Origin of the sequence: Nostoc sp. NMS8, from assembly GCF_017115045.1 — a bacterium.
Classification (GTDB): Bacteria; Cyanobacteriota; Cyanobacteriia; order Cyanobacteriales; family Nostocaceae; genus Nostoc.
Map to the genome: position 1 here is coordinate 1 of NZ_JABXKK010000031.1, position 55,352 is coordinate 55,352.

The 55,352-nt window shown below is 42.3% G+C and carries 37 protein-coding genes, 1 other RNA gene and 2 pseudogenes; 16 read left to right on the forward strand and 24 right to left on the reverse strand.

All coding sequences use genetic code 11. From position 1 onward, the window contains the following. Positions 1-212: 212 nt before the first annotated feature. Positions 213-2,242: pseudogene (locus tag HWQ39_RS03525) on the forward strand (amylo-alpha-1,6-glucosidase). Between the two features lie 97 nt (positions 2,243-2,339). On the opposite strand, the gene HWQ39_RS03530 reads toward HWQ39_RS03525, so the two are convergent. From HWQ39_RS03530 to HWQ39_RS03555, 6 genes are all read right to left on the reverse strand, one after another. Beyond that, positions 2,340-4,049 carry a fasciclin domain-containing protein gene (locus HWQ39_RS03530; protein ID WP_292841657.1) on the reverse strand — a complete coding sequence of 570 codons (1,710 nt, stop codon included), beginning with the start codon at positions 4,047-4,049 and terminating at the stop codon, positions 2,340-2,342. Between the two features lie 460 nt (positions 4,050-4,509). Beyond that, the gene (locus tag HWQ39_RS03535) at positions 4,510-4,977 is read right to left on the reverse strand and encodes a GNAT family N-acetyltransferase (protein ID WP_292841660.1); all 468 of its coding nucleotides are present in this window, start codon (positions 4,975-4,977) and stop codon (positions 4,510-4,512) included. Between the two features lie 270 nt (positions 4,978-5,247). After that, positions 5,248-6,933: a M14 family metallopeptidase gene (locus HWQ39_RS03540; RefSeq protein WP_292841663.1), complete on the reverse strand. Its 1,686-nt coding sequence runs from the start codon at positions 6,931-6,933 to the stop codon at positions 5,248-5,250. 161 nt (positions 6,934-7,094) lie between these two features. Further along, complete coding sequence (locus HWQ39_RS03545) at positions 7,095-10,949, reverse strand: tetratricopeptide repeat protein (protein WP_292841666.1); 3,855 nt, start codon at positions 10,947-10,949, stop codon at positions 7,095-7,097. A 581-nt stretch (positions 10,950-11,530) separates the two neighbouring features. Next, positions 11,531-12,229: a hypothetical protein gene (locus HWQ39_RS03550; RefSeq protein WP_292841669.1), complete on the reverse strand. Its 699-nt coding sequence runs from the start codon at positions 12,227-12,229 to the stop codon at positions 11,531-11,533. Between the two features lie 57 nt (positions 12,230-12,286). Further along, a complete protein-coding gene (locus HWQ39_RS03555; RefSeq protein ID WP_292841672.1) occupies positions 12,287-12,655 on the reverse strand; it encodes a hypothetical protein in 369 nt (122 codons plus the stop codon). Between the two features lie 108 nt (positions 12,656-12,763). Between HWQ39_RS03555 and rbsK the strand changes: the two genes are divergently transcribed. Then, positions 12,764-13,699 (forward strand): ribokinase, encoded by a 936-nt coding sequence (gene rbsK, locus HWQ39_RS03560; protein WP_292841675.1) that lies wholly within the window; start codon positions 12,764-12,766, stop codon positions 13,697-13,699. Between the two features lie 73 nt (positions 13,700-13,772). On the opposite strand, the gene HWQ39_RS03565 is transcribed toward rbsK, so the two are convergent. Further along, positions 13,773-14,204 (reverse strand): nucleoside deaminase, encoded by a 432-nt coding sequence (locus tag HWQ39_RS03565; RefSeq protein ID WP_292841678.1) that lies wholly within the window; start codon positions 14,202-14,204, stop codon positions 13,773-13,775. An 18-nt stretch (positions 14,205-14,222) separates the two neighbouring features. On the opposite strand from HWQ39_RS03565, the gene HWQ39_RS03570 reads away from it, so the two are divergent. Then, a complete protein-coding gene (locus HWQ39_RS03570) occupies positions 14,223-15,146 on the forward strand; it encodes a nucleoside hydrolase (protein ID WP_292841681.1) in 924 nt (307 codons plus the stop codon). A 130-nt stretch (positions 15,147-15,276) separates the two neighbouring features. On the opposite strand, the gene HWQ39_RS03575 is transcribed toward HWQ39_RS03570, so the two are convergent. Both HWQ39_RS03575 and HWQ39_RS03580 read right to left on the reverse strand, forming a co-directional pair. After that, positions 15,277-15,612: a hypothetical protein gene (locus tag HWQ39_RS03575; RefSeq protein ID WP_292841684.1), complete on the reverse strand. Its 336-nt coding sequence runs from the start codon at positions 15,610-15,612 to the stop codon at positions 15,277-15,279. A gap of 8 nt (positions 15,613-15,620) precedes the next feature. After that, a complete protein-coding gene (locus HWQ39_RS03580) occupies positions 15,621-16,004 on the reverse strand; it encodes a hypothetical protein (protein ID WP_292841687.1) in 384 nt (127 codons plus the stop codon). Positions 16,005-16,192: 188 nt separating this feature from the next. Between HWQ39_RS03580 and HWQ39_RS03585 the strand changes: the two genes are divergently transcribed. Beyond that, the gene (locus HWQ39_RS03585) at positions 16,193-16,390 is read left to right on the forward strand and encodes a hypothetical protein (protein WP_292841690.1); all 198 of its coding nucleotides are present in this window, start codon (positions 16,193-16,195) and stop codon (positions 16,388-16,390) included. A 141-nt stretch (positions 16,391-16,531) separates the two neighbouring features. Here the strand turns inward: HWQ39_RS03585 and HWQ39_RS03590 are convergent, their stop codons facing one another. Further along, positions 16,532-17,086 carry an NUDIX hydrolase gene (locus HWQ39_RS03590; RefSeq protein ID WP_292841693.1) on the reverse strand — a complete coding sequence of 185 codons (555 nt, stop codon included), beginning with the start codon at positions 17,084-17,086 and terminating at the stop codon, positions 16,532-16,534. A gap of 125 nt (positions 17,087-17,211) precedes the next feature. Between HWQ39_RS03590 and HWQ39_RS03595 the strand changes: the two genes are divergently transcribed. From HWQ39_RS03595 to HWQ39_RS03605, 3 genes are all read left to right on the forward strand, one after another. Continuing rightward, positions 17,212-18,264 carry a dipeptide epimerase gene (locus tag HWQ39_RS03595; protein WP_292841696.1) on the forward strand — a complete coding sequence of 351 codons (1,053 nt, stop codon included), beginning with the start codon at positions 17,212-17,214 and terminating at the stop codon, positions 18,262-18,264. Then, entirely contained in the window at positions 18,248-19,294 is a 1,047-nt protein-coding gene (locus HWQ39_RS03600) for a DUF1611 domain-containing protein (RefSeq protein ID WP_292841699.1), read from the forward strand. Before HWQ39_RS03595 ends, HWQ39_RS03600 begins: the two co-directional genes overlap by 17 nt. Positions 19,295-19,503: 209 nt before the next feature. Beyond that, positions 19,504-20,997, forward strand: coding sequence for a catalase (locus tag HWQ39_RS03605; RefSeq protein ID WP_292841702.1), 1,494 nt, complete (start codon positions 19,504-19,506; stop codon positions 20,995-20,997). A gap of 195 nt (positions 20,998-21,192) precedes the next feature. Here the strand turns inward: HWQ39_RS03605 and HWQ39_RS03610 are convergent, their stop codons facing one another. After that, positions 21,193-22,020 (reverse strand): hypothetical protein, encoded by an 828-nt coding sequence (locus HWQ39_RS03610; protein WP_292841705.1) that lies wholly within the window; start codon positions 22,018-22,020, stop codon positions 21,193-21,195. Between the two features lie 750 nt (positions 22,021-22,770). On the opposite strand from HWQ39_RS03610, the gene HWQ39_RS03615 reads away from it, so the two are divergent. Continuing rightward, positions 22,771-29,388, forward strand: coding sequence for a HAMP domain-containing protein (locus tag HWQ39_RS03615; protein ID WP_292841708.1), 6,618 nt, complete (start codon positions 22,771-22,773; stop codon positions 29,386-29,388). Here the strand turns inward: HWQ39_RS03615 and HWQ39_RS03620 are convergent. After that, complete coding sequence (locus tag HWQ39_RS03620; protein WP_292841711.1) at positions 29,377-36,477, reverse strand: AAA family ATPase; 7,101 nt, start codon at positions 36,475-36,477, stop codon at positions 29,377-29,379. The genes HWQ39_RS03615 and HWQ39_RS03620 overlap by 12 nt on opposite strands. A gap of 184 nt (positions 36,478-36,661) precedes the next feature. Here HWQ39_RS03620 and HWQ39_RS03625 point away from each other — a divergent pair, with 184 nt between their 5' ends. The 3 genes from HWQ39_RS03625 to pstS all read left to right on the forward strand — a co-directional run bounded on the left by HWQ39_RS03625 (position 36,662) and on the right by pstS (position 40,055). Continuing rightward, entirely contained in the window at positions 36,662-37,402 is a 741-nt protein-coding gene (locus tag HWQ39_RS03625; protein WP_292841714.1) for a cytochrome c biogenesis protein CcdA, read from the forward strand. A gap of 30 nt (positions 37,403-37,432) precedes the next feature. Next, positions 37,433-38,830, forward strand: a complete 1,398-nt coding sequence (locus HWQ39_RS03630) for a cytochrome c biogenesis protein (protein WP_292841716.1) — start codon at positions 37,433-37,435, stop codon at positions 38,828-38,830. A gap of 127 nt (positions 38,831-38,957) precedes the next feature. Further along, positions 38,958-40,055, forward strand: a complete 1,098-nt coding sequence (gene pstS, locus HWQ39_RS03635) for a phosphate ABC transporter substrate-binding protein PstS (protein WP_292841718.1) — start codon at positions 38,958-38,960, stop codon at positions 40,053-40,055. Positions 40,056-40,083: 28 nt separating this feature from the next. Here pstS and queF read toward each other — a convergent pair whose 3' ends face one another. The 6 genes from queF to HWQ39_RS03665 all read right to left on the reverse strand — a co-directional run bounded on the left by queF (position 40,084) and on the right by HWQ39_RS03665 (position 42,708). Beyond that, positions 40,084-40,485 carry a preQ(1) synthase gene (queF, locus tag HWQ39_RS03640; RefSeq protein ID WP_292841720.1) on the reverse strand — a complete coding sequence of 134 codons (402 nt, stop codon included), beginning with the start codon at positions 40,483-40,485 and terminating at the stop codon, positions 40,084-40,086. 92 nt (positions 40,486-40,577) lie between these two features. Further along, positions 40,578-40,979, reverse strand: a complete 402-nt coding sequence (locus tag HWQ39_RS03645; RefSeq protein WP_292841722.1) for a hypothetical protein — start codon at positions 40,977-40,979, stop codon at positions 40,578-40,580. 152 nt (positions 40,980-41,131) lie between these two features. After that, a complete protein-coding gene (locus HWQ39_RS03650; RefSeq protein WP_292841724.1) occupies positions 41,132-41,518 on the reverse strand; it encodes a phasin family protein in 387 nt (128 codons plus the stop codon). Between the two features lie 25 nt (positions 41,519-41,543). Beyond that, an RNA gene (ffs, locus tag HWQ39_RS03655) (signal recognition particle sRNA small type) lies at positions 41,544-41,640 on the reverse strand. A 37-nt stretch (positions 41,641-41,677) separates the two neighbouring features. After that, a complete protein-coding gene (locus HWQ39_RS03660; protein ID WP_179064534.1) occupies positions 41,678-41,944 on the reverse strand; it encodes a YciI family protein in 267 nt (88 codons plus the stop codon). Between the two features lie 491 nt (positions 41,945-42,435). Continuing rightward, on the reverse strand, positions 42,436-42,708 hold the full coding sequence (locus HWQ39_RS03665) for a hypothetical protein (protein ID WP_292841726.1): 273 nt from the start codon (positions 42,706-42,708) through the stop codon (positions 42,436-42,438). Positions 42,709-42,918: 210 nt separating this feature from the next. Between HWQ39_RS03665 and HWQ39_RS03670 the strand changes: the two genes are divergently transcribed. From HWQ39_RS03670 to HWQ39_RS03685, 4 genes and pseudogenes are all read left to right on the forward strand, one after another. After that, positions 42,919-43,551, forward strand: a complete 633-nt coding sequence (locus HWQ39_RS03670) for a bifunctional 4-hydroxy-2-oxoglutarate aldolase/2-dehydro-3-deoxy-phosphogluconate aldolase (protein WP_292841728.1) — start codon at positions 42,919-42,921, stop codon at positions 43,549-43,551. A gap of 113 nt (positions 43,552-43,664) precedes the next feature. Then, positions 43,665-44,180 (forward strand): L,D-transpeptidase, encoded by a 516-nt coding sequence (locus tag HWQ39_RS03675; RefSeq protein WP_292841730.1) that lies wholly within the window; start codon positions 43,665-43,667, stop codon positions 44,178-44,180. A 611-nt stretch (positions 44,181-44,791) separates the two neighbouring features. Next, positions 44,792-45,310, forward strand: coding sequence for a L,D-transpeptidase (locus tag HWQ39_RS03680; RefSeq protein ID WP_292841732.1), 519 nt, complete (start codon positions 44,792-44,794; stop codon positions 45,308-45,310). Positions 45,311-45,483: 173 nt separating this feature from the next. Further along, positions 45,484-45,897, forward strand: a pseudogene (locus HWQ39_RS03685) (Uma2 family endonuclease); the annotation flags it as partial. A 24-nt stretch (positions 45,898-45,921) separates the two neighbouring features. Here HWQ39_RS03685 and HWQ39_RS03690 read toward each other — a convergent pair. The 6 genes from HWQ39_RS03690 to HWQ39_RS03715 form a co-directional block, all read right to left on the reverse strand. Continuing rightward, the gene (locus HWQ39_RS03690; protein ID WP_292841734.1) at positions 45,922-47,520 is read right to left on the reverse strand and encodes an Hsp70 family protein; all 1,599 of its coding nucleotides are present in this window, start codon (positions 47,518-47,520) and stop codon (positions 45,922-45,924) included. A gap of 185 nt (positions 47,521-47,705) precedes the next feature. Beyond that, positions 47,706-47,945: a hypothetical protein gene (locus HWQ39_RS03695; RefSeq protein WP_104909601.1), complete on the reverse strand. Its 240-nt coding sequence runs from the start codon at positions 47,943-47,945 to the stop codon at positions 47,706-47,708. A 235-nt stretch (positions 47,946-48,180) separates the two neighbouring features. Beyond that, positions 48,181-50,412 carry a hybrid sensor histidine kinase/response regulator gene (locus HWQ39_RS03700; protein ID WP_292841745.1) on the reverse strand — a complete coding sequence of 744 codons (2,232 nt, stop codon included), beginning with the start codon at positions 50,410-50,412 and terminating at the stop codon, positions 48,181-48,183. Positions 50,413-50,463: 51 nt separating this feature from the next. Beyond that, a complete protein-coding gene (locus HWQ39_RS03705) occupies positions 50,464-50,661 on the reverse strand; it encodes a hypothetical protein (RefSeq protein ID WP_292841736.1) in 198 nt (65 codons plus the stop codon). Positions 50,662-50,843: 182 nt separating this feature from the next. Then, the gene (locus HWQ39_RS03710; RefSeq protein ID WP_292841738.1) at positions 50,844-51,233 is read right to left on the reverse strand and encodes a hypothetical protein; all 390 of its coding nucleotides are present in this window, start codon (positions 51,231-51,233) and stop codon (positions 50,844-50,846) included. Positions 51,234-51,474: 241 nt separating this feature from the next. Then, the gene (locus HWQ39_RS03715) at positions 51,475-54,189 is read right to left on the reverse strand and encodes a calcium-binding protein (RefSeq protein WP_292841740.1); all 2,715 of its coding nucleotides are present in this window, start codon (positions 54,187-54,189) and stop codon (positions 51,475-51,477) included. A gap of 688 nt (positions 54,190-54,877) precedes the next feature. Between HWQ39_RS03715 and HWQ39_RS03720 the strand changes: the two genes are divergently transcribed. After that, positions 54,878-55,120 carry a hypothetical protein gene (locus tag HWQ39_RS03720; RefSeq protein WP_292841742.1) on the forward strand — a complete coding sequence of 81 codons (243 nt, stop codon included), beginning with the start codon at positions 54,878-54,880 and terminating at the stop codon, positions 55,118-55,120. Positions 55,121-55,352: the final 232 nt, after the last annotated feature.

Consider the following 55,352-nt stretch of genomic DNA (forward strand, 5'->3'; position numbering starts at 1 on the left):
GATAAAAAACAAGGGCAATGGTGTCTATGTTGCAATTTAAATGCCGATTAGCTTAGCCCTTTCAAGGTAGGTAAAATTTTTAGACAATAATTTCTCTTTTCTCCGTGTTCTCTGCGCCTCTGTAGTTAGATAAATCATTTTTAAATCGCAGATGCATAGAAAACGCAGAGAGAAAAGCTTAATTTTGAATTTAGAACAAAGCGACGTGACTTATGTGTATAGAATTTGGGCGGGAAATCTGCGGCAATCTTGACGTTGCAGAATCGCGGGAGTGGTTAGTTACTAACGGTATTGGTGGTTACGCCTCTGGGACTGTGGCTGGTTTATTGACTCGCCGCTATCACGGACTACTAGTAGCAGCATTGAAACCACCTTTGGGTCGCACTTTAATGCTAACAAAACTAGATGAAACTGCATTATATGATACCCGCTCTTATCCTTTAGACACGAATCGTTGGGCAAATGGTATTGTCAATCCCGACGGTTATAAACATATTGAACGTTTTTCTCTGGAAGGTACGATTCCTGTATGGCGTTTTGCTGTTGCCGATGCCTTGTTAGAAAAACGGGTGTGGATGCAACAAGGCGCGAATACAACTTATGTCCAATATACTCTGCGTCGTGCCACTCAACCCCTCAAGTTGACACTCAAAGCAATGGTCAACTACCGCGATTATCACAGCGATACTCAAAGCAATGGTTGGCAGATGTCTGTTGAGGAGGTGGAACAGGGGATTTGTGTAACTGCTTATCCGGGTGCTGTACCACTGTATCTAGTGAGCGATTCATGCGCTAGTGTATCTGTTGTCAACAATTGGTATTATGACTTTGACTTAGCAGTTGAACGCTATCGGGGATTGAGCGATAAAGAAGACCACCTCCACGCCGCCACCTTTGAAGTTACACTAAATCCTGGAGAAGCGATCGCCTTTGTCGCCAGCACAGAAAAACAACCAAATCTCAATGGCGAAACGGCGCTGAAGTTACGTCGCACTCAAGAGCAGAAGTTAACAGGATTTTGGAAAACTAATCGACCCCTGAAAACTAAGGAATCACCTGACTGGATCAACCATTTAGTACTAGCTGCTGACCAGTTTATTGTCGATCGCCCAGCGCCAGAAGACCCCTACGGCAAAACCATCATCGCTGGTTATCACTGGTTTAGCGACTGGGGACGCGACACCATGATTAGTCTACCTGGTTTGACAATTTCCACTGGTCGTCCAGAGATAGCGCGCTCAATTCTTCGCACCTTTGCCAGACACGTAGACCAAGGTATGCTGCCTAATCGCTTTCCCGATGCAGGTGAGCAACCAGAATATAATACAGTCGATGCCACTCTCTGGTACTTTGAAGCAGTCCGCGCCTACTACAGCGCTACAGATGATGATACTTTGCTTGGTGAACTCTTTCCCATACTTGCAGATATCATTGATTGGCACTGTCGCGGTACACGCTACAATATCCACCTCGATGCAGCCGATGGCTTACTTTATGCTGGTGTTGCTGGCGTACAACTTACCTGGATGGATGCCAAGGTTGACGATTGGGTAGTTACGCCCCGAATTGGCAAACCAATTGAAGTTAATGCCCTTTGGTATAATGCTTTACGGACAATGGCAAAGTTTGCCCGTCATCTTGGTAAACCACACCAAGAATATGAAGCAATGGCAGATCGGGCAAAGTATAGATTTTCTCGCTTCTGGAATGAAGAGACAGGTTATTGCTATGACCTTTTAGACAGTCCTGATGGTGATGATGCGTTGTTGCGTCCTAACCAAATATTTGCTGTGTCATACCAGAAAGTCCGCTAACACTTGTCCAGCAAAAGGGTGTGGTGGAGGCTTGTGGACGAATGCTACTGACTTCTCATGGATTGCGATCGCGTAGCGTGTCTGTTCGCGCAGCGTCCCGAAGGGAAAGACTCTCGCTAGCTCCCGACCATCTTCAGTACCAGGGAAAATACGGTGGCAATCGCTATCAGCGTGATGGAGCTTACCACCAGGGAACCGTCTGGGGTTGGTTGTTGGGGCCATTCGTTTTAGCACACCTGCGCGTCTACAAAAACCCTGAACAGGCTCGTCAATTTTTGGAACCAATGGCTAATCATCTTACTGCCCACGGTCTTGGTAGTCTCAGCGAAATTTTTGATGGCGATCCGCCAATGACTCCACGGGGATGTATTGCCCAAGCGTGGACAGTAGGTGAAGTTTTACGTGCTTGGTTGGCGACAGAGAGTTGATGCTGGGAATAGAATAAATGACAGCTATTTTCAGGTAAATAGACCACGCAGTAGGGGCAATTCATAAAATTGCCCCTACCGTATGTTGTGCTTCTATTTAGAAGTTGTAGCCAACTCCTAGTAGCAGTCCTACATCAGTTTGATCCATAAAAGCAGCATTTACACCACCTGTTAGCGTAAATCTAGAACCGAGAGGAACGTCTACACCACCAGTTAGCAGTAATCCAATAGTAGTATCCAGATTGGCTTCAATTGCTACACCAGCGCCTATATAAGGAGATATAGCAAAGGATCTTTCGCCCACCGAACCTGCTGCGCGGGGAGAAAAATCCAAAGTCACGGGAACTAGAAATATTGTATCGTCCCCAAAGATTACTGATGGCCGCACTGATATATTGTTTGTCAGACCAAGTTTGCTGATGACTGTAAAGTTCCCATCGCTCAGAGCTGTATCGCCGCCGCTTAAACCAATGTTACCACCAACTCCGATATAGCTTCTGCCACCACGAGTAGATCTACCTACTGTCACGTCAGGCGTACCATTATTTCCTGTTGGCGGTTGATTTAACTGACTGATGTTAACATCAGGTGGGATCAGGACTTGGTTAATTGCATGGATAATACCATTGCTAGCTTTAACATCCGCCTGGAGAACTCTGGCATTATTCACCGCGACTTGATTGTTAGCGCGATCGATTTGAATATTTACAGGTCTTCCTTCAGCGGTACTCACCTCCCCAGAAGAGAGTTGACTAGCAGTTACCGCACCGGAAAGTACATGATATCTCAAAATCTTAACTAAGGCTTCTCTGTTTTCTGGTTGCTGTAACTGTTGTAAAGTAGCAGCAGGCAAAGCCGCAAATGCTTGATCTGTGGGAGCGAATACTGTATAAGGGCCTGGCTGTTGAAGAATATCTGCTAGACCCGATGTCTTTAATAAAGAAGTCAGAGTTGTAAAAGAACTACTAGATGCAGCAAGAGCAACAATATCAGTACTAGTTTGAGTATTACCAGGAGTTCCAGCTACAACATATTGGCTAGCTGGAAGATTGCTAGCAATGGGTTGTACGCGTCCTTGTTTCGCCAAAGCTTGATATAAAAGTGCCGCAGCTTCCGCACGAGTCAACGATTGTTGCGGATTGAGTTGTTTCACATTCGGGTAGTTGACAACAAGATTACCTTGTGTTGCTGCTGCCACACTGCCAATGGCGTAGTCTGGAATAGCTGAAGCATCGTTGTAGTAGGTACTAAGAGTACTTGTATCGCCACCAGACAAACCCAAGCCATTACTTAAAGAAACGATCGCCTGTACCTTGGGTATTTGTTGATTGGGTCTAAACACGTTCCCAGGATAGCCTGCTAAAAACCCACTCTCATAGGCTTGCTGAATTGCAGAAGCAGCCCAATAGTTAGCAGGAACATCACTAAATCCACCTGGACTTAATTGCCGAACTCGATTTTGATTACCGAAAGCTTTTTGAATCAAGGCGGCAAATTCAGCACGAGTCACAGGTTGATTTGGCCGATAGCTACCATCAGGAAAGCCAGCAATTATGTTATTTTCAGCCAGAGTTTGAATGAAGGGACGCGCCCAATAATCTGAGGAGACATCAGACAAGTTAACTGTTGAAGTTGGTGCTGGTGTCGCAGGTGGGGTTGTGGATGGAGTAGTAGATGGAGTAGTAGATGGAACAGTAGTTTGAGATGAAGCTGGAGTAGAAATTACAATGGGAGTTATTGTAGCAGCTGTCATTCCCAGAACTAGGAAAGCAACCTTTGTTGATGACCAACGAAACAAACTAGACATGGAAATATCCTCTTTTCAATTTCTTCGGTTGACTATTGGAAAATACTGGATTCAGGGTTAAGTAAATACAAATATCCAGATGATTATTTGGTTTGCCTCTATATAAAACCCGTTTTACAAGCTCAATGCATCATGCTTTTTAGCAAGAATGATTTTTAGCAAGATTTAAGAAATAAAATGTGTCTTGGTAATATAATTTATTATTAATCTTTGATCGAGACTATACAACTAACTCAAGACTAGACTTTGAGGATAAACTTTCACTCTTTAGATAGTTGTCGCTGATAAAAAATTTGCAAATTCTAGACTAAAAATTAGCGATCGCAATCAAAAATTTCGAGCCTGATTGTGCTAAGTTCTTTGGCTAAGAATTAAGTTGTTTGCAAAAGACGATTTTATGAAAAAGAATCCAAAGATAAACTAGGATTTGGAAAAGATGTCTCATCTGTATCAATCTGGCTCACAACTCCTCTGGAGCTAGGGCAACAAATCCGGTTTTTACCCCACGCTTAAACCCTGCTTTTTCATAGAAGTGCAAAGTCTCCTCGCGTTTTGAGCCACTCAGAAGCATCACTTTATAACACTGTTTCTGCCATGCCAAAGTTAAGGCATAATGTAGTATTTGCGTACCTAATCCCTGTCGTCGATAATCGGGGTGAGTGACTACATTTTCAATAATGCCGTATGAACGTGCGCCACGGGTCAAGTTGGGAACAATAGTTAAGTTACACGTTGCGACTAATTGGTTAGCAACATCAGCCACAATGTAATACAAACGGGGATCGTGTAAAATCGCATCCCAGATGGATTGTAAAACATCGTTAGCAGGTAGAGGGGCATCGATGGGGTTTAAGTGGTGATACAACGCCAGAAGTTGAGGAAGTTCGTCACGCGTAATCAGGCGAACGGTAATTATAGGTTTAGACAAAACTGTATTAAGGTAATTACGCCAGGAAGTATGTTTGAAAATTTCAAATCATGACTTAGGGACTTCCAAATAAAAAAATATCTAATTACTTCTTATGGGGTGGGCGAGACGAGAGCCATATAAACTAGGCGCTCATGTTGCCCACCGCACAAGATTGGATAATTTATTTCTTGGAGTTCCCTTATGCAAAATAATGAAAAACGAACTGCAAAGTACGCAAAGGAATAAGAGTTTTAGAGAATTATTGCGTAACTCCTACAAATGTCAAAATCATGGGAATGTCAATTCAGTGCGAACAACTCCAGCACGTTCATGACGCGCTAACAGTTTAACTGTGCTACCTTGTGGCACACGCACCACCCATTCCACCTTCGCTCGATCCTTGGTAGGATCGCTGTGCCGTCTAATGGGAGTTGAAGGCTTGTAAGCTCGTCCCTCTAACTGACCTAACTCTTCACGGGACTTACCCGTTACTAAAGTTCCCCCAGAAGGTAGTTCAATTTCACAGATACAGCCCCGCACCAGCTTTTTTTCTAAGGCTTTTTGGGTGACATTAGTGGGCAACCAGCCTGTGTTATGCACAACCAATCGCACCTGATAAGTATCATCACTCAATTTGTGGACACTGGCTTCATAAATCTCTAAACGAGGAGATATTAACAAGTGCCAAACCAGCCATTCTGGGAAGAGGGCTATTTCTTTCTCCAGAAACTCAGGGGGGGGATTAGTCCAAGCGTACATAGTATCCCAGCCGCCTAGTTCAATCTGACCAAGTTGGGGATGCTGGAAGGGATACCAATCTACATAGCCCTTACCTGCAAGTTTTTCATCGTTCCAGCGCAGCATCTTCAAGTCATCTTCTAGAGGGTGTTCTCGCTGCCAATCGATGTATTTATAATCATTAATTCCAGCTTGGCGCTGCGGACTCCAGACTTCTACTGTCCAGGCAAATAGACCTTGATGTTCATAAGCCCAGTCGTCAAATATACCTGTAATTACGTTTTTGGGGTCATAGCGAAAATCATGAAAGGCGGAGATAGCCGGATATTGAGTAAGTTCAGTACCTTTAGCGCCAATGCGTTGATAGGTGCGGAGGTCATTAACGGGAAATTCGTCATCGCTGAGGTGGGTGTAGGGACGGATGAAAACACCGCTAAAAGTATGAAAGGCGATCGCTCCTGTAATATTAGGATGTGTAGTGATAAATTGAACTAGCGATCGCACTTCTGTTTCAGATGTAGGATAAGGGCCAGCCCCCGATTGTTCAGATTCTTGCCGCCACAAAAATGGAAAATTCCGGTTTAAATCTAGTCCTTCTTTAGAAGGCTGAATTTTAATCTGAACTCCGTCGTAATTTTTGATATTTCCTTCTGGTAGTACGCGATAATACTGACCACCTGTTTCTGTCGGTTCGCGTCGCACTAACAGGCGAGGTTCAGTTGGACAGACTTTCCAAGCCCCATTGTCATCGGGGATTCGCATCAGTAAAATCCGACCATCGCCATCGATATCTTCCATCAATAACCCATCGTTGCCTTCTTCATCATGGGGATAAGGGCGAGTACCGGAGCGAATAAATTTCGGTTTGTCAGCCAATGCCAACTCAGCACCATCAGGGTTAACACGGGGGCAAATGTAGAAGGTGCGAGTGTCCAAACAACGGGTAATTTCTGGGTGAGTACCGTAAGCTGTAACTAACGTTTGCAAGAGATATAGACAAACACTTGATGGCGCTAGTTCAGTGGCGTGAATATTGCCATCAACCCAGAGGGCAGGTTTTTCTTGATGTGCGCCAGTGGCAAAGTTGGTAACTGTTAATAGCCAAATATCACGTCCTTCGTAACTCTTGCCAATACTTTCTATGCGTACTAGTTGGGGAAATTCTTCAGAATAACTGTGCAGAATGCGTGTTAAGTCTTCATAACGATAGTATTTATCAAACCGAACATCTGGCATAATAAACCCCTGAATACGAATTATTTTAACTAAGGGAACTCTAAGGAATAAATTATCCAATATTGTGGGGTGGGCAACATGAGGGCCATACAGACTGGGCGGGCGAGACGCCCACCCCACAAGAGTTAATTGGATATTTTTTGAATCCCAGTCCCCATAATTTAATTAGGTTTACCTGTAATCGTAAAAGCTGCCCAGTAGTAAGGATGGCTATAAAGAATTTTATCTGATGCCATTTTACTATTTCTATATAGTTGTGTTGCTAAATAAGTTTGAATTCTTACTTCCTCTGGATGCAGATTATTCAAAATATCTTCATACCATTTTGTCAGTTCTCCAGCAGTTAGTTCTTTTAGCCATTGTGTTGCTTCAGCTAAGGCAGTAACAGCTGATTTATTTGGCTGTAATCGTCGGTAAAACTCGATCATTACCAAAGCACTAGCCGAAGATTCTACACTCCAGAGAGTACTCACTACATGAGGTACGCCCTGACTGACAAAACCACCCGCTAAACTTACGTATTCGCTACTGGTGTAGTTGTTAGTAATTAAATTTTCACAGGCAGAGAGGGTAATAAGGTTGTAACTTGCGAGATTTTGTTGGTAGATTTCATCTAGTGTAAGTCTATCTTCACCTGCTAATGCTAACTCTGATTTTTTAGGTTCAACTAAATTATTAGTGACTTGACCCGTAAAATGTAAGATGTTGTAATTTTCAGATAAAGCATTCACGACAAGGTTTTTTGTAGCTTCCGCTCCCTGAATTCGTTGGATATTATTGAACATCTGACTAACAATTTCAGATTCCAGTTTGGCAAATTTAAGCGGCGGATAACCTTTACTTTCAGGATGTTCAACACTGAGCAGTAACTTATTTTGCCACTGCCAAATATCCTCATTTCTGATTGATAAACCTATTTGGGCACTGGGTAAATAGGTGACGGTGAAATTTGATTCCACATTCGGTAATTCTTCGCCATTTTCAGAAGAGAGATGGAAAAGTGTATGAATGGGCAATCTGTATAAGTCACGGTGAGGAATTAAAACCAGTTGGGTGATGCCTTCGAGTTCCTGTGCAATTGTGGAAATATTTAGGATTTCATACAGTTGCAACAGCTTTTCTTCCATCTCAACTCGCCAAGCATGGTGACTTTTACTTTCTTTGTCTTGGGCTGTGCTGCGATATTGTTGGTATTGTTGATGCCAATCTTCTAGCCAAGTTTCAAATTCAATTAGGCGTTGTACTGCTTCGGGTAGAGGTAATTCATTTAGACGAATAGCATCTTCTCCTAAAGATATTCCCCCAACATCTTGCATCGGTGTAAAGAGCAGAATCGGTGATGGTGCTTGATCTTTGAGGATAAAAGTCTGTAGAGCAACTGGACTAATATGCCAGTAAATAATTGCTGTTGTGGGATTAAATAGTTGTTGAATTGCGTCATAATAAGGCGAATAGATACGATCATTCCAGCCAGAAAGTAGCCAGTTTAAACAAGTATTTTTGCCTTGTTCGGCAATTTCCCAAGCTTCTACTAGATCACCAGACTCGACGGCTAAATCTACTGCCAATTGATCGAAGCCTGCAAATTTCAAAGCTAGTTGTTTTTTACTTTCGTCTGAGCGAGTTTCTTCACTCAGTAATTGTCGCAATAAATCTGTACCGCGTTGCAGTAATTCTTGAATTTGTGTGGTTTGTCCCAAGCCCATCAGCACTTTGCTTAGAGATTGCAAAACCTCTAGATGCAGCTGGGGAAAATATTCTAGTGTGAGGGTTAATAGCGCCTGATGGTATTCAGACGCGGCTTTGCGCCAATAATCGCGGGGATTGGGGTGTTTTTTGCCTTGGTCGTAATAAGTATTAGCGATCGCAAAATGCAATCTACCCCAACCTTCTGGATGGGTATCTGTCCGCAGATGCTTTAAACCTTCCTCGTAGCTGGCTAATTTTCCTTCGTAGCCGCCCTGTAGTAAGGCGGGATTGGTCGCTGTGATACTACTCGATAAATTCCGCAATTCGTCAGAGTTCACTAAATTACCGATCGCAGTTCCCCGACCAATCCAAGCTTCCCAATAATCTTGTTTAATTTGCAAAGCGTTGTCATAACAAGCGATCGCTTCGGCAAACTGTTCTAAATAAAACAATGCTACTGCCTGATTATACCAAGCTAGGTGGAAGTCAGGTTTAATGGCGATCGCTTGCCGATAGGAGGCGATCGCTTCTTGTCTACGTCCTAAGTTGTCTAATGCTATACCCCGGTTGTACCAAGCTAAGTAGAAGTCGGCTTGAACTGAAAGGGCTTTATCCCAGGAGGCGATCGCTTCTGACCATCTTCCCAAATTAAACAGCACTACACCCCGATCTATCCACACCTCGTGGTACTCTGGGTTAATTTCTATAGCTCTGTCATAAGATATAATCGCCTCGGCAAATTGTTCGCTGACAGCTAGGGCGATGCCTCGGTGATACCAATTTTCCTGGTCTTCTGGTTCCAGATTCAGGGCTTGGTCATAACTAGCAATAGCTTCTGGTAGCCAACCTAATTTCAGCAACGCCAAACCCTTGCTAGACCACGCTTCTTGGTAGTCTGGCTTGATTTCTATAGCTTTGTCAAAAGAAGCGATCGCTTCTTCAAAATATCCTAATTCTCCGAGAGTTCCACCCCGGTTGTACCAAGCTTTGTAGAAGTCGGGTTTCAATTCTATGGCGGTTTCATAAGCAGCGATCGCTTCTTCAAAACGTTCTAAATGGAACAGCGTCAAGCCTCGGTTAAACCAATATTCTGAGAATTCGGGCTGCATTGCAATGGCTTGGTCATAGGATGCGATCGCGCCTAACAAATCACCTGTTTTCGCTTGGCTTAGACCTTGGTAAAACCACCCTTGAGCGTGGGTAATCGGATTATCGCTATGTCGCTCAATACTACCAGAGGAATTACTGCTTTGAACTGCCAAATCCGAAGCAAGTTGCTGGACTAAATTGGTACTTTGATCCAACCTTACCCACAACTCATCTAAGGTATTAGCTACATTTGGCTCTAAATTCGTCAAAGTGTTATCCCAGGTTTCCACCGAAGAAGACGTTGCTAATTCAGTCCTTTGCCTAGTGGAAAGGAGATTTGCTGGTGTTGTAATTTGAACAACTTCTTCATCGCCGAACCTCAGTTGGGCTAAGGAAGTGATTGAATCTTCCAGTGGGGGGAGAGGAACATTCTCAGGTATTGTGGTTTGGGCGTTTTCCCTTTCATACTCCAATACCAGTTCCTCTAAATTTTCGGGTAATCTTTCCTCAAAAGAGACATTTTGAGGTGCTGACGTGATTGGTTCAACATCTGGCACATCATATTCCCATAACTGTTCGCCTAAGCTACGGATTAGCTCTTGTCCAGGGGAACTTGGGATAATAATTTCTTCATTTGTCGCGATCTCTACAAATTCTGGCTCATCATACTCCCATAACTGCTCGCCTAAATCGCGGATCAATTCTTGCCCAGGAGTTATTTCTACAAACTCTGGCTCATCATACTCCCATAACTCCTCACCCAAATCGCTGATTAGTTCTTGCCCAGGAGTTATTTCTCCTTCATCTTGTAGCTGATTGTCCTGATACTCTATTTCTGTGGGTAAATTTTGCATTAGCCGGATGCCAATGTTGTATGCAACATCTCCAATTCTGCCAACACCAAGTTCCCCTAATTGCACCATCTGTGTTGCTAAAAGAGGATTTGGTGTAGGTGAAGCTAGTAAGCTTTCACCAAATATCACCAACCAATCTATCCAGCGTTCAGCCGGAACGCGATTTTCAATCCGTTGCAGATACCTCAATGCCCACTGTCGTCCTCGTGCTTGATGCACGCCTTCTAACAATTGGATAAACAATTGTTCTAAATCCGCATTGGTTAGTTCTGGTAGTATCCCCACCAGATTGCGTCCCCTCACACCCTTGAGAGAAGTAGTCTCTTTACTTGCAATGAGGCGCTTTAAAAACCTTTTAAGCGACTGCGATATCCGCCTGAGCATCTGCCACACTCTTGGATTTTGTTTTTCTAGATTGTAGCCATCGTTGTGTTAAAAAAATCATCAATTACGTAAAAATCCATTAGATTCGGACAGCGCTTCCGTAGCAGGTTAGCAAAAAATATACAAATCTTCAAGAGCATAGCATTACAACGTTACAATTCCCAGATTTAACTCTTGAGTTTTGACCAAAGAGGCAGGGGAGCAGGGGAGAAAGATTCGCTCATTTCCCCATAATCCGGGTTTCAAGCCCCTAAATTTATTTATGCCCAAAATTTTAAATATTTATTTCGAGACGCGCAGCGCAAGAAATAATGCATTCCTTAGTTCAAGCTCCTACATTTATGTATGGGGTTCTCCCCCTGCCCCCTGCCCCCAGCTTTTTTTCCTCTTCGTTGACCCTGCCAATTTTAGATTTTAGATTCTTTATGGTTCATGCCTAACTAACGTCCCACTATGCGTTTTCAACCTTCGGAGATTACACAAATCCCGAATCCAAAATCTTCCAGCTGCATCTGTTGATCAATGGGGTCAATCCAAAATTTAAAATCCAAAATCCAAAATCTCTTGACTCTGGGAAGCCATTAATTTTCTGTTGGCTCTGTAGTCGATTCACCACCAGGATACAATTGGCTAATCAATGCCTGGACAAGCACTTGTGGGTCATCTGTTTCAACGGCAAGCTGTTGAGCAATCTGCTGGCGTAAGTTTTCATCCTCCTGTAACATCACAAACAACTCTTCTAGGGTGACAGTTTGGTATTCTCCCTCCGGGGGGTTCTCTGGCGTATCTGCTAACTCTGATACTGGGGTAGTTGGCTCAGAGAGCAAATTTATGCTAGCGGTATCTGGCCCTGCATATTCCCAAATGGGTTCGCCTGTATTGCGTGTCAACAACTGCATCCCAATACTATAGGCAACATCTCCGATTTCTGGGATGTCCAACTCACCCAGTTGCACTAACCGCGCAGCCATTTCATTATTGGGTGTAGGTGATGCAAGCAATCTGTCGCCAAAGCGCCCTAACCACTCAACCCAGTCTTCAGTTGGGATACGATGTTCAATATTATGCAGCCACTTTCGTGCCCATGCTTCGCCTCGTGCTTGATGAACTCCTTGCAACAGTTCGTTAAAGAGAAATTCCAGATCCGTATCGCTTAGGGGTGGCGCTGGTTCCTTTTCTACATTCCCCCTAGATTTGGAGGCAGTCTGTTTTCCACCAAACAAGCTCTGAAAAAGCTTTTTGAACCATTGAAATAGCCGCTTGAGCATCTGCTGCACCATCGAATATTGCTTATCCTAAGATTGTAGCGATCGCACTGGACTATAGCGTTAGTTCAGTCAATAAAACGTATAGAGGGGACTGGGGATTGGGGATTGGGCACTGGACACTGGGCATTGGGCATTGGGGAGGGAAATAATAACTCCTAACTCAGCACTCAACAGTTTTATTCCATCCATTATGATTGGAAATTTTTCTTCAGGTATGTTTAACTCCTGAAAAAATTTATCTCTATACCTTTCTTTCTCAGTAAAATTAGTAATGGCTTTAATTAATGGCTTTTTTACTTTGTAGCTTTCTTCAGCTTTAGCGATCGCACGTGCGGGCATTTCGTTATTTACACGCAATATTGCTAAGTCAATCAAATCTCTAGATTGTGTACTTAAATCGCCGTCAAAACAAAAGATTGATTCTTGTAGAGACGGCAATTTATCGCGTCTTTGTGAATGATTTATACTCGCTGTATTCTAAAAAACAGGCGATCGCCTCATAATATATCAATCTAAATAACTTTAAGCTAAATAAAAATCAGTATCATGAGTATTATCATCTTTGGCAGTATAAATATAGACCTGGTAGCAACAACACCCCGATTGCCAGTCGCAGGAGAAACGTTGCTAGGAGAAGATTTTTTTAAAGTTTCGGGAGGTAAGGGAGCCAATCAAGCCGTAGCGTTAGCAAAATTGGGCATTCCTACTCAGATAGTGGGGCGTGTAGGTGCAGATGATTTTGGTACAGAACTTGTTAACAATTTGCAAGCATCTGGTGTACAAACTGATAACATTTTTGTGGATAAAACTGTTAGTTCTGGAGTTGCGATCATCACCGTGAGTCATACTGGTGAAAATCAAATCGTCGTTATTCCTGGTGCAAATGGGCGTGTCAATCAAGAAGATGTAGAGCGATTATCCCACCTTTTACCAACAGCTACAGCAATACTTTTACAACTAGAAATTCCGATTAATGCCGTAGTTGCTGCTGCTAAAGCCGCAAAAGGTGCAAACATAAAAGTAATTTTCGACCCAGCACCCGCACAATCTAATTTACCAGATGAACTATATCCGTTAGTAGACATTATCACACCGAATGAAGTTGAAGCAGCGCAGTTGGTGGGTTTTCCTGTGGATGGAGAGGAACAAGCAGCCAAAGCAGCTGCGGTTTTGTTGGAACGGGGTGTGAAATGTGCGATCGTCAAACTGGGTTCTAAAGGTGTTTTTTGTGCCACTGCTGAAGAAAAGTTTTTTGTACCCGCGTTTTCAATTCATGCAGTTGATACAGTAGCCGCAGGCGATGCTTTCAATGGCGGTTTAGCGGCAGCACTTTTTGAAGGACTTTCTTTACATCAGGCAGTTATTTGGGGTGCAGCCGCCGGTGCTTTAGCGGCGACAAAACCAGGCGCACAAACTTCCTTACCAGATAGGTTTACGTTTGATGCATTTCTTAAGGAAAAGGGAGTAGGGAGTAGAGAGTAGGGGAGATGAACTATTGATCCATACACAATGCCCAATGCCCAATCCCCAGTCCCCAATCCCCAATTCCTAATCTCTATTTCCCAATATCTTCATTCCAAAGTTCAGGGTTAGTTTCAATAAACTCACTCATAATTTGTTCGCATTCGTCAAGATTAAGATCAATTACTTCTACACCATGAGATACCATAAATTCTTTAGCACCAGGAAAAGTTTTAGATTCTCCAACGATGACTTTTTTAATGCCAAATTGTACCACTGCTCCAGCGCACAGGTAACACGGCATTAAAGTTGAATATAGTGTAGTCCCTCTATAGCTGCCAACTCTTCCAGCATTGCGGAGACAATCGATTTCGGCGTGGGTAACAGGATCAGCATCTTGCACACGTTTATTGTGTCCTCTACCGAGAATTTTGCCATCTTTAATGAGAACCGAACCAATAGGAATTCCACCTTCTTGTCTGCCTTGTTTTGCTTCTTGAATAGCAGCTTCCATAAACTCATCCATATAATTAATTCTCCTTTTATGACAAAACAACTTGTATTAATGGATCATGATGGCGGTGTAGATGATTATCTAGCAACTATGCTGCTGTTGACGATGGATCATATAGAACTTCTTGGTGTTGTCGTCACTCCAGCAGATTGCTACGTTCAACCGGCTGTTAGCGCCACACGTAAAATTATAGATTTGATGGGATTTTCTCATATCCCGGTTGCAGAAAGCACAGTGCGCGGTATCAATCCATTTCCTACTCTCTATCGCCGTGATTCGTTTATCGTCGATCATCTCCCGATTCTCAATCAAAGGGAAACCATTACTACGCCTCTGGTTGCCGAAACAGGTCAAGATTTCATGATACAGGTGTTACGTGACGCATCAGACCCCGTAACGTTGATGGTAACTGGCCCATTGACAACGGTTGCAGTAGCTTTAGACAAAGCACCAGACATTGAAGCCAAGATTCACAAAATTGTGTGGATGGGGGGCGCGTTAAATGTTAATGGTAATGTGGAAAAAAGTTTAGAAGCAGGGCAAGATGGTTCCGCCGAATGGAATGTTTATTGGGATGCAGTTTCAGCAGCGCGGGTATGGCAAACCCAAATTGAAATTATTATGTGTCCTTTGGATTTAACTAACAATGTTTCAGTCACATCGGAGTTAGTATACAAAATGGGGCGACAACGCCACTATCCCATCTCTGATTTAGCTGGACAATGTTATGCACTAGTTATCCCTCAAGATTATTATTTCTGGGATGTGTTGGCAACAGCTTATCTGGGACACCCAGAATATTATCAATTGCGCGAATGGGAAACAGAAATTATTACCACTGGTCTTAGTCAGGGGCGTACTAAGGTAGTTTCTGGTGGTCGAAAAATTTATGCAATGGATCGGGTAGATAAAGAGGCTTTTTATGCTTACATCTTGCTGCAATGGGCAAGATAAAAAACTAAAATAATTAGGTGGCGTGCATACTCAAACTTGCTATCGAAAACTAAGGAGATAGAAACTTTTGATGATCTTGAGTCTTACATTTTGTACCTCAGTTACTTGCAAACTGGTGTAAGACTGAGAATTACTCATAGCGTGCCTTTTTAGATTTAATCACCTCAATGACATCATCGTGTCTTTGCCCCTCGATAATATCCTTGAGATGAATTTGCCCATTAATGTATTGAATATGGATGCGCCAACCTGAGACTTTATCGATATCAGCGCGATAAATTGCCTGCTTCACACCTTTTACTTTGTGCAGGCTCGTTTTGGGAAATTTTCTTGTTCTGTGACACTCATTATCTTCAAGCTCTGCCAAGGCTTCAAGAAAAGCAATCTTTAGCTCATCATCTGGCAAAATCTTCATGGCTTGATAAATAATGCCGTATTCATCACACAGAGTAAGGGTTTGTGCCATAAACCAACTTACGAGAACTGGGCAGTTTCTCGATTGTGATGGAGTAATCCTTGATACAAAGACTCTGCCACACCTTTATACGCTTTATCAAGATCATCGTGTTTAACTACTCGAAAAAGAGTAAAAATAACTTGCCCAAAAATTGGATCTTCGTCAACTGTCAAAATCACCCTTAGTTTCTGCGAAACCCTTAGCGTGTACAGCGAAGATTCATAGCCATTAATATCTAACGGTAGCGCAAGACGATGCAACTTATGATAAATGTCAGCTTTTTTAGTTGGGAAGAGGCTGGCGCAATCATTGATTTTTTTAACCGCTGCGGCTTTCTCATCTTCACTTAGCCTGCCAAGATCTTTCTCAAAGCTGCTTGTTGACTCAATTAGAACATCCACGTTACGAACCGCCAATCTGAATTTAGCTACTTGTCCTCTGTCCCTAGCATAGCAACAAAATCTTATTCCCCTAAATAGCCTCGTGACAAGTTAATACAGAACTTGAACAGGTAGCCTGGAAGAATCGCTTCCACCAAAAGATAGAGCAGATGGTAGTTTTGGTGCATTTGTAGATTAAGAGGTTCAAAATGGCTATAAATCTAGATTCTGGTTTTGAAATTCTTTATCTTAGTGACCTTAAATATAATGAAATGACTGTTGAAATACAATATAAGGGACAACAGGTTGCACAAATAAATAAAGATAAAGGTGTTGATAAAATAGAAATAGATATATGCTCAGAATATGTTACTCCCGATTTTTGTCGGAATTTAAATTCCTATTAAGTGACTTTTTAGAAGCAATAAATATAGCTAGCAGAGTATTAAGAGATACTTAAATTAATTCTCCGTCAGTAGAATCGTACCGATTCTATCGATTAGCTAGAGTAAAATTATAGTGATGATTTCGGACTTCATCGTGACTGATTATTCATAAATGATAAACTTCAAACCTAAGAAGAGAGCAGCTACAGTTCCGGCAACAGAGATTTCTCCCTGAATAATTTTATCTAAAACTGATTCTATAGGAATCAATACAACTTCAATTTCTTCTGTAATATCTAGTTGTTGCTCTCCAACTTTACTCACATTTTCTGCTAAAAATAAATGTATTTGATTGGTATCTTTACTCGGCTTATCGTATAGAGTTCCAATTTTTCTAAATTCTTGGGGAATATAACCAGTTTCTTCTGTAAATTCTCTAATAGCTGCTACTTCTGCACTCTCTTTTGTGGGATCGAAATTCCCTGCTGGCAGTTCTAAGAAAAATTCACCGATGGCGTGTCTGTATTGCCGGACAAAAATAATTTCTCTACTACTAGTGATAGGTAAAACCATCGCAACGTCAGGCTTAATACTGACAAAATAATCATCGATAATTTTACCATTGGGCAATTCTATTTCATCTTGCCTTACCTTACACCAGTAATGATCTAAGACCATTTTTGATTTTAAAGTCTTCCATTTTTTTAAGTTGTTCATAAATTAAGTAATATATTATGTATAAAAAATTCGCTATGAATGTAAAAAACTATAACAGATGCATCCGATAATCTAAATTTTCAACTTACACTAGCTTTTGCCATATCATAATATGTATAACAAGTATGCAAATAAATGTAAATTTATTTACAGTCAACAAAAGATTTCCCTTGACTATTAGTCGGGGTACAACGGCACAAACAACGAATGTATGGGTGAGGATCTTACACGATCGCATCGAAGGCTGGGGAGAAGCATCACCGTTCGGTGTGGGTAATCATCGGCAATCAACTGATGCCATCAAAGATGCGCTACAGCAAGTTGTACCACTGTTACAAACATTTAGCCCCTTACAGCGGCAGGAAGTTGAGCAAGTTTTAACACAAAACCAGGTTCCTTCTGCGGCCAGGGCTGCTTTAGATATGGCAATGCATGACTGGTTGGGTAAGCGCGTAGGATTACCCTTGTGGCAAATTTGGGGACTCGATCGCAATCAGATAGTCCCGACTTCAGTCACAATTGGGATTAATTCACCTGAAGGTGCGATCGCCAGAGCGCGAGACTGGTTACAATTTGCTGATGTTCGCCTTTTTAAGGTCAAGCTAGGTAGCCCAGATGGTATAGATGCAGATAAAAAAATGCTATCAGCAGTGCAAAAAGAAGCACCATTACCAGAGTTTTTTGTTGATGCCAATGGCGGTTGGAGTTTAGAAGATGCGATCGCCATGTGCAATTGGCTGGCTGATTTGGGTATAAAGTATGTAGAACAGCCATTGCCACGAGGGCAGGAACCAAGTTTAGCAAAACTCAAAGAACACTCTCCCCTACCCATCTTTGTCGATGAAAGTTGTTTTACAAGTGCCGATATTCCCCATTTGGCAAACTACGTGGATGGTATTAATATCAAACTGATGAAATCAGGGGGACTAACAGAGGCAATGCGAATGGTACACACAGCACGAGCCTACGGGTTGCAAGTAATGTTCGGTTGCTATTCTGACAGTTCGCTAGCTAATACAGCAGCATTACAGCTAGCACCACTAGCTGATTATTTAGATTTAGACAGTCACCTGAATTTAATCGATGATCCCTTTACGGGTGCATTGCTAAAAGAAGGGAGAGTTTTGCCAAACGATTTACCAGGTTTGGGGGTACAACAGAGTGCGTCTACCACTTAATCAACGAGTAGCTATCTTACTTCATGAGGGAATTAGCGGACATCACGGCAAAACAGGGTTAGCAATTTTACGTTACAGTGAAGCCCCAATCGTAGCCGTAATCGATCGCGATTCTGTTGGCAAATCTCTCACAGAATTAACAGGTATCAAGCGTGAAGTGCCAATTGTGGCATCAGTAGCCGCAGCCCTAGAATACCAGCCGGAAGTATTAGTAATTGGTATTGCCCCTGGTGGTGGTGCTGTACCAGATGATTACTGGCTAGAAATCAAGAATGCTTTAGAGGCGGGAATGTCTCTGGTGAATGGTTTACATACACCAATGGCAAGTATTCCAGAGTTAAATGCACTACTCAAACCTGGGCAACTAATTTGGGATATACGAAAAGAGCCGTCTAATATCAGTGTTGCTAGTGGCATAGCACGCACCCTTCCCTGTCGGCGGGTATTGACAGTGGGAACCGATATGGCGATCGGTAAAATGTCAACTAGCCTACAGTTACATTGGGCATCAAAACTGCGGGGTTGGCGTTCTAAATTTCTCGCTACAGGACAAACTGGTGTGATGTTAGAAGGGGACGGCGTGGCTTTAGATGCTGTGCGGGTAGACTTTGCCGCCGGTGCTGTAGAACAAATAGTTATGCGTTATGGCAAAAACTACGACATTTTGCACATTGAAGGACAAGGTTCACTACTACACCCTGGTTCAACAGCAACTTTACCCCTTATTCGTGGTTCGCAACCAACCCAACTGGTATTAGTACATCGGGCGGGACAAGTTCATGTACGTAATCATCCCCATGTACTAATTCCGCCTTTACCAGAAGTGATTAAGCTTTATGAAACTGTTGCTAGTGCTGGTGGTGCTTTTGGCAGTGTTCCTGTAGTGGGTATAGCACTGAATACAGCCCATCTAGATGAGTCTGCGGCCAAGGAAAGCATCGCTCAAGTAATAGCAGAAACAGGACTACCTTGCACCGATGTAGTACGTTTTGATGCCAATGTGCTTTTGGATGCGGTAATGAAGAATTAGCTCCTGTAATCAAAATCCCCAGTTCCTAGTTCTCTACCCAAAAATCCAAAACAAATTTATAGCAATTCATAGTCATATCGAGTATGATTTATATAGAAACTCGTTATGACTACGAATTAGGATGCTCGATCGGCGACCATCTTTCTACTAGCTAAAATGTATTGTGGGCAATTTGAGTAACTTAATGGTAATGGAGAGCTTTTTTACCCATGACTGAACCCCAAAAATTGACAACTGCTGACGGTATACCTGTTGCCGATAACCAGAATTCACTTACGGCTGGATCGCGTGGGCCTGTATTAATCCAGGATTTTCATCTCTTAGAAAAGCTGGCTCATTTCAACAGAGAACGTATTCCTGAAAGAGTTGTCCACGCCAAAGGTGCGGCGGCTCACGGCACTTTGACTATCACCAATGACATCACTCGCTACAGTAAAGCCAAACTTTTTTCTGAAATTGGTAAGAAAACGGAACTTCTCTTGCGTTTTTCTACCGTTGGTGGAGAAAAAGGTTCAGCAGATGCCGAGCGCGACCCTAGAGGTTTTTCCCTGAAGTTTTATACTGAGGAGGGTAACTGGGATCTTGTAGGTAACAATACCCCTATTTTCTTCATCCGCGACCCTTTGAAGTTTCCTGATTTTATCCATACCCAAAAGCGCAATCCCCAAACCAATTGCAAAGACCAGAATGCAAAGTGGGATTTTTGGTCACTCAGTCCAGAATCGCTTCATCAGGTGACGATCCTGTTTTCAGATCGGGGAATTCCCAAAACCCATCGACACATGGACGGCTTTGGTAGTCATACTTTCAGTTTAATTAATGCTGAAGGCGATCGCGTTTGGTGTAAATTTCACTTCAAGACTCTGCAAGGACATCAAACTTTGACAGAGGAAGAATCGGCTAAAATTAAGGGCGAAGATCCCGATCATGCGACTCACGATTTGTTTGAAGCGATCGCTCAAGGTGACTATCCCAAGTGGCGGATGTCTATTCAGGTGATGACTGACGAGCAAGCGGCAAAACATCCAGATAATCCTTTTGACTTGACCAAAGTTTGGAAGCACTCAGAATATCCTTTAATTGAAGTCGGGATATTAGAGCTAAATCGTAACCCTGAGAATTATTTTGCCGAAGTAGAGCAAGCCGCTTTTAGCCCTAGTGCAGTAGTTCCTGGCGTTAGTTTCTCTCCAGACAAAATGCTGCAAGCTCGAATTTTTTCTTACCCAGATGCTCAACGGTATCGCTTGGGTGGTAACTATCAGCAACTACCTGTTAACCAGCCCAAATGTCCAGTGATGCATTATCAGCGAGATGGCTTTATGGCACCGGGGAACAATCACGGTAGCGTTCCTAACTATGAACCGAATAGTGCTGAGGGTACGCCCAAAGAAAATCCAGCTTATGCAGAACCACCTAGTCATTTGGGTGATGTCACAGTCGATCGTTACAGTCATCGTGAAGGAAACGACGATTACACCCAAGCAGGTAATCTGTATCGGTTACTAACTCCTGAACAGCAAGAGCGTCTCGCTAAAAATATTGTCGGTAGTCTCTCTCAAGCAAAGCAAGACATCCAAATGCGCCAACTCTGCCACTTTTTTAGGGCAGATGTTTCCTATGGTAGTCGTGTAGCTGAGGAGTTAGGCATTTCAATTGATCCCTCAATATTTTCTGCTCATGCTCAACCAGTAGGTAACTGGTAGCCTTGTAGTTTCATGGGCTGTGTTATGCACACTTAGCTCCCCGACTTCTTTAAGAAGTCGGGGAGCTAATAGACATGTCCAAAAATGAAATATGCGTTACCCATAACCCTTGTAGAGACGTAGCACTGCTACGTCAAAACAATTCTTTTTCGGAGATGTCTAATAAATGAAAACTGTTTCTAGGTTTGCTGCTATTTAAGGCAGATATCGATTCATCCGTACCCAATCTTGAGTTGAGCCAACATTGGGATTTTCACTGGAGTCAAGAGTACCATATATTTGTCCTTGACGATTTATCCAATAGTAGTTGTAGTTTGTTGATAACTCGACGGTTGGATAGCCGTAAGGATTTGTCCAAGTTGTGACATTGCCCAGATTCTCACGAAATTGGAAGTTTTGGCGATCTATAGACTCACCTCGTTGGCGGTTTACTTCATCCCAGGTATGCTTCGACCATTCGCGGTATTCCCTATGCCTTTGCCCCTCAGTTTGCGAGATTTCTAGGTTCTGCGCCATAATCCCTTGTATGCCGAAGGCTGCCCCATTTGTTGCTGAAACCTGAGATGCTACTTGTGGCAACCATGAAGCATAATTAGCCCAATGTGATTGGTGAGATGCTGCACAAGTCATCACCATCGTACACAGGTTGTAGCTATATGCAGCGCTGCACTTGGCTATTCCTTGATAGGGGATACCATTGTAGATGTATGTGCAATCAAACTCATAAGCAACTGTGCATCCAGCAATCGGTTGAGCTTGGCGGGGTTGGCTCATTTGCAGTTGATAGGGCTGCATTGCCAACAACTTCTCGTAGACGAACTGCCAGGGGTTATAGTTTACTGGTAGTCCAGAATTTCCCACCATAATCGTCAAAGCAGCATTGTCTGGCGAAAATAGGACAACGGCAAATTGTCCATCCTCAACCACTCGCCAACCACTTGGCACTACATAGTTAAAGTAATTTCCGCGTCGGATTTCCAGCGAACCAGGGGTGGGAAAAGAAGACTGATTATAGTTGTACATTTAGCTTTGTAGCAAACATCGGGATTAATACTGGATACATCTTGAGTATGGGGTTTTACGCACTGGGTTGCAACTTTTCCTCTCTTCGAGACGTTAAAAAACGCGATTTATCGCCGTCTTTACAATAATTCGCGAGCGCTTTATTTTGCTTTAGGGACTTCCAAATTAAAAAAAATATTTAATTAACTCTTGTGGGGTGGGCAACATGAGCGCCTATTATGGACTGGGCGCTCATATTGCCTGGATAATTTATTTCTTGGAGTTTCCTTAGTGCGATCGCCACTTTCAAGCGGAGGCAGATGTCTCTGGGCTGAGTATTCTCTAACCATTTGCTAATCCTTGGAGTTGCCGGATATTTCTGAACTTTAGCAAATCTTCAGTTATCAGTTAAAATTTGTTGATTTGCTGCTTTTATCAAATTCCAAAAATTATAAAACTTAATGTTAATTGTCATCTTATGTTTTACTGTGCGATGCTGTATTCGCCCAGGTAAACATTGCCTACAGTTGATGCTGCATAACAGAGTCCAACTAGCTATTATTAGCTAAGTGGTATGTCAGATACAACCGCAATACCATTTAGTTAGCAGTCTTTATCAACTGCTTACACTCGCACCGATAAAAATTAGTTTGATTTACTTTTTATTTTCTACTCTCTATTTTGATAACCATTACCTAAAAGTTCTCTAACTAGGTACGGGATACAAAAAATACAAAAAATTCCTCAATATTCCAGATTAAGGATAAGGCTATGGCAACCGAACAGTTGACTAGAGACAGCGACAATTTAGATTTAAATCAGCTATTAAGAACGCTGAATGCTGTTAAACACGGTGACTTCTCGGCTCGGATGCCCATAGACCATACTGGTGTGGCGGGGAAAATTGCTGATACCCTCAATGATATTATCGATAAAAATCAGCAGATGGCAACGGAGCTACAACGGATTGGTAACGTTGTCGGCAAAGAAGGCAAAATTGCCGATCGCGCCTCTCTCGGAGATGTTCGAGGCTCATGGTCAGATTGTGTGACTTCTGTCAATACTCTGATTACAGATTTAGTTCAGCCAACGGCTGAAACTACGCGTGTAATTCGGTCGGTAGCCAATGGTGACTTATCCCAAACGATCGCCACAGAAATTGATGGTAGACCTCTGCAAGGTGAGTTTCTCCAAACTGCGAATATTGTCAACACAATGGTAGAACGGCTCGGTTCCTTTGCATCGGAAGTTACCAGAGTTGCCCGTGAAGTGGGAACTGAAGGGAAGTTGGGTGTTCAAGCCGAAGTGCAAGGTGTGGCAGGCACTTGGAAAGATTTGACTGATAACGTTAACTTAATGGCGGGTAATCTCACAGGTCAAGTTCGCAACATCGCCGAAGTTGCCACCGCGATCGCAAATGGTGACTTATCCAAAAAAATCACTGTTAATGTCAAAGGTGAAATTCTCGAACTAAAAAACACTGTCAACACGATGGTGGATCAATTGAATTCTTTTGCATCGGAAGTAACACGAGTTGCCCGTGAAGTCGGAACTGAAGGGAAGTTAGGCGTACAAGCAGAAGTTAAAGGAGTGGCAGGAACTTGGAAGGATTTGACTGATAACGTTAACTTGATGGCAGGGAATTTAACAGCCCAAGTCCGTAACATTGCGGAAGTAACAACGGCAGTAGCGAATGGCGATTTATCCAAGAAAATCACTGTTGATGTCAAAGGCGAAATCTTAGAGTTGAAAAACACCGTCAATATCATGGTGGATCAACTTAATTCTTTTGCATCAGAAGTTACAAGAGTTGCACGTGAGGTGGGTGCAGAAGGAAAATTAGGCGGTCAAGCAGAAGTGCGCGGCGTAGCGGGTACGTGGAAAGATTTAACTGACAGCGTAAACTTCATGGCGGGAAGCTTGACGGCACAGGTGCGGAATATTGCCGAAGTTACTACCGCTGTGGCAAATGGCGACTTATCTAAGAAAATCACTGTGGATGTCAAAGGCGAAATTCTGGAGTTGAAAAATACCATTAATACAATGGTGGATCAACTTAATTCCTTTGCAAGTGAAGTAACGCGGGTAGCGCGGGAAGTGGGAACTGAAGGGAAGTTGGGTGTGCAAGCGCAAGTGCAGGGAGTAGCAGGTACTTGGAAAGATTTAACTGATAACGTTAACTTAATGGCGGGTAATCTCACTGGACAGGTGCGAAATATTGCCGAGGTTGCCACTGCGATCGCCAATGGCGATCTATCTAAGAAAATTACCGTCGATGTTAGAGGTGAAATCTTTGAACTCAAGAATACCATCAATATAATGGTGGATCAACTCAGTTCCTTTGCAAGTGAAGTAACACGAGTTGCGCGTGAGGTGGGAAGTGAAGGAAAACTGGGAGTCCAAGCCGATGTGCGCGGCGTGGCGGGTACTTGGAAAGATTTAACTGATAGCGTGAACTTCATGGCGGGAAGTTTGACGGCACAGGTGCGGAATATTGCGGAAGTAACTACGGCGGTTGCAACGGGCGACTTATCCAAGAAAATTACTGTGGATGTGAAAGGTGAAATTCTGGAGTTGAAAAATACCATCAACACAATGGTGGATCAACTCAATTCTTTTGCATCGGAAGTAACAAGGGTTGCCCGTGAGGTGGGAAGTGAAGGTAAACTGGGCGTACAAGCAGAAGTGCGTGGTGTAGCTGGGACTTGGAAGGATTTAACCGACAGCGTAAACTTCATGGCGGGAAGTTTGACGGCGCAGGTGCGGAACATTGCCGAAGTTACTACGGCGGTTGCAACAGGCGATTTATCCAAGAAAATCACTGTTGATGTCAAAGGTGAAATTCTGGAGTTGAAAAATACCATTAATACAATGGTGGATCAACTTAGTTCCTTTGCAAGTGAAGTGACGCGAGTTGCTCGTGAAGTGGGAACTGAAGGTAAATTGGGTGTACAAGCGGAAGTGAAAGACGTTGCCGGCACTTGGAAAGATTTAACCGACAGCGTGAACTTCATGGCGGGAAGCTTGACGGCACAGGTGCGGAACATTGCCGAAGTGACAACTGCGATCGCTAATGGTGACTTATCCAAAAAAATTACTGTTGCCGTCAAAGGCGAAATTCTGGAACTTAAAAATACCATCAATATCATGGTGGATCAACTTAATTCCTTTGCCAGTGAAGTTACAAGAGTTGCCCGTGAGGTGGGAAGCGAGGGTAAACTCGGCGTACAAGCAGATGTGCGCGGCGTGGCTGGAACTTGGAAAGATTTAACCGACAGTGTAAACTTCATGGCGGGAAGCTTAACGGCACAGGTGCGAAATATTGCCGCCGTTACCACCGCCGTAGCTAATGGCGACTTATCTAAAAAAATCTCTGTTGATGTCAAAGGTGAAATTTTAGAGTTGAAAAACACCGTCAACACAATGGTGGATCAACTCAATTCCTTTGCAAGTGAGGTTACAAGGGTTGCCCGTGAGGTGGGAACTGAAGGTAAGCTGGGCGTACAAGCCGAAGTTAAAGGTGTAGCCGGCACTTGGAAAGATTTAACCGACAGCGTAAACTTCATGGCGGGAAGCTTGACGGCACAGGTGCGGAACATTGCCGAAGTTACGACGGCGGTAGCTAACGGCGACTTATCTAAAAAAATCACCGTTGATGTCAAAGGTGAAATTCAGGAACTTAAAAACACCATTAACACAATGGTGGATCAGCTAAATTCCTTTGCATCGGAAGTTACCAGGGTTGCCCGTGAGGTGGGAACGGAAGGTAAATTGGGTGTACAAGCTTACGTCAGAGGAGTAGCTGGGACTTGGAAAGATTTAACAGACAACGTTAACTCGATGGCGGGGAACCTTACCGGACAAGTTCGCAACATCGCGGAAGTTACGAAAGCGGTAGCAAATGGCGACCTTTCTAAGAAAATTACTGTTGATGCCAGAGGCGAAATTTTAGACTTGAAGAACACCACCAACACGATGGTAGATCAACTCAGTTCCTTTGCATCGGAAGTAACGCGGGTGGCGCGAGAAGTGGGAACTGAAGGAAAGTTGGGCGGACAAGCGCAAGTCCAAGGTGTGGCGGGGACTTGGAAAGATTTAACTGATAACGTGAACTCAATGGCGGGGAACCTCACAGCACAAGTGCGCGGTATTGCCAGAGTTGTCACCGCAGTTGCTAACGGTGACTTGAAACGAAAACTGATGTTAGATGCCAAGGGAGAAATTGAAACCTTGGCAGAAACAATCAACGAGATGATTGATACTCTGGCGACATTTGCCAATCAAGTAACCACAGTGGCGCGAGAAGTGGGAATTGAAGGGAAGTTAGGCGGACAAGCGAGAGTACCTGGTGCGGCTGGAACTTGGAAAGATTTGACAGATAATGTCAATGAACTTGCTGCTACACTGACAACTCAGTTGCGAGCGATCGCAGAAGTTGCTACAGCTGTAACTAAAGGTGATTTAACTCGTTCAATTGCCGTCGAAGCACTAGGGGAAGTAGCAATCCTCAAAGATAATATCAACCAGATGATTGCCAACCTGCGAGAGACAACGCAGAAAAATACTGAACAAGATTGGTTGAAAACTAACTTAGCCAAGTTTACCCGAATGCTCCAAGGTCAGCGAGACTTGGAAACCGTATCTAAACTAATTCTCTCAGAATTAGCGCCCTTGGTAGGAGCGCAACACGGCGTATTCTTCCTGATGGAGTCTGTTGAACATACACCGTATTTGAAACTAATCAGTAGCTACGCTTACCGCGAACGCAGACATCTAGCTAACCGCTTCCAATTGGGTGAAGGTTTGGTGGGACAATGCGCCTTAGAAAAAGAGCGAATACTGCTGACGGAAGTACCGAACGATTATGTCAAAATTTCCTCTGGTTTAGGAGAAGCCACGCCTCTGAATGCCGTGGTGTTACCTGTACTTTTTGAAGGACAGGTGACAGCAGTCATTGAATTAGCATCTTTCCGCCGCTTTAGCGAAATTCATCTGACATTCTTCGACCAGCTTACCGAAAGTATTGCGATCGTTCTCAATACGATCGCCGCATCGATGCGAACTGAAGAATTACTCAAACAATCACAATCTTTAGCTGAAGAACTCCAAACCCAGCAAAGCGAACTCCGCGAAACCAACAAACGCTTAGAACAACAAGCCCAATCACTCAAAACCTCTGAAGATTTACTCAAAGGACAGCAAGAGGAACTCCAACAAACCAACGCCGAATTAGAAGAAAAGGCAGAGTTGTTGGCGATGCAAAAGAAAGAAGTCGAGCGCAAAAATCGGGAAATTGAACAAGCAAGACTATCTTTAGAAGACAAGGCTGAACAACTCGCCCTTTCCTCAAAATACAAATCAGAATTTCTCGCCAACATGTCCCATGAACTGCGGACACCGTTAAACAGCTTGTTGATTTTAGCGAAATTGTTGACAGATAACATCGATCGCAACCTCACCCCCAAGCAAGTCGAATACAGCCGAACAATTTATTCAGCCGGTAATGATTTGTTGACGTTAATCAATGACATTCTGGATCTCGCTAAAATTGAATCTGGAACGATGTCCATTGACATGATCCCAATGCCATTGGCAGAGTTGGGTGATGTGATTGAGCGCACCTTCCGGCAAATTGCTGAAAACAAAGGACTTGCCTTTACAATTGAATTCACTCCCGAATTGCCAAACGCCATCTATTCAGATGTCAAACGCTTACAACAGGTGTTGAAAAATCTCCTCTCCAACGCTTTTAAATTTACAGAGCAAGGAGAGGTACGCTTACGGATTGCGGTGGCGAAGCTAGGGTGGAGTCTCGGCCACGAAACCTTAAATACTGCCCAGCTTGTGATTGCCTTCTCAGTCAGCGATACAGGCATTGGCATTGCCCCCGAAAAACAGAAAGTGATTTTTGAAGCATTCCAACAAGCCGATGGCTCTACCATTCGTAGATACGGCGGCACCGGATTAGGCTTATCAATTAGCCGCGAAATCGCCCGTCTCTTCGGCGGCGAAATTAAACTCATCAGTCAGCCCGGTGAAGGTAGCACCTTTACATTCTACTTACCACAATTTAGTGCTGTTAACGATAGCGGGGCGTTGAGCCAGTTCCGAGTGCAGAGTCCTGAGTCTAGATCGACACTTCTCACTCCTTACTCCCCACTCCTCACTCCCCACTCAGCACTGATTAATGACGATCGCACCACCATTGAAAGAGGCGATCGCGTGTTATTAATTGTCGAAGATGACGTTAATTTTGCGCGTATCCTTCTAGATATGGCGCAACAGCAAGGATTCAAGGTGATAGCTGCCCAAACTGGCAGTACAGGTTTGATGCTAGCGCAGCAATTTCTACCTTCAGCCATTTTGCTAGATATCCGGTTGCCAGAAATGGATGGTTGGACAGTATTGGATCGTCTAAAACATGACCCAAATACCCGCCACATCCCCGTACATATCATGACAGTTGAAGAAGGGAGACAACGCGGTTTACAACTAGGTGCGATCGCATATCTGCAAAAACCCTTAACCAGCGAGACAATATCCGAGGCGTTGAGCAAAATTAAAGGTTTTGTTGAACGCCAAGTGAAAAATTTGTTAGTAGTCGAAGACGATGACACTCAACGGCTGAGTATTGTTGAGTTAATTGGCAACAGCGATGTTTCAACTACTGCTGTCGCTAATGGTACAGCAGCTCTAGAAGCGATTCGCACCCAGCATTTTGATTGCCTCGTCCTCGATTTAGGACTACCCGACATGACCGGCTTTGAATTGATTGAGCAAATAAAGCTTTTACCTCACGGCAAAACTTTACCAATTATTGTCTACACAGGTAGAGAAATTAGCAAAGCTCAAGAAACAGAACTCAGACGAATTGCCGAAACAATTATTATTAAAGATGTGCGATCGCCCGAACGTCTCCTCGATGAAACTGCATTATTTTTACACCGAGTCCAAGCAAATTTACCAGCACCCAAGCGCCAAATTCTTGAACAACTGCATTCACAAGACTACTTACTCACTGGCAAAAAAGCGCTAATTGTAGACGACGATATGCGGAATATCTTCGCTCTTACCAGTATGTTGGAGCGTTATCAAATCCAGGTTGTATATGCTGAAAACGGCAGAGAGGGAATTGCCTTGTTACAAAATACACCGGATATTGATGTGGTGTTGATGGATGTGATGATGCCAGAAATGGATGGTTACGAAACAACACGCGTAATCCGCCAAAACGAGCAATTTAAATCTTTGCCGATTATTGCACTGACCGCTAAAGCCATGCAAGGCGATCGCGAGAAGTGTATTGAAGCCGGTGCATCAGACTACATTACTAAACCTGTAGATACCGAACAATTGCTGTCGCTGTTGCGTGTTTGGCTATATCGTTAATGACGCGATCGCCCTCACCAATTTCTCTGGATCTACAGGCTTAGAGATATGCTGCTGAAATCCCGCAGCGATCGCTTGTTGCTGATCTATCTCACCAGCATAAGCAGTTAAAGCGATCGCGGGAATTGTCCCGCCTTGCTCTGGTTCCAAACTCCTGATCTGTCGCATCAGCATATAGCCATCCATTTCTGGCATCCCAATATCGCTGACGATCAGATTTGGCTGGGATTGACTTAATGCTGTTAAAGCCGCAATGGCTGAGGCGGCAACGGTAACAGTTGCACCATATTGCTCCAGCATGAAGGGCAAAAATTCTCGCATATCTGCGTCATCATCCACCACCAGAATCTTTAAGCCAGACAAAGGCAAAGATTGAGCCGCCACCAGTGAAGAGTTATCTTCTACATCCCTAATTTCTTTGTTTTTATCCTGTAAATATGGAAATCTGACGGTGAAAGTTGCTCCTTTACCTTCGCCCAGACTTTCTGCTTGCACAGTTCCCCCGTGAAGTTCTACGAGATGACGGACGATCGCTAATCCTAAACCTAAGCCGCCAAATTTGCGAGTTGTGGCACCATCTGCTTGACGAAAATAATCAAAGACGAATGGTAAGAACTCAGGTTCAATTCCCTTCCCTGTATCAGTTATGCAGATTTGTACTTGTAAGCCAACTTGCTCTAATTTAATTTTTACCTGTCCACCGATGGGAGTAAACTTAATGGCATTAGAAAGAATATTCCAAATGACTTGTTGTAATCGATTGGCATCACCTAAAACTTCTCCGATACCAGATTTAAAAATTGTCTGAATCTGCATAGATTTAGCCTCTGCCGATAAACGCACTGTCTCGATCGCAGCTTCAATGACTGATATCAAATTAATCCGGTCGAAGTTGAGATTAAGTTTACCCTGAAGGATGCGGGAAACATCCAGCAAATCTTCAATTAATTGAGTTTGTAACTTGGCATTGCGCTCAATAGTTTCTAGGGCGCGATCGCTGGTTGCTTGGTCAAGTTTGCGACTCCGCATCAGTTTTGCCCAACCCAGAATCGGGTTGAGTGGTGTTCTCAATTCATGAGACAGCACAGCTAAAAATTCATCTTTGACGCGATTTGCGCTTTCAGCAGCGCTTCTTGCCGTTAGTTCGGCTTCGTAGAGATGGGCGCGAGCGATCGCCTGGGCGCATTGTTGAGCAACAGCCAAGAGAAATGCTTGATCTTCTCCACTAAGTTGTTGAGGCTGGGCAAATCCCAAACTTATACCGCCAACTGCCCAACCTTCTACCATCAATGGAATAGAAATCCAGGCATTAAAATCATATTGGGCATAAAATTCTGCTAAATGTGGGTAATGAGCTACCCGATTTTCTGTTGTTTGTGCCCAAATAGGTTTCCCAGTCCGCACCGCTTCTGCTAAGGGAGAGGGTGAATCGATGGCAAAAATACGCCAAGTATTCACCAAATCCTGGTTATAGCCAACTGCACGTACAATTTCCAGTTCCGTTTTACTTTCATTCACCAAAGCAACAAGGGCAGAACTAGCTCCCAATGCAGCCATGCTCTGCTCTACAATCACATCAGAGACTTGGGCTGGTGTCAAAGATTCTGAAAGGGCAGCCGTGATCGATTGGAGACGGGCAATGCGCTCTAATGCTCTTTCTGCCGTTCTTTGTGCTTGCTGCGCTTCTTGATAAAGGCGGGCATTATCGATCGCGATCGCCGCTCGATGGGCAATATCTTCCGCTAATGACAAGTCAGTTGTGTTGTAACGACGCTCTGATTCAGCAGTAAAAAAGGAAATTGCCCCAAAAACTTTTTCACGTGCCATTAACGGCACCATTATACATGACTTTAAACCGATTTCACGTATAATCCTTAGATGTTCTGCATCTGGGATGCCTTTTACTAATAGTGCATCTGAGATTTCAGTTACCATTTCAGGAATTCCTGTACGCAGCACCTTAGGCACACCTCCAGGTTCATCCAATTTTCTTGGATAACGCTGATGAAGTTCCCAGCCGAGTATAACTTTCTCTGGATCTCGGTGAGCAACTGCTACCCGATTAATAAATTGGTTGTCTTCCAGCAGATCAACGCTACACCAATCAGCAAAGAAAGGCACAACCAGATTTGCCACGCTTGCTAGCGTACTTTCGTAATCAAGGGAAGAAGCGAGGGTTGCACTGACTTGAGCTAAAAACCCGGCTCGTTGTTGATCGGCCTCTGCTTCCAGTAGAGCGGTTTGCTCTTTAATCAGTTGGATTCGTTCGGCTTCCGATTGTTTCCGATTGGTGATATCAAGCACAACACCACTCATGTGTGTGGCTTTACCAGCTTCGTTGAAAAAGACTTTTCCCCGACAGGCTGCGTAGCGGATACTGCCGTCATCCCAAATAATTCGATATTCTAAATTATGCTCCACACCTTCGTTAATAGCTCGACTCAACGATTGAGCCAGCAATCCGCGATCGCTTGGATGCAGACGAGCTAAAATTGCTTCAGAAGTGCCAGCAAAGGTTTCCGGTGTTAACCCAAATAGTTGATAAATTTGCTCATCCCAATCAAAGCGATCGCTGCTAATATCCCAACTCCAAACACCGATTTTGGCAGATTTCAACGCCAAATTGAGTTGTGCTTTGCTGTCTTCTAAACCTTGATAAAGACGAGCATTTTCTAGAGAAATAGCAATTTGAACTGTCAATATTTCTAACACATAAAGTTTTTCCTGTGTAAAAGCACTGGAGATCAGATTATTTTCTAAATATAAAATACCAAGTAATTTTGCCTGCCGGGCGATCGGCAAACAAAGTACAGATTTAGGTTGTTTTTGAATTACATACTCATCCTTAGAAAACAAATTATGCTCAGTAGCATTTTGCAAAATCACTGTTTCTTGAGTTCGCTGAACGTAATTCAGTATTGATTGCGGAATAACCTGAGAAATTTCACCCTCTAATATAGGTCGAGAAACATTGAGCTTTTCTGCTTGGCGATTAACCTTAGCTTCTACTTCAATCACCAGATTTTGTTCATGTTCAAGCAACAAATAACCGATTTCTGCTCCTGCTTGCTCGATCGCGATTTGCATTAATGTCTTCAACAACCGTGAAAAAACAATCTCACTACTTATAATTTGAGAGGCTTTAACTACTGACAAAAAATCCAACTGCTCACCTGTGGTGATAAACGTGCCATTAGAGACAAGCTGTTGTTGTGGCAATAGCTGAGGATAGGATTCTTCGAGGTGCTTGACTTTGGGAAATGCCTCCCAGCGCACGTAAGCATTTTTAGCTGCTTCCAAATAAGTTTTGCCAATTAATTCAAACTCTCGCTCCAAGTAGAACTTAGCCGCTAGCTCATTAGCCAGGGCTTCATATTGCCCAAATCCCTGCTCACGGGCTGAAGCAATTGATTGCTCATACAGGCGCATTGCTTCCAAATCTCGACCTTCAAGCCGAGCTATTTCAGCAGCTACTAATTGAGACTTGTGTAAAAAGTTGGCAGAGCAGTGGTTAGCCCAATATTGCAATTGTTGCTGATGGAATTCTAAAGTTTGCAAAAACTGTTCTTGCTCTTGATTGGATACTGTTGAATAAAGAGCCGTTAGAGTCAGTGAGTAATATAAAATGTAATCTGTTTCAATTGGTAACGCCAGTGTTGTAACTGGAAATTTAGATAATTCTAAGGCAGATTTAAATGCTTCTGTATATTGTCGATATGTAAAAAAGATAATTAATTTGATAATGTGATAAAAAATAATCCCACTGACGAAACCTGCATCTGTAATTACAGATAAAGCGTGTAATTCATCAAAACCATCATTACTTAGAGTTAGTTTGTGATGAGTAAGTCCGCGCAGATTCATCAGAAGCATCTGCTGTAATCTGATTGTCTGATAAACAGCTTCATGTTTCGACTGACGGGCAAATGTAGTGTATTTCTCTAGAGATTTGTATGTATCTCCAAGTGGATATCCTAACTGGATAATTTGCCACGAGCCTTGATAGCCGTTGTAATTTGCCATCGTTATATCACCTGCTTCCACACAACCGATAAATCCCCGCTCTAAAAAGGGAATATCGCTGGCAATATGGTTACACCAAACGTTAATATGACTTCCATGAATGTGTAAAACAACTCCTCTAAGTTTCAAGTCATGAAACTTTTCATTCAATTGAATGCTCATCTGAGAAAATGCATAACCTGTGGGAATATCATGGAAGATGGAAACTAACAACATGGCGTACATACTGTAAGCAAAACAGGAATCTTCCGTATTACCAAACTTGAGGGAGTAATTAACAGCTTGAAGTACAACTAAGGGAAAGAGATTGGGTCTACCTAGATAAGTAGGTGGGCCCAAAGTGGTCAATAAACTAATCAGTGTCTTAATATTTGGATCTTGGATTACCGGAGCATTAATTAAATCAGAGATTTGTCTATTACCTAAATTTATTAATACCTGATTTTTTTCAATTTCGATTCCACCTTCCACTTCCTCATTTGTATCAGGGAATATCACCCCAAAAAGTTTTAAAGCTTCTAATCCTAATATCAGTGCCTCTTCATATCTACCTGCAACTTGATAAAGTCTGATTTGCAGCATATAAATATTAGATTTATCTAGATGAGATTTTGCTTTCAGCAATAAGAGATCAAATAATTCTTCCGCTTGCTCTAAATTTCCGGTTAAGAATTCACACTCAGCTTGTTCTCTAAACAAAATAAATGTTTGTTCGTATTGTTCAAACCAGGTATTTTCAGCCAAAAGATTCATAGCAACGCTAAAAAATCTTTTTGCAGGAGTATAGGCTGTAGAAGCTTTTGCCTTTTTACCAGCGATTAAATTCAATCGCACCAGTTCATTTTTTTCTGTTTGTTCAATAATTAGATTCACTGCGAGATTGAGTTGATTGACTAAATCAAAAATTTGCTCGCCTACTTGTTCAGGATTAGCATTTCTCAGTAAAAGTTGCCCAATTTTCAGGTGAACAGCCGACTTTGATTCATCGGCAATTAAGGCATAAGCAGCTTGTTGAACTCGGTCATGGTAGAAACGATAGTTTTTATGAACACTTTCATCTGACTCAATAGCAATAATTAATCCTCTTAAAATTGCTTCAACAAGTGCATTTGCTGTTTCTGTAATAGACTGTTCCCCAACAAGTGCCAAAACTTCTAAATCAAAACGATTCCCGATGCAGGAGGCTAATTTAAGCACCTGTTGAGTTGCAGGTGGCAGTTTTTGCATCCGCCTAATCATCAGACTGACAATATTATCTGTAATCCCTTGGGCTTCAATCTCAGCTAGATTCCATTGCCACCCCCCTTTTACCCCCATCTGTCCCCCCTTACCAAGGGAGTCAAAATTCAGCAAATTTTCTTGATGCAATGTTTTGAGAAACTCGTTAACAAAGAAAGGATTACCATCAGTTTTTTGGGTAATCAATTGAGCCAGAGGTTCTACTTGTTCTGCTGAACTATGTAAGGTATCGGCAATCAACTGATTGACATAGACAAGATTTAACGGTGTCAGCAGAATTTCGGTCGTTCTTGCTCCATACTGCCGAACCTTATCTATCATCAAATTAAAGGGATGCACAACATCTACTTCGTTATCTCGATACGCCAAAATGAAGCAGAGATACTGGATAGTAGAGCCAGTAATAATAGTTTCAATTAAATTTAAAGTAGCGGTGTCTGCCCACTGCATATCATCTAAAAAAACAGTGAGGGGATGTTCTTTTTTAGCAAAGACGCTGATAAAATTCTGAAACACCAAGTTGAATCGATTTTGAGATTCAGCCGGTCCCAACTCTGGGATAGCAGACTGTTCTCCAACAATTAGTTCAACTTCTGGAATTACATCTGTGATTAGCTTACCATTGTTCCCTAAAGCTGCTTTTATTTCCTGTTTCCAGGTAGAAAGTTTATCTTCTGGTTCAGTTAAAATTTGTCGAGCAAGTGTTTTAAAAGCTTGCACAATCGTGGAATAAGGAATGTCTCGTTTGTATTGATCAAACTTGCCAGAGATAAAAACCCCACGTTCTCTAACAATGGGTTTGTGAATCTCCTTCACCAGAGAAGATTTACCAACGCCAGCATAGCCAGAAACTAATACGAGTTCTGGTTTTCCTTGGCTCACAACTCGCTCAAATGCTTGCAAAAGCTTGGAAATCTCTGGTTCTCGCCCATACAATTTTTGGGGAATTTGAAAGCGTTCTGAGATATCTTGCTGACCTAAAACAAAGGATTTAATTTCTCCGGTTGTCTCTAATTGCTTCAAACACTTTTCTAGATCAAATTGCAAACCTAAAGCGCTCTGATATCTCTGTTCTGCAACCTTCGACAGCAATTTCATGGTAATCTCACAGAGTATTTGAGGAATATCAGAGTTCAGTTTATTTGGATTTAACGGAGATTTAGCAATATGACAATGCACCCACTCTAAGGGGTCTTTACCTTGAAATGGTAGCTGACCTGTGAGCATTTCATAAAAGGTGACTCCCAGCGAATACAAATCGCTGCGATGGTCAATCCCTCGATTCATTCGCCCGGTTTGCTCAGGTGATAAATAAGGTAAACTGCCCTCAATGCGACTGGAACTGCTAACTATTTGCTGTTGGTAGGGAATGAAAGCAGCAATTCCAAAATCGGCAATTTTTACCTGATTAGTTTTGAGGTTAATTAAAATATTTTGCGGCTTAATATCCTTGTGGACAATCTTATGAGTGTGGATTTGGGCGAGTTTACTGGTGATTTCAATGGCAATCTTCAGAAACGGCACAGGTTGTTGAAATTGGTCTAGAAATTGGTCGAGCGATCGCGCCTGAAAATCCTCCATAATTAAATAAGGGATTCCCTGATGCATCTCTAAGGCGTAGGCTTTGACTGCTGCTGTGGTATTTAACCTTTGTGCTATCGCATACTCATGTTTGAGTTGTTCAATATTATTGGGTGTACACTGTTCTGGACGTAGCCCTTTGATAATTACCGGACACTGGTCTTCAACCTTAATTCCACGATATATGACTGCTTTTACCCCTGCTTTTAACAAAGTGACAATTTTAAATCCGGGTAATGCAATCATGATGCCAAATACTCCAGCCGTGTTTCTTCAGGGATAATCCGAGCCTAATTGTATTTTAGATATATTTCCTGGGGCAGATGAAATTTAGATAATATCCGATGCGGATAATCACTTCTGCTGACTCTACAGACAAAAATAAGCTACCATTCAAGCAGAGTAAGCATTTCCCGCTCATAAACTCCCCATGTTTGATAACCTGCAAACCCAAATTTACCAACTAGAACAATTTGCTAACAGCCTCGTTTCTAACCAACTGACACACCTTAGCGTAGTAAGCGTTGGCATCATCTTTGCAGCTGGCTTGCTCACCAGTCTCACACCCTGTATGCTTTCCATGCTGCCAATTACCATTGCTTACATCGGCGGTTATGAAGCCAAAAGCCGCTTGCAAGCTGCTGCCCAATCAACTTGGTTTGCTCTAGGTTTAGCAACTACATTGGCAGGGCTAGGAATTCTAGCAGGTTTAGTTGGAAAAGTCTACGGTCAAGTGGGAATTGGTTTGCCGATTATCGTCAGCATTATTGCCATTCTCATGGGGCTGAACTTATTAGAAGCACTGCCTATACAATTTCCATCCTTGAATGAAACCAATTGGATTTCGCCAGATTTGCCAACAGGATTGCGTTCCTATTTGCTAGGACTGACTTTCGGCTTAGTGGCATCCCCTTGTAGCACCCCTGTTTTAGCGAGCCTGTTAAGTTGGATTGCTAGTACACAAGACTTAATTTTAGGCGCTATTTTGCTACTGTCTTACACAGCAGGTTATGTAGCACCGTTAATTTTGGCGGGTACTTTTACAGCTTCAATTAAAAAATTACTAGAATTGCGTCGCTGGTCTGGTTGGATTAACCCAGTTAGTGGGGCACTATTGGTAGGATTCGGTGTATTTTCCTTAATTTCTCGGATTCCCCTCGGCAGTCTTTAATATCAATACATTTGTTAGATTTTACACATAATGACTTTAGAAGATTCAACTGCAAAAGAATTAAAATGGTGGGCAATACCTGGGCAGTTCTTACGGCAAGAGCTTTTGCCTGTACTGACTAACTTACGATTAGCGATCGCACTACTGCTATTGATTGCAATCTTTAGCTCCACTGGTACTGTGATTGAGCAAGGTCAGTCTCCCGCATTTTACCAAGCCAATTACCCAGAACATCCAGCTTTATTTGGTTTCTTAACTTGGAAGGTAATTCAAGTAGTTGGATTAGACCACGTATATCGTACCTGGTGGTTTCTATCATTACTCATCTTATTTGGCACTAGCTTAACTGCTTGTTCATTTACCCGGCAGTTACCAGCCTTAAAAGCTGCCCAGCGCTGGAAATATTACGAAGAACCACGACAATTTCAAAAATTAGCTTTAAGTGCAGAACTAGATACTGGTTCGCTAGATTCCTTAAACCAAATATTACAGAAACACCGCTATAAAATTTTTCAAGATCAAGAAAAAGCAAATCTCCTTTACGCCCGCAAGGGAATAGTCGGACGCATTGGCCCAATTATTGTTCATATTGGCATCGTCGCTATTTTGCTAGGGGGAATTTGGGGGGCGATGACTGGATTTCTCGCTCAAGAAATGGTTGCTAGTGGCGATACATTTCAAGTGACAAATATTGTCGATGCTGGCCCAATAGCTGCAAAAATCTCGAAAGATTGGTCTGTGCGAGTCAATCGTTTTTGGATTGATTACACTCCATCTGGTGGCATCGATCAATTTTATTCTGATCTGTCTGTCTTGAATAATCAGGGAAAGGAAATTGACCACAAGAAGATTTTTGTCAACGAACCTCTGCGCTATCATGGCATAACTTTTTATCAAACTGATTGGGGAATTGCAGGCGTTCGCGTCCAATTTAACAACAGCCCTGTTTTTCAGCTACCGATGGCGCAATTGAACACCAACGGTAACGGGCGCATTTGGGGAACCTGGGTACCAACTAAACCGGATTTGAGTCAAGGTGTTTCCCTGTTAGCGAAAGACTTGCAAGGGATGGTATTAATTTATGATGCCACCGGCAAACTTGTTGATACAGTCCGCGCTGGGATGTACACCGAAATAAATGGTGTGAAGCTGAAAATTTTGGATGTCATTGGTAGCACAGGCTTACAAATTAAAGCCGATCCAGGCATACCAATTGTTTACACAGGGTTTGGTTTGCTCATGCTGGGTGTGGTGATGAGTTACTTTTCTCACTCGCAAATCTGGGCATTGCAAAAAGGCGATCGCTTGTATATTGGTGGCAAAACTAATCGTGCCCAAGTTGCTTTTGAACAAGAGGTTTTAGAGATTTTAGATCGGCTGAGTTCACAGCCAAAAGGTGAAGAGAAAGAGGCGGCGATTGAAGTTTAAACGCAAAGAGGCGCAAAGGAAATCGCAGAGTAACGCGGAGGATGACTTTGCGTTACTCTACGATTTCCTTTGCGTTTCAAAGTTATTTACAATTAATTAGAAAATTACTAGAGATATTTATTCAACATTGGAACAAAAGATTTCTATATCTGCTCAACTTCAATTTAAAGGACGCGTTTACCTTTTACCCCTAATCGCTATCTTGTTAAATATCACTTCTTGCACTGCGAATAATCGAAACATCAAACATATCTCTCTCGTTGGTGCTGGGGCGAGTTTTCCTGCACCTTTGTATGAGCGCTGGCTTGCAGATTATAACCAGCAACATCCTGATGTACAAATTAACTATCAAGCTATAGGGAGCAGTGCTGGAGTGCAACAACTCATTGAAGGTACTGTGGACTTTGCAGCTAGTGATGTGGGAATTACAAATGAACAAGCAGCCAAAATCAAACGGGGAGTGATTGCTTTACCTCTAACTGCTGGTTCTATTGTGTTGGCTTATAACCTCAAACCAGTTGCACAGCCGTCGCCTCAAGTCAATGTGCCAACTGCTCTCAGGCTACCACGCCAAGTTTACGTTGATATCTTTCTCGGAAAAGTTACAAATTGGAATCATCCTAGAATAGCCGCAGCTAATCCAGGAGTAAGTTTACCCGATTTACCGATTCAGGTTGTACACCGAACTGATGGTAGTGGGACTACAAGCGTGTTAACGCAACACCTAAGCGCCATAAGTCCAGAATGGAAAAGCAAAGTTGGGGCTGGTAAATCTGTAGCATGGCGAGTAGGAATTGGTGGAAAAGGTAACGAAGGTGTTACCGCCCTAATTCAGCAAATACCAGGATCAATTGGCTATGTAGAGTACATTTACGCCAAACAAAATAAACTTCCTGTGGCTGCTTTAGAAAATAAATCTGGTAATTATATTACGCCGACACCAAAATCTGTAGCTCAAACCTTAGAAGCAGTGAAATTACCAGATGATAACCTAATTGCTTTTATCACCGATTCTACCGATGCCCAATCTTATCCCATCGTTACTTACAGCTGGCTTTTAACTTATCAACAATATCCAAACCGAGTCAAAGCTCAAGCGCTGAAAAACTTTGTTGATTGGGCGGTGATTGACGGGCAAAAATCCAGTTCGGAACTTGGGTATATTCCTTTGTCTAAAAAAGTTGTGCTTCAAGTGCAATCTGCGGCAAAGAAGATTGCCGATTAATGTCATCAGCGCTCATCAGTGATGATATTTACTTTTGGTGACGCACTTCAACCACAGTATGTACATTACCGCGAGGCGTAAAATCTGCTTTCACCGTGACTTCCAACGGATCGCAAGCAGCCACAAAATCATCTAAAATTTGATTGGCAGATTCTTCGTGGGAAATGTAGCGATCGCGGTAACTGTTAATGTAAAGCTTAAGCGCCTTCAATTCTACTACCCGTTCATCAGGAATATATGTAACGTAAATTGTCGCAAAGTCAGGATAACCGGAAAACGGGCATTTGCAAGTAAATTCCGGCAAAGTGATGCTAATGTCATATCGCCTCCCCATACGCGGATTCGGAAAGGTAATTAGTTTACCTTCCGCAATGTCGCGTTCGCCATACTTCATTTCTTGGCTTGCCTGGAATACACTTTCATTAGTCATTAGTCATTAGTCATTAGTCATTTGTTATTAGTTATTTTACTGATTTTTACGTCTTTTTAGTAATTTTATAACTCCTAACTCCTAACTCCCTCTCAATACTCTTCCTTCTCCCAATCTGGACAACTCTCATCTTCACAACCGTGGGGATGCATACCACAGACTAACAAATTACCACCATATACTTGCCCGTGGTAATGACTACAACCGATGCAGGCGGGATTTTTTTCGGCTGTGGGTTCAACTAAATAAGGAAAACCCGGATCTACATCTGCAACAATGTCTTCTAATTCCCAGTAAGCTTCCATCATTGGTTCAGCAAAATCCTGCAAATACTGATCGACTTCAGTAACAATGTTATTGTGTACTTGCTCGGTCACTTCTTCCGTTAGCTCAAAAAATGCGTCTACCACTTCACTCATTCCCAGGAAGAAACGCTCTACTTCTTCAGCCACGATTTCAACGATTTCTGCTAAATCTTTTTGCCACTGTTCCATAAACTTGACACCTTTGCAGGCTATAAACAGGACGCTTTGTGTTATCTGGCTTGAAGCACTAAAATACACACTAGGCAATGTATCTTATCAAGTTTTTATCAGAAGTGTCATCTCAAAATGCCACTTATTAATGATATACCGAGGAAAGAATTCTATTGATCGCGTTGCAATCGTTTTAACTCGTCTTGTAGATTTAGTACTTCTTGGCGTAATTTATCTACATTCTCATCATTTGATGTCTCTTTCACCGTTGGCTCTTCGTCTTCCTCTAAAATTTCAATTCGACGAGGTTCAGAAGGGGGTGTTTTTTCAGAGGTTTCACCAGATGGTTGAGCCTGCTGGGCTTGCTTCATCATCTCTTCAACGAAGCGGCGGGCTTCTTCTGTGTTCATTTCGCCCTTTGCAACCATTTCATCTGCCAGTTTTTGGACTTGCGATCGCACTTGGGCTAATTTTCCCCCTGCTTTCTCACCTGCGTAAGAAGCTAATCCAACACCGAGGTAAAAAGCTTTTTGAACAATATCTCCAAAACCAGGCATTGTTGCTGAAGGCTCCTACAAATAGGGCGACCCGGAGACTACGCCTACCACAAGCCTCCCGTGTTGCTGCTACCTTCCGGTTCTGACAAGATTTGGGTGTTGCGATCGCATAGATCCAGGTCTTCTAAAAGCATAACATGAAAAGTCAGTAAGTGTGTGTTATTCCATAACAATTCGCCATTCATAAAGCTGATAGTTGACGCAACCGTGTTGCACCAAAGGATCGTCAGCCACAATCGCTTCTGCTTCCTGCTTTGAAGCTGCCTCAAACAGCAACATGCCGCCTCTTTGCTCCGCCCAATAACCTGTTCGCGCTTTGTGTCCTTTAGCAATTAAGTCCTGAATGTAGGCTTTGTGAGCAGGTACATATTGGTCAAAGGTAGGTTTATCGACTTTCCCTTCCTCAATTTTTACAAACCACGGCATTAGCTTCTTAACTCCAGTTGCAACAAACATCCTGCTTTAGTTATGACTGCTTTTGAGTAACATTTGAGTAGCATTTTGATCAAAAATCTGATTATTCTTGGTGCTTTTTACTAGCTCTTGTTGGTGCAATAATATCTGGCTGGATCGCATGGTAGGTTGCAAGAGACAGCAACTTGTTCAAAAGGCTGTTTCGGAGGCAGAAAAGTCTGTCAATGAAAAACGAGACTTTGACCACCTTGTTAGAAATCGATCCGAGATTTCAAAAAATATTGCTTACGGCCTTGAGGATATTGAGGATCAGATTAATGCAGTCGCTAACGAATTGCGAGAAATCAAAGCGTTAGAGCAATTGCATATTAATATGTAACAAATAATACAAATTAATCTCATTCAATACGGTTTTCTGGAAAATCGGGTTAAAGAGTTAGAGCGCTGGCAAGCCGAATCGTGCGATCGCACTTCCTAACCCTCTGGGGATTGATGTCTAGCTCTTAATTTTGATTGCTTATCCCATTATGGCTGCCAATGACTCGATGGCTGACAAATGGGAACAGTCTGCGGTAAGACCAATGCATACTTAGAAAAATCAGACTTACCAAGGTTAGCAGCATGACGCCCAGAATCGTTGTATATGCCTTCGTGTGCCGCCAAAATCTATTTGCACTTAGTTGCACAACCTTCCACAGACTGCCTATATCAACGCTTTCGGTATCGTGAATGGTGATTGGTAAGGATGCTGCTGTGCTTTGTTGTGCAAGTGTCATTTTAATTACTCCTTTAGACCCAAACGCTGGGGTATTTAATTTTAAGTACGGTAAGTCGATAGATTTACTGTTATTTATATCTAATATCTCATAGCTTGATGCAAGAAGCAAGTTTTAAGGGAATGGGGCATTGGGCATTAGTATTGAAAATTAGGTATTTACTAGAGTTACAACTATTCTCTAGTCCCCAATCCCCAGTCCCCAGTCAAAATGCCTAATCAAATTTGGTTATCACAGTTGCAAAAACACAAAGCGATCGCAGTCATCCGCGCCCCTAAAATCGAAGTGGGAGAGCAAATGGCAATGGCTGTAGCATCTGGGGGAATGCAGCTAATTGAAATTACCTGGAATAGCGATCGCGCTGGGGAATTAATTAGTCAACTACGTTCGGAATTACCAGCCTGTATCATTGGCACTGGTACGCTATTCAATGTGCAGCAGCTACAAGATGCGATCGCATTTGGGGCGCAATTCCTCTTTACACCCCATATTGATCCGGCAATGATTCAAGCAGCACAAGAAAAGAATGTGCCCATTATACCAGGAGCATTAACACCTACAGAAATTGTTACCGCCTGGAGTCAGGGCGCTAGTTGTGTAAAAGTGTTTCCCGTACAAGCAGTAGGAGGGGCTGATTATATCAGAAATTTGCAAGGGCCACTAGGTCAGATTCCCTTAATTCCAACTGGCGGTGTCACTCTGGAAAATGCCAAAGAATTTTTGCAAGCCGGAGCGATCGCTGTCGGTTTGAGCGGTGAATTATTTCCCAAAAAGCTTGTCACAGAAGGAAATTGGCAAGCGATCGCAACTCAGGCAAAAAACCTTATGCAACAGTTAGGTTAACTTAGAATCAAATCATCAAAAATTCACGTCTATTAAAGTAATAGATATGGAAATAAACGTGAAACCTGATAAGTTTCTCAAGACCCCATAATTTGAGTGTAAGTGTATCTAAAATGAAAAGACTGATTTATGCTGACTGGGTGCGTCGCTTACAAATACTCCTCACTGGTACAGCACTGTCCTTAAGTGTTTTTACTACTACTGGAACGAGTCAAGTTTGGGCGAATTCCAAAGATAAAGTGATTGCACAAACAATCCAGACATTACAACAATCGGATCAGCGCTGGATTCAAATTAATCTTTCAAAGCAACGATTAATCGCTTGGGAAGGTGACAAAGTAGTTTATGGAAGTGCTATTTCCTCTGGTAAAAAAGCTACTCCCACTCTTGTTGGTACTTTTAAGGTTCAATCTAAGTTCAAAACTACGCGAATGCAGGGAGAAAACTATAATGTTCCCAACGTTCCTTATGCGATGTTTTATCAGGGTAATTACGCTATTCACGGAGCATACTGGCATAAGAGATTTGGCACTCCAGTGAGCCACGGCTGTGTGAATATCGCACCCAAACATGCAAAATGGCTATTTCAGTGGGCATCAGTAGGTACACCAATAGTCATCCAGAAATAGTAGGTGAAGTAGGCAGAAGGCAATTTAGGTAAAATCATAAATAACAAAAAATCAAGACAATTAAGTGATTCCCAGCAAGATTTTATGCTGGGAATCTTCGGAGTCGGAATTACTGAATTTGAAATAAAATACAGAAGAGGGTATTCAACGATTTACCCAAAAAATAAGTGTAAATCCTGACAATTTCTCTGTGGAATTAAAAATGCAAAGATGAATTAGGGAAAACTTTGCATTTAGACACTTAAATGACAGATTTTTTGTAAAGGTTGTCATTGGTAATTGGTCATTAGTCATTAATCATTGCTCATTATGTAAGGGACTTACAAATAAAAAAATATTCAATTAACTCTTGTAGGGTGGGCGACACGAGAGCCATATCAACTGGGCACTCATGTTGCCCACTCCACGATATTGAATAATTTATTTCTTGGAGTTCCCTAACCAAGAATAAATGATAAAGGGCAAATGACAAATGACTAATGACTAATGACAAATAAAAGATGAATTGCGTAAATCCTCCACAGAAAGCGAGTAGTCACTCTGGAAATTTGTCATGTTCCAGAAAATTACTTCACTTCATGATTTTTGCGTAGTTTAGAAGATGAGACATAATGCAAACTTGGATTCGTAGTGGTGGGATTCGTTCTTCTGGAACTTTTTTTACAGGCGTGGCGCTGATAGTGGTGACTTTATTCTCTTGGTCATCACCGTTAACAGGTACACCAAACTCGACCACAGCAACAGCTACGTCAGTCGATCAAAACAGCACTAATAATATTAACCGCTGGATTGAAATTGACTTGTCAGAGCAACGTTTACGTGCATGGGAAGGTAATAAACTTGTTCATTCATACCGCATTTCTGGAGGTAAGCGATCAACTCCCACACCAATAGGTAGATTTCGGATTAATTCTAAGTATCGTACTCACCGGATGCGAGGCAGGGACTATAATATCCCTGATGTTCCTTACACAATGTATTTCTACAGAGGGTATGCCATCCATGGCGCTTACTGGCATAAGCGTTTTGGAACTCCAGTGAGCCACGGTTGCGTAAATTTACCTGTTAAGCAAGCTCGCGATCTTTACAACTGGGCTTCAACCGGAACTTTAGTAGTGGTGCAGAAATAATTCGTAATTCCTAATTCGTTATTAAGAATTTCAATTACGAATTATCGTGATGATGAATTGATCGTTAGTACAATTCTAATCTTGATGTGTGGACAGGTGCGTTCATGGAGTGAACGTACCTGTAAACATATACTGGTAGACTCAAAAATACATTTTCGAGGGATTCAGGAGCTATGAGCGGCATAATAACTCAAACTCTCACATTGGAAGAGTTTCTGAAGCTCCCAGAAACAAAGCCTGTGAGTGAATATATTAACGGAAAGATTATTCAAAAGCCAATGCCAAAAGGGAGACACAGCCGCTTACAAGGCAAGCTCTGTGCTGTTGTTAATGAAGTCACGGAGAATCAGAAGATTGCCTATGGGTTTCCCGAATTACGATGTAGTTTTGGGGAGCGCTCAATTATACCTGATGTGGCTGTATTTCTGTGGAAACGCATACCGTTCACAGTTGATGATGAAGTACCTGATAATTTTGAACTTACACCAGACTGGACGATTGAGATTCTCTCGCCAGAACAAAAACCCAATAAAGTAATTGGGAACATTCTTCACTGTCTGAAGTATGGCAGTCACCTGGGATGGTTTTACGACTGATGATGTGCATTATATCTAGCTCAACTGTGCCACAAGTTGATTCTCCAAAAGTGTGTCATTAGTTAACAAGTCTTCAACGGTGATTCGCAAAAAGCGTTGTTCATCAACTTGAAAGAGAATTTTGATGCGATCGCTTCCAGGATATCCGGCTGGTGTCAGTTGGGCAATTGTCCTCGCACCTTCTTGATCGTTGAGGGGTTTGACGCTGGTTTCATTGCTGTCTAGACGACGAGTAATTAAGCGATCGCCATCAAAATAAACTTCAGTACTACCTATATCTGCTCCCAATTCTCCCATAATTAACTCAATGCTGGGCTGATTTTCCACAGAAGCGCCTAAAACTAATTCCACTGGCTGACTCATGGGATATGCCTGTCCAGCTTTAATCAGAGAATGCCATTTGTGACGCTGATTGCGGCGATCCCAGTAGCGGATACCATAACTATGATACAGAAAGTCTTTAATTTGTATCCCTTGAGCTAACTGTAATGCACCTTGAGCGATCGCTTCAAAGGGACGTTCGCAACGGATTTTTTCTGGCTCAAAATACTGTTTTATCCATGTCTGCACTGCTGGCAATTGCACTGTTCCACCAACTAACAAAACTGCATTAATATCAGGAAGTTCTATCCCTTGGCGTTTTGCTTGCTGCAACAGTGTTGCCATCGACTCATCCAATAACTCAAAAAATGCGTGTTCTTTGAGGATATTTTCAAAAGTATCGCGGTTTAGTTCCAGTTCATAGCTTTCAAATGTCTCATCATCAAAATAAACTTCACTAGCTTGATTTTGGGTTGATAGCTGAATTTTTACCCGTTCTGCCAATCGTGTTGTCAAAGGACTTACCGCCAACTCTTGAGTTTTGGCGAAGTAATCTACCAACCAATTATCAATATCAGTACCACCCAGATTTTGCCCAGCTTTCGCCAATACACGGGCAGTTTTAGCTTTTTGTTTTGAATCTTCAGCCAGAGACTTATTACCCCACTTAAGAATAAATCCTAGCGGTTTGGTGGTTGCTTGCACGCCTTTATCCAACCGGACAAGGGACAAATCTAAAGTACCGCCACCAAAGTCAATCACCAAGAGAATTTCTTGATCTGCCAAGCCATAACCCAAGGCGGCGGCTGTGGGTTCATCCAGCATTCGCACCTGTTCGACGGGGAGAGCTTGACAAACTTTTCCCAACCAGTGACGATAAGCTTCAAAACTATCCACGGGTACGGTTAACACGAGAGAATCTAACCCACCTTCCAGGGGTGCTAGTTGTTCAATTACTTTGGTGAGAAACCATTGCCCTACTTGTTCAAAGGTAACAATTTGCCCATCTAGTTCGGGTAAGAAACCTTGAATATCTGCACCGATACCGCGTTTGAAGCTGCGGAAAAATCGCGTTTCGCCCTTGAGGTCAAAACCGCGATCGCGTACTTGTTGCCCGACTAAGACTTTATTTTGGGCTGCGTTTTCAATATAAACCAAGCTGGGAATCAGTGGCGGATTGAGACTTTGTTTAATTGATAAGCCTGGTAGAGTCAGGGTTTCTGGCTGCTGGGTTACGGGGTTCCAACGAGCAATGACTGTGTTGCTAGTACCAAAATCGATTGCGATCGCCATATTTTATATTTATTCTCTCGCACAAAGATGCCAAAGCTGCTTTCTTTGTGATTATTCTCCATAACCCACCAAAAATGCAATTGATCGGGCAAGGGGCGTTTGAGAAAATTAAGAATGCGATGCCTAGATTGGGCTATGCCTAAGCAAAAAATGATTTGGCGAAAGTCCTAACTCTTGCTGTAAGTTCAATCTTCATTCCGCAACTGCCAAACTGCACCAAAAGCAGCCCCAGCGCCAGCTAACAAGCCGGTACTCATCCCTTGGATAGTTTTTTGGAATGGATCTTGGGTCAGGCACTCACTTGTAACCTTACTGTCTTCCAAGCAGAGACTACTTTCTGCCCAACCAGCAGTACCTCCTAAAATTACACCAGTGATACTACAAGAAACAATTAGCAGCAAAAGGCGTTGTGTTTTTCTAGCCATAGATAGATGTTTAACTCAATTTTATATCTTAGAGTTCAAATTGATGCAATATGTGAATACACTTAATCTAGATAAGAAATTTTAGATTTTTCCATACTTGAGCAACTGTTTAACCGGACTACTCCAGTAAAATTACAAATCTGAAATTTGTTCAGAGCTTGGAAATAGTACGGCTGACTTTTGCACTTGGGTTTTGCCCCGTCCCTTGTGAAGCAGTCTTTCAACTCAGCACTCTTCATCGTTGTGTTAAATCAATAACCTTATCAATCCGAAAATTATTAACCCAATCAGACAAAGTGTTTGCCAAAAGAGCTGATTCTTCAGGAATTTGCTCAAGCAGCCTAAAAATCAGCTTTTCATCGGTACACAGTGCCGCTTGGTGTAGCTGTTTCACCCACTCAGTAGGCATCCGATCCAAAATCTTTTCTAATGAGAAAAGTTTCAGGTCTGAATTGTCTGCAAATTGGTCTTTTTGAATGGGTTCTTGTTCATATACATAACGCACCCCCAAATATTTAGACATCATATTCAAGATTACTTCCTCTCGGAACGGCTTACGCACAAAATCGTTACAGCCTGACGATAAAACCACAAGTCGCTCCTCTTCAAAAGCACTAGCAGTTAGAGCAATAATGACAGTGGCCTGACCCTTTAAATGCGCTTTAATCTGCTTAGTCGCTTCATACCCATCCATCACAGGCATCCGCATATCCATCCAAATCAGGTGTGGTTCCCAGGTTTGCCAAAGGGTTATTCCTTCTTGACCATTTGCAGCCTGATGTACCTCGAAGCCGAGGGATGTTAGCATCTTGACTAGGAGTTGGCGATTTTCCCATTTATCTTCAACTACTAAAATTCGGTATTTTGGTTGATTAGGCTCTAGACCAATTACTCGTCTTTTTAACTGTCGAATCGGAGCTTCACCTACTTCTGCGAGGCTAACCTGGAGATCAAAAGAAAAAATCGTTCCTTGATCCAAAATACTTTTAACAGTAATGCTTCCACCCATTAGATGCACGAATTGTTGACTAATGCTTAGACCCAAACCGGTTCCTTGTTGAGATTTCCGACCTGTTTCTGTTTGCACAAAGGGCTTAAACAACTGTTCAATTTCAGTATATGCAATCCCTGATCCAGTGTCTTCGACTTCAAAATTAAGCCAGAAAAGTGAGGGTTGAGAGCTTTTTCTTGTTTCTTCCTCTTCTTGTTGCTGTAGTTTACTTTCTTCTTTTATCCTCACGCGTAAACTAACACCGCCTTCTTGAGTAAATTTGATAGCATTACCAAGGAGATTAATCAATATTTGACGCAATTTACTTTCATCGGCCTGCACATATTTAGGAACTTCTGGTCTCCGCTCAAATATCATCTGTAAACCTTTAGATTTGGCTTTGAGTTTAAACATCTCTTCAATTGAGTCTAGTAGAGTATACAAGTCAAAGCTATTGTTATTCAGTGTCGTTAAACCAGACTCAATTTTTGACATTGACAACACATTATTAATCAAGGTCAGCAAATGTTCTCCACTGCGACTAATAATTTCTAAATGTTCCATCTGATAAGAATTGATAAAAGAATCACGAATCATTAACTGAGTAAAACCAAGGATGCTATTGAGAGGAGTACGAAGTTCATGACTCATGTTTGCAAGAAATTCACTTTTGGCACGGTTGGCAGTTTCAGCTTCTTTAGCTTTTACCTCCAATCTCTGGCTATAATTCTCTAACTGTTCGCCAGAGATTTTTAACTGCCGCGTTAGCCAAGACACTCCAATCAATAGAAATCCCATTGATAAAAATCCCACTAACATAATCGTCCCTGCTAATCGGCGAGCAGGTGCAAAGGCTTCTTCTTGCTTCATTTCTACCATTAAGGCAAGGTCTTGGTCATTGAGGCAGCGATATACCCCAATTACTAGCACTCCGCTATAGTTTGGATAAAGTCCTTGGTCACTAATGCCACTCATTGCTGCATCAATACCTTGGCTGCTAACTCCTTTATAAAATTCCAGTGTTTTATCTTTATTTTTAGAAATAAAAGTATTTTTGGTTACTAAAGAACCAACCAAATAAGTTTCACCACTATTACCTAAGCCTGTACGTTCTCGCACAATCTGATCTATACGATCTAAATTTAAATCTGCTAAGAGAACACCTTGACGTACCATCGCGGCATCATGTAGAGGTGTTGCAAAAGTAACTAATGGTTTGCGAGTGTTCGCTGAGACATAGAAAATGGGGGCAAAAGAATTTCCTGGTTTAATCTGTTTAATATAGGTGACATTAGCTAAAATTTCATATTGACCTTCACGCTGCTTATTAGTAGATAAAATAATTCGATTGCTACGGTCAATAAGAGAAATTTCTCCCAGACTTGGCTTGATTTTAGCCATGTTTTTGAGATAGTTCGAGATAACTTTATAAGCATACCGACGATCTTTATCCGAGGCTTTAGAATTTAAAAGGATTTGAAAATTATTTTGTACGTCTGGAAACTGAGTAACTAAGAGAAAGTCTCGTTATTGGTCTTCAAACCAACGGGTAATTTCTTCTTCTTTAAGAGTGGCAGCAGCATTAAGTTTTTCAAAAGCAGCTTCCTTCAATGCATCCCTTGCATTGATAAAAGCAAATCCTCCCACTACGCCTACAGTTACTAAAGATAGCAATAAGAAGGAACTGGCAACTTTAGTAGTTAAGTGCTGATTCCAAAACTTCATATATTTATAATTTTAAATATATTTATCTTTATTGATATTGATGCAGACAGCTTACTCCTTTAGTTAATATAAATAATTATTGATTACCATTAAGCAAAAATTTGCTTTATCTACTTAATTACCTCATTAGTTGCTTGCTCTGGAGAAATTTTATCTACAATTATTCGATTAATAGCTTTCCCCTAAATATTCTCCTCTAAAATTACACTATATGCTGGGTTTTGCACATAAGAAAACAGCCGCGTTGAACCTTCTGTTAAAGTCTTAACCGCAGTTGAAACATGTGGATCGATTGGATCTTGCCAAAGTGTCTTTATGATTGGTAAATTACAGCCTCCAGCAGCTTTCAGATATTTACTTGTCACCTGTGATTGCATAAGATATGCAAGAAAATTCAAAGCTTGTTTCTGTTGCTGAGAATCGGCAAACAAAATTGCCTGCCTAAGTGTCACTATATAACGCATTGGCTGACCGTTGGGTTTGTTGGGAAATTTTAATATACCAAGCTTATGACGATAAGTGTCGGGATCTTGGCGGACAGTACAAGGAATTGAGAGCTTTACCCAAAACATTATATATCTTTTAAAACTAAGCTATAGGCAGAACGCTGCGATTAGCTGTGCTACGCTACACTTACACTACGATCGAGATCAAGCGATACCTGGGTTGGGCTACGCATACGCATAACCATATCTCGTACTTAAACCAAAATCCAAACGCAGACATGATCTGGTATTAAAAAATCAAATGCAAGGTGCTTACAAAAGCACCTTGCAAACCATACCTAGAGAGATAGAAGAAGGTTAATCAAAATTAAACGACCACAAAATTGTTTTTGGTTAATGACAATCCAGTTGATAGTTGTGCAAATTTTACTTGAGCAAATCCACCTGCACTACCATCCTGGTCAAAGAACAATGCACCTGTAATATTGTCATAGATAAATCGTTGATTGCTTGTTGTTGCAGATGTTCCCAGTGTAAATTGACTTGTCTGAAGTGAACTTATTGATAACCCACCACCAAAACCAGTAGATGATACCTGAATCAATTCATTACTGGCTTTGAAGTCATAAATACGATCCAAACCTTCATGGTAACTATTAAAGGCAAAGGTATCAATTCCATCTCCTCCGTAGAGGGTGTCATTACCGTTGCCACCTGTGAGGATATCATTGCCAGCACCACCATAAAGTGTGTTATTGCCTAATGCGCTATGTGCGGAGAGAGTATCATTGCCATCTCCCCCAAAGAGCAGATTATTACCTGTTGAATAATCAACAATTAATTTATCGGCACCAGCACCACCGTTGAGGGTATTATTGCCTGACGTTCTGCGATAGATTCCTTCGCCGTCGTTGCCGTACTCGTCATACTGGTAGCCAGAGGCAGATAGATAATCATTACCATTATCTCCAGATAGCACATTAGCGCCTGATGAAAAGTCAACATTCAAGTTATCGTCACCATCACCACCGTTTAGGGTGTTATTGCCAGTGGTGTTATAAAAAGATCCTCCAAAGCCGTAGCCATAGCTAGAACCAGAGAGAGAATCATTGCCATCACCCCCGGAAAGCAGATTAGCACCTCGTGAATAGTCAACATTCAAGCGATCGCTACCAGCACCACCGTTGAGGGTATTATTGCCTGAGGTGTTATCAAACCTGTAGCCCTCGAAATCAGAGGCAAAGAGAGAATCATTGCCATCGCCACCATCCAGTAGGTTATTACCTGTTGAAATGTTAGCACTCAAGTAATCGTCACCAGCGCCACCCTTGAGGGTGTTATTACCACTGGCAAGATTGATGGAGAGATGATCGTTGTTTTCGCCACCATCTAGTAAGTTATCGCTTGTTGAAAAGAAAGCACTCAAGCTATCGTTACCAGCGCCACCGTAGAGCGTGTTATTACCAGACACCACAGGGTCGTAGTAGCCACCAGAGACGGAGAGAGAATCATTGCCATTGCCACCATCCAGTAGGTTATCGCCTGCTGAACTGTCAGCAATCAAGCGATCGTCACCAGCACCACCCTTGAGGGTGTTATCACCAGACACTATATTGCCATCGTAGTCACCTAAAGCAGAGAGAGTATCATTGCCATCGCCACCATCCAGTAGGTTATTGCCTGATGAAGAGTCAACATTCAAATAATCGTTACCAATACCACCATTGAGGGTATTGTCCCCCGCATCATCCCGCAACGAGTCATTACCAGCACCACCGTCGAGGAAGTCATTGCCTGTATCACCAATGACTGTATCATTACCAGCACCACCAATGATAGTGTCATTGCCCACACCACCATTAAGTAAGTTATTGCCTATTGAACCACTAGCATTCAAGTAATCATTACCAGCACCACCATTGAGGGTGTTAGTGCCTGACGAGCGAGAGTCGTATGTAATGGAGAGGTCACGCATTTCATACGGATCATTATCGGGAGTGTAGTTATAGTAGCCAGAGATGTCGAGAGTATCATTGCCATCGCCACCATTGAGCAGGTTATTGCCTGATGAACCGCTAGCACTCAGGTTATCGTCACCAGCGCCGCCGTTGAGAGTATTATTGCCTGACGAGCGAGAGTCGTCATCAAAGTAAGGATTTCCTTGGTAGTAGCCAGAGATGGAGAGAGTATCATTACCGTCGTCTCCATTGAGCAGGTTATTGCCTGTTGAACCGCTAGCACTCAAGTAATCATTACCAGCGCCACCGTTGAGGGTGTTCTTCCCTGAAGAGCGAAGATCGTCGCCATCTGGGTAGTCAGTGTACTGGTGGCCAGAGACGGAAAGAGTATCATTGCCATCGCCCCCAATGAACAGGTTATTGCCTGTTGAACTGTTAGCGCTCAAGTTATCGTCACCAGTTCCACCGTTGAGAGTATTATTGCCTGCACCACCAATGAGAGTATCATTCCCCGCACCACCCCTTAAAAGGTCGTTGCCACTCTTGCCATCGATTTTGTCATCTCCCCCCTGACCATTGATCACATCATCTGAATTGTCTAAACCTACAATGTTATTGTTGAGGTCATTGAAGAAAGTCACCGTGTTCTTGTTGCCCAAACTAGTATTAGTAGAGTTGGCATCGAGGACATCGAAGTTGTCGATGATGCTAGCTTGCCCATCAAACAAGATATTGCCAATAGCTGGAGTTGTACCAGAAGCTTTCAGATTCTCTAAATTTTCTAGTTTGAAGTTTTTTAGGATAACTTTGGCACCAGCCACCCCTTCAAAGGTAATTTCCAGATTGCTGCCATTCTGGGTAAGCAGCAGATTTCGGGCATTCAAGCCAGCACCAATGAATTTGAGGGTATCCACTTCAGCAATGACTGCTGCTGTCGGGTTTACTCCTTTACCTATGCCACCAAAATCAGTGATGGTATCAGTACCGTCGCCCAAGTTGTAAACAAATTGATCTCTGCCACCACCACCAGTCACAATGTCATTACCCTTTTTAGCTGTGATGATATCGTTACCTGCTTGACCTGTAATTGTCTCTGTGCTGTTGGTTCCATTGATATTTGCCATAACTTTATATCTCAACTAAATCAATTTTTTCAGTAATTTTTAAGTTTTCAGCACTGACTCAGTGCTATTTTAAAGCACAAGAATTTGCCGATAATTGATGCTTTCGGAATACTTTTATGTCACCCTTTAGGGACAATAATTTTTCTCGAAAATCCACTTTGTTGACCAGCTTACAAGCAGCAATTGTCTCAGTATCAAATCCTACTCACTGTACAAATTCATGACCGTATGAATGAACAGAAAAAATAGGTAGTTTCAGGCTTTTTATAACTATTCTTGATAGAACAGCCTAGCTCAAACCAACCATTGCTGAAAAAGCTTTGCCAAATCAAGCTGAAATGCACGAAACTCTACAACACCTTAAAAAAACACTAGTCTTACTGTCTTGAAAATAGGGAACAATTAACTCTTGACAGGGAAAGCGATTTTTATACCTTAGTTGTGGGCTATTGCCCGTGGGTGTCTGACTTAAAAATAGGGAACATCTAAATAACCTGATACTAACTAAATACTGAATATTTATTTAGATGTCTATAGCTAGAGAACTATCTTTGCATACTCTTTACATTATATACCGAGAAATGTATTTGCTAATAGTGTGTTCTTCACATTTTTAAAGTTTATAGTCGAGAATTTGTAGACAGCAGCCACAAAGAAATTTGAGAGGAGACTTTCAAGGCAGCAAACTTTGGGAATACTCAAACTTTTCTTTTTCAATGCTGCGATGCCTGGGTTGGGCTACAATAGCATCAAGGGGCTACGCCTACGTATGGTGATGCATTATGTCTCAAAAAGAATGGGTATATATTACCAAAAATACGAACGCAGACATGATCTGACTTACCCAGAAAAAATTGCAACCCATCCGCACTATGCCGAAAACGAAGGAACTGGACTCAATATCTACTCTTTAGATATCTCCAAAAATTAATTATGCGTTTCACGAAATCCTTAGTAGGTACAATTCATTTAGACGCAAAGCGGTTTCCCGCAGGGTATTGTACCTACGTCATTTTGGAGATGTCTATTGAACAAATGGGAGGTACTATTTTACAATACTCCGGACAATTTTTAGTTGACGGAATAGACAAGAAAGCTATCGAACCATTAAGGTGCTGATTAGAAAAAACTTGCACCGACTCGATAGCCATATGGAAATTGTA

Bases quoted from the DNA above. Each gene is read 5' to 3' on its own strand.
- HWQ39_RS03530 (WP_292841657.1), bottom strand. From the start codon at position 4,049: ATGTCTAGTTTGTTTCGTTGGTCATCAACAAAGGTTGCTTTCCTAGTT.
- HWQ39_RS03540 (WP_292841663.1), bottom strand. From the start codon at position 6,933: ATGCCAGATGTTCGGTTTGATAAATACTATCGTTATGAAGACTTAACA.
- HWQ39_RS03545 (WP_292841666.1), bottom strand. From the start codon at position 10,949: ATGCTCAGGCGGATATCGCAGTCGCTTAAAAGGTTTTTAAAGCGCCTC.
- HWQ39_RS03550 (WP_292841669.1), bottom strand. From the start codon at position 12,229: ATGGTGCAGCAGATGCTCAAGCGGCTATTTCAATGGTTCAAAAAGCTT.
- rbsK (WP_292841675.1), top strand. From the start codon at position 12,764: ATGAGTATTATCATCTTTGGCAGTATAAATATAGACCTGGTAGCAACA.
- HWQ39_RS03565 (WP_292841678.1), bottom strand. From the start codon at position 14,204: ATGGATGAGTTTATGGAAGCTGCTATTCAAGAAGCAAAACAAGGCAGA.
- HWQ39_RS03570 (WP_292841681.1), top strand. From the start codon at position 14,223: ATGACAAAACAACTTGTATTAATGGATCATGATGGCGGTGTAGATGAT.
- HWQ39_RS03575 (WP_292841684.1), bottom strand. From the start codon at position 15,612: ATGGCACAAACCCTTACTCTGTGTGATGAATACGGCATTATTTATCAA.
- HWQ39_RS03585 (WP_292841690.1), top strand. From the start codon at position 16,193: ATGGCTATAAATCTAGATTCTGGTTTTGAAATTCTTTATCTTAGTGAC.
- HWQ39_RS03590 (WP_292841693.1), bottom strand. From the start codon at position 17,086: ATGAACAACTTAAAAAAATGGAAGACTTTAAAATCAAAAATGGTCTTA.
- HWQ39_RS03595 (WP_292841696.1), top strand. From the start codon at position 17,212: ATGCAAATAAATGTAAATTTATTTACAGTCAACAAAAGATTTCCCTTG.
- HWQ39_RS03605 (WP_292841702.1), top strand. From the start codon at position 19,504: ATGACTGAACCCCAAAAATTGACAACTGCTGACGGTATACCTGTTGCC.
- HWQ39_RS03610 (WP_292841705.1), bottom strand. From the start codon at position 22,020: ATGTACAACTATAATCAGTCTTCTTTTCCCACCCCTGGTTCGCTGGAA.
- HWQ39_RS03615 (WP_292841708.1), top strand. From the start codon at position 22,771: ATGGCAACCGAACAGTTGACTAGAGACAGCGACAATTTAGATTTAAAT.
- HWQ39_RS03620 (WP_292841711.1), bottom strand. From the start codon at position 36,477: ATGATTGCATTACCCGGATTTAAAATTGTCACTTTGTTAAAAGCAGGG.
- HWQ39_RS03625 (WP_292841714.1), top strand. From the start codon at position 36,662: ATGTTTGATAACCTGCAAACCCAAATTTACCAACTAGAACAATTTGCT.
- HWQ39_RS03630 (WP_292841716.1), top strand. From the start codon at position 37,433: ATGACTTTAGAAGATTCAACTGCAAAAGAATTAAAATGGTGGGCAATA.
- queF (WP_292841720.1), bottom strand. From the start codon at position 40,485: ATGACTAATGAAAGTGTATTCCAGGCAAGCCAAGAAATGAAGTATGGC.
- HWQ39_RS03645 (WP_292841722.1), bottom strand. From the start codon at position 40,979: ATGGAACAGTGGCAAAAAGATTTAGCAGAAATCGTTGAAATCGTGGCT.
- HWQ39_RS03650 (WP_292841724.1), bottom strand. From the start codon at position 41,518: ATGCCTGGTTTTGGAGATATTGTTCAAAAAGCTTTTTACCTCGGTGTT.
- HWQ39_RS03660 (WP_179064534.1), bottom strand. From the start codon at position 41,944: ATGCCGTGGTTTGTAAAAATTGAGGAAGGGAAAGTCGATAAACCTACC.
- HWQ39_RS03665 (WP_292841726.1), bottom strand. From the start codon at position 42,708: ATGACACTTGCACAACAAAGCACAGCAGCATCCTTACCAATCACCATT.
- HWQ39_RS03670 (WP_292841728.1), top strand. From the start codon at position 42,919: ATGCCTAATCAAATTTGGTTATCACAGTTGCAAAAACACAAAGCGATC.
- HWQ39_RS03675 (WP_292841730.1), top strand. From the start codon at position 43,665: ATGAAAAGACTGATTTATGCTGACTGGGTGCGTCGCTTACAAATACTC.
- HWQ39_RS03680 (WP_292841732.1), top strand. From the start codon at position 44,792: ATGCAAACTTGGATTCGTAGTGGTGGGATTCGTTCTTCTGGAACTTTT.
- HWQ39_RS03690 (WP_292841734.1), bottom strand. From the start codon at position 47,520: ATGGCGATCGCAATCGATTTTGGTACTAGCAACACAGTCATTGCTCGT.
- HWQ39_RS03695 (WP_104909601.1), bottom strand. From the start codon at position 47,945: ATGGCTAGAAAAACACAACGCCTTTTGCTGCTAATTGTTTCTTGTAGT.
- HWQ39_RS03705 (WP_292841736.1), bottom strand. From the start codon at position 50,661: ATGAAGTTTTGGAATCAGCACTTAACTACTAAAGTTGCCAGTTCCTTC.
- HWQ39_RS03710 (WP_292841738.1), bottom strand. From the start codon at position 51,233: ATGTTTTGGGTAAAGCTCTCAATTCCTTGTACTGTCCGCCAAGATCCC.
- HWQ39_RS03715 (WP_292841740.1), bottom strand. From the start codon at position 54,189: ATGGCAAATATCAATGGAACCAACAGCACAGAGACAATTACAGGTCAA.